General features: G+C 36.9%; 48 protein-coding genes (1 of these 48 running past the window's edge). 20 read left to right on the top strand and 28 right to left on the bottom strand.

What is annotated here, in order from left to right:
• The 3 genes from era to der all read left to right on the top strand — a co-directional run.
• Window positions 1-346, top strand: partial view of a GTPase Era gene (era, locus tag HW347_RS00240; protein ID WP_214609966.1) — the final stretch only. Its footprint begins 539 nt before the window's first position; 346 of the gene's 885 nt are visible here — the last part of the coding sequence; its start codon lies beyond the left edge, outside the window; it ends in the stop codon at window positions 344-346.
• A gap of 107 nt (window positions 347-453) precedes the next feature.
• Window positions 454-1,986 carry a choice-of-anchor I family protein gene (locus HW347_RS00235; protein WP_214609965.1) on the top strand — a complete coding sequence of 511 codons (1,533 nt, stop codon included), beginning with the start codon at window positions 454-456 and terminating at the stop codon, window positions 1,984-1,986.
• Between the two features lie 143 nt (window positions 1,987-2,129).
• Window positions 2,130-3,434, top strand: coding sequence for a ribosome biogenesis GTPase Der (gene der, locus HW347_RS00230; protein WP_214609964.1), 1,305 nt, complete (start codon window positions 2,130-2,132; stop codon window positions 3,432-3,434).
• Between the two features lie 217 nt (window positions 3,435-3,651).
• On the opposite strand, the gene HW347_RS00225 is transcribed toward der, so the two are convergent.
• The 5 genes from HW347_RS00225 to HW347_RS00205 all read right to left on the bottom strand — a co-directional run bounded on the left by HW347_RS00225 (window position 3,652) and on the right by HW347_RS00205 (window position 6,861).
• Window positions 3,652-4,449, bottom strand: a complete 798-nt coding sequence (locus HW347_RS00225; RefSeq protein ID WP_214609963.1) for a TPM domain-containing protein — start codon at window positions 4,447-4,449, stop codon at window positions 3,652-3,654.
• Window positions 4,430-4,867 carry a TPM domain-containing protein gene (locus HW347_RS00220; RefSeq protein WP_155598240.1) on the bottom strand — a complete coding sequence of 146 codons (438 nt, stop codon included), beginning with the start codon at window positions 4,865-4,867 and terminating at the stop codon, window positions 4,430-4,432. The genes HW347_RS00225 and HW347_RS00220 overlap by 20 nt, the downstream gene beginning before the upstream one ends.
• Before the next feature lie 3 nt (window positions 4,868-4,870).
• On the bottom strand, window positions 4,871-5,470 hold the full coding sequence (locus tag HW347_RS00215; protein WP_214609962.1) for a LemA family protein: 600 nt from the start codon (window positions 5,468-5,470) through the stop codon (window positions 4,871-4,873).
• A gap of 84 nt (window positions 5,471-5,554) precedes the next feature.
• Complete coding sequence (locus HW347_RS00210) at window positions 5,555-5,884, bottom strand: MerR family transcriptional regulator (RefSeq protein WP_155598242.1); 330 nt, start codon at window positions 5,882-5,884, stop codon at window positions 5,555-5,557.
• Entirely contained in the window at window positions 5,884-6,861 is a 978-nt protein-coding gene (locus HW347_RS00205; RefSeq protein WP_214609961.1) for a M23 family metallopeptidase, read from the bottom strand. Before HW347_RS00205 ends, HW347_RS00210 begins: the two co-directional genes overlap by 1 nt.
• A 101-nt stretch (window positions 6,862-6,962) precedes the next feature.
• On the opposite strand from HW347_RS00205, the gene alaS reads away from it, so the two are divergent.
• Both alaS and HW347_RS00195 read left to right on the top strand, forming a co-directional pair.
• Complete coding sequence (gene alaS / locus HW347_RS00200; RefSeq protein ID WP_214609960.1) at window positions 6,963-9,578, top strand: alanine--tRNA ligase; 2,616 nt, start codon at window positions 6,963-6,965, stop codon at window positions 9,576-9,578.
• A gap of 80 nt (window positions 9,579-9,658) precedes the next feature.
• Window positions 9,659-10,585, top strand: coding sequence for a hypothetical protein (locus HW347_RS00195; protein WP_214609959.1), 927 nt, complete (start codon window positions 9,659-9,661; stop codon window positions 10,583-10,585).
• 360 nt (window positions 10,586-10,945) lie between these two features.
• Here the strand turns inward: HW347_RS00195 and HW347_RS00190 are convergent, their stop codons facing one another.
• Window positions 10,946-14,218 (bottom strand): ligand-binding sensor domain-containing protein, encoded by a 3,273-nt coding sequence (locus HW347_RS00190; protein ID WP_214609958.1) that lies wholly within the window; start codon window positions 14,216-14,218, stop codon window positions 10,946-10,948.
• 256 nt (window positions 14,219-14,474) lie between these two features.
• Here HW347_RS00190 and HW347_RS00185 point away from each other — a divergent pair, with 256 nt between their 5' ends.
• The 4 genes from HW347_RS00185 (at window position 14,475) to HW347_RS00170 (ending at window position 18,282) form a co-directional block, all read left to right on the top strand.
• Window positions 14,475-15,650 carry a putative Ig domain-containing protein gene (locus tag HW347_RS00185; RefSeq protein WP_214609957.1) on the top strand — a complete coding sequence of 392 codons (1,176 nt, stop codon included), beginning with the start codon at window positions 14,475-14,477 and terminating at the stop codon, window positions 15,648-15,650.
• Between the two features lie 145 nt (window positions 15,651-15,795).
• Window positions 15,796-16,629 carry a tetratricopeptide repeat protein gene (locus HW347_RS00180; protein ID WP_214609956.1) on the top strand — a complete coding sequence of 278 codons (834 nt, stop codon included), beginning with the start codon at window positions 15,796-15,798 and terminating at the stop codon, window positions 16,627-16,629.
• Window positions 16,630-16,640: 11 nt separating this feature from the next.
• Window positions 16,641-17,597: a GSCFA domain-containing protein gene (locus HW347_RS00175; protein ID WP_225901783.1), complete on the top strand. Its 957-nt coding sequence runs from the start codon at window positions 16,641-16,643 to the stop codon at window positions 17,595-17,597.
• A gap of 70 nt (window positions 17,598-17,667) precedes the next feature.
• On the top strand, window positions 17,668-18,282 hold the full coding sequence (locus HW347_RS00170; protein WP_214609955.1) for a DUF4230 domain-containing protein: 615 nt from the start codon (window positions 17,668-17,670) through the stop codon (window positions 18,280-18,282).
• Window positions 18,283-18,299: 17 nt separating this feature from the next.
• On the opposite strand, the gene HW347_RS00165 is transcribed toward HW347_RS00170, so the two are convergent.
• The 4 genes from HW347_RS00165 to HW347_RS00150 all read right to left on the bottom strand — a co-directional run bounded on the left by HW347_RS00165 (window position 18,300) and on the right by HW347_RS00150 (window position 22,295).
• On the bottom strand, window positions 18,300-19,556 hold the full coding sequence (locus HW347_RS00165) for a glucuronyl esterase domain-containing protein (RefSeq protein WP_317195293.1): 1,257 nt from the start codon (window positions 19,554-19,556) through the stop codon (window positions 18,300-18,302).
• A gap of 40 nt (window positions 19,557-19,596) precedes the next feature.
• Window positions 19,597-21,360 carry an aromatic amino acid hydroxylase gene (locus HW347_RS00160; protein ID WP_214609954.1) on the bottom strand — a complete coding sequence of 588 codons (1,764 nt, stop codon included), beginning with the start codon at window positions 21,358-21,360 and terminating at the stop codon, window positions 19,597-19,599.
• 143 nt (window positions 21,361-21,503) lie between these two features.
• Window positions 21,504-22,061 carry a DUF4136 domain-containing protein gene (locus HW347_RS00155; protein ID WP_155598251.1) on the bottom strand — a complete coding sequence of 186 codons (558 nt, stop codon included), beginning with the start codon at window positions 22,059-22,061 and terminating at the stop codon, window positions 21,504-21,506.
• Window positions 22,062-22,136: 75 nt separating this feature from the next.
• On the bottom strand, window positions 22,137-22,295 hold the full coding sequence (locus HW347_RS00150) for a DUF5522 domain-containing protein (RefSeq protein ID WP_194533785.1): 159 nt from the start codon (window positions 22,293-22,295) through the stop codon (window positions 22,137-22,139).
• A 205-nt stretch (window positions 22,296-22,500) separates the two neighbouring features.
• Here HW347_RS00150 and HW347_RS00145 point away from each other — a divergent pair, with 205 nt between their 5' ends.
• The 4 genes from HW347_RS00145 to hemL all read left to right on the top strand — a co-directional run bounded on the left by HW347_RS00145 (window position 22,501) and on the right by hemL (window position 25,946).
• Entirely contained in the window at window positions 22,501-22,830 is a 330-nt protein-coding gene (locus tag HW347_RS00145) for a hypothetical protein (protein WP_155598252.1), read from the top strand.
• A gap of 72 nt (window positions 22,831-22,902) precedes the next feature.
• Window positions 22,903-23,814 (top strand): 1-aminocyclopropane-1-carboxylate deaminase/D-cysteine desulfhydrase, encoded by a 912-nt coding sequence (locus tag HW347_RS00140; RefSeq protein ID WP_214609953.1) that lies wholly within the window; start codon window positions 22,903-22,905, stop codon window positions 23,812-23,814.
• Entirely contained in the window at window positions 23,811-24,665 is an 855-nt protein-coding gene (locus HW347_RS00135) for a glucosaminidase domain-containing protein (RefSeq protein ID WP_214609952.1), read from the top strand. Before HW347_RS00140 ends, HW347_RS00135 begins: the two co-directional genes overlap by 4 nt.
• Window positions 24,666-25,946 (top strand): glutamate-1-semialdehyde 2,1-aminomutase, encoded by a 1,281-nt coding sequence (hemL, locus tag HW347_RS00130; protein ID WP_214609951.1) that lies wholly within the window; start codon window positions 24,666-24,668, stop codon window positions 25,944-25,946.
• A gap of 20 nt (window positions 25,947-25,966) precedes the next feature.
• On the opposite strand, the gene HW347_RS00125 is transcribed toward hemL, so the two are convergent.
• The 5 genes from HW347_RS00125 to HW347_RS00105 form a co-directional block, all read right to left on the bottom strand.
• Window positions 25,967-26,206, bottom strand: coding sequence for a DUF1059 domain-containing protein (locus tag HW347_RS00125; RefSeq protein ID WP_214609950.1), 240 nt, complete (start codon window positions 26,204-26,206; stop codon window positions 25,967-25,969).
• Window positions 26,207-26,229: 23 nt separating this feature from the next.
• The gene (locus HW347_RS00120; RefSeq protein ID WP_214609949.1) at window positions 26,230-26,724 is read right to left on the bottom strand and encodes a MepB family protein; all 495 of its coding nucleotides are present in this window, start codon (window positions 26,722-26,724) and stop codon (window positions 26,230-26,232) included.
• A 105-nt stretch (window positions 26,725-26,829) separates the two neighbouring features.
• Window positions 26,830-27,273: a Spy/CpxP family protein refolding chaperone gene (locus HW347_RS00115; RefSeq protein WP_214609948.1), complete on the bottom strand. Its 444-nt coding sequence runs from the start codon at window positions 27,271-27,273 to the stop codon at window positions 26,830-26,832.
• A 176-nt stretch (window positions 27,274-27,449) separates the two neighbouring features.
• Window positions 27,450-27,605, bottom strand: a complete 156-nt coding sequence (locus HW347_RS00110) for a hypothetical protein (RefSeq protein WP_155598258.1) — start codon at window positions 27,603-27,605, stop codon at window positions 27,450-27,452.
• Window positions 27,606-27,871: 266 nt separating this feature from the next.
• A complete protein-coding gene (locus tag HW347_RS00105; protein ID WP_214609947.1) occupies window positions 27,872-30,367 on the bottom strand; it encodes a zinc-dependent metalloprotease in 2,496 nt (831 codons plus the stop codon).
• A 462-nt stretch (window positions 30,368-30,829) separates the two neighbouring features.
• Between HW347_RS00105 and HW347_RS00100 the strand changes: the two genes are divergently transcribed.
• Complete coding sequence (locus HW347_RS00100; RefSeq protein WP_155598260.1) at window positions 30,830-31,237, top strand: hypothetical protein; 408 nt, start codon at window positions 30,830-30,832, stop codon at window positions 31,235-31,237.
• A gap of 98 nt (window positions 31,238-31,335) precedes the next feature.
• Here the strand turns inward: HW347_RS00100 and HW347_RS00095 are convergent, their stop codons facing one another.
• The 6 genes from HW347_RS00095 to lysS all read right to left on the bottom strand — a co-directional run bounded on the left by HW347_RS00095 (window position 31,336) and on the right by lysS (window position 41,479).
• Window positions 31,336-32,766, bottom strand: coding sequence for an SLC13 family permease (locus tag HW347_RS00095; RefSeq protein ID WP_214609946.1), 1,431 nt, complete (start codon window positions 32,764-32,766; stop codon window positions 31,336-31,338).
• Between the two features lie 50 nt (window positions 32,767-32,816).
• Window positions 32,817-34,208 carry a c-type cytochrome domain-containing protein gene (locus tag HW347_RS00090; RefSeq protein ID WP_214609945.1) on the bottom strand — a complete coding sequence of 464 codons (1,392 nt, stop codon included), beginning with the start codon at window positions 34,206-34,208 and terminating at the stop codon, window positions 32,817-32,819.
• 9 nt (window positions 34,209-34,217) lie between these two features.
• On the bottom strand, window positions 34,218-35,090 hold the full coding sequence (locus HW347_RS00085) for a sugar phosphate isomerase/epimerase family protein (protein ID WP_214609944.1): 873 nt from the start codon (window positions 35,088-35,090) through the stop codon (window positions 34,218-34,220).
• A gap of 50 nt (window positions 35,091-35,140) precedes the next feature.
• On the bottom strand, window positions 35,141-36,652 hold the full coding sequence (locus HW347_RS00080; RefSeq protein ID WP_214609943.1) for a DUF1501 domain-containing protein: 1,512 nt from the start codon (window positions 36,650-36,652) through the stop codon (window positions 35,141-35,143).
• 3 nt (window positions 36,653-36,655) lie between these two features.
• Complete coding sequence (locus HW347_RS00075) at window positions 36,656-39,394, bottom strand: PSD1 and planctomycete cytochrome C domain-containing protein (RefSeq protein ID WP_225901782.1); 2,739 nt, start codon at window positions 39,392-39,394, stop codon at window positions 36,656-36,658.
• A 393-nt stretch (window positions 39,395-39,787) separates the two neighbouring features.
• Window positions 39,788-41,479 carry a lysine--tRNA ligase gene (gene lysS, locus HW347_RS00070; protein WP_214609942.1) on the bottom strand — a complete coding sequence of 564 codons (1,692 nt, stop codon included), beginning with the start codon at window positions 41,477-41,479 and terminating at the stop codon, window positions 39,788-39,790.
• A gap of 218 nt (window positions 41,480-41,697) precedes the next feature.
• On the opposite strand from lysS, the gene HW347_RS00065 reads away from it, so the two are divergent.
• From HW347_RS00065 to lipB, 3 genes are read left to right on the top strand one after another with little or no spacing between them, the layout of a single operon-like run.
• Window positions 41,698-41,853 carry a YqaE/Pmp3 family membrane protein gene (locus HW347_RS00065; RefSeq protein ID WP_155598266.1) on the top strand — a complete coding sequence of 52 codons (156 nt, stop codon included), beginning with the start codon at window positions 41,698-41,700 and terminating at the stop codon, window positions 41,851-41,853.
• An 11-nt stretch (window positions 41,854-41,864) separates the two neighbouring features.
• Window positions 41,865-42,602, top strand: coding sequence for a hypothetical protein (locus HW347_RS00060; RefSeq protein ID WP_214609941.1), 738 nt, complete (start codon window positions 41,865-41,867; stop codon window positions 42,600-42,602).
• Window positions 42,603-42,629: 27 nt separating this feature from the next.
• Window positions 42,630-43,346, top strand: coding sequence for a lipoyl(octanoyl) transferase LipB (lipB, locus tag HW347_RS00055; protein WP_214609940.1), 717 nt, complete (start codon window positions 42,630-42,632; stop codon window positions 43,344-43,346).
• A 26-nt stretch (window positions 43,347-43,372) separates the two neighbouring features.
• Here lipB and HW347_RS00050 read toward each other — a convergent pair whose 3' ends face one another.
• Together HW347_RS00050 and HW347_RS00045 are read right to left on the bottom strand one after the other, a co-directional pair.
• On the bottom strand, window positions 43,373-44,029 hold the full coding sequence (locus tag HW347_RS00050; protein WP_214609939.1) for a collagen-like protein: 657 nt from the start codon (window positions 44,027-44,029) through the stop codon (window positions 43,373-43,375).
• 116 nt (window positions 44,030-44,145) lie between these two features.
• Window positions 44,146-45,885 (bottom strand): hypothetical protein, encoded by a 1,740-nt coding sequence (locus tag HW347_RS00045; RefSeq protein WP_214609938.1) that lies wholly within the window; start codon window positions 45,883-45,885, stop codon window positions 44,146-44,148.
• A gap of 484 nt (window positions 45,886-46,369) precedes the next feature.
• On the opposite strand from HW347_RS00045, the gene HW347_RS00040 reads away from it, so the two are divergent.
• A complete protein-coding gene (locus tag HW347_RS00040; RefSeq protein WP_214609937.1) occupies window positions 46,370-46,942 on the top strand; it encodes an RNA polymerase sigma factor in 573 nt (190 codons plus the stop codon).
• Window positions 46,939-47,679 carry a tetratricopeptide repeat protein gene (locus tag HW347_RS00035; RefSeq protein WP_214609936.1) on the top strand — a complete coding sequence of 247 codons (741 nt, stop codon included), beginning with the start codon at window positions 46,939-46,941 and terminating at the stop codon, window positions 47,677-47,679. The genes HW347_RS00040 and HW347_RS00035 overlap by 4 nt, the downstream gene beginning before the upstream one ends.
• Window positions 47,680-47,691: 12 nt before the next feature.
• Here the strand turns inward: HW347_RS00035 and HW347_RS00030 are convergent, their stop codons facing one another.
• The 5 genes from HW347_RS00030 to HW347_RS00010 form a co-directional block, all read right to left on the bottom strand.
• On the bottom strand, window positions 47,692-50,367 hold the full coding sequence (locus HW347_RS00030) for a CHAT domain-containing protein (protein ID WP_214609935.1): 2,676 nt from the start codon (window positions 50,365-50,367) through the stop codon (window positions 47,692-47,694).
• Between the two features lie 238 nt (window positions 50,368-50,605).
• Window positions 50,606-52,003 carry a S8 family serine peptidase gene (locus HW347_RS00025; protein WP_214609934.1) on the bottom strand — a complete coding sequence of 466 codons (1,398 nt, stop codon included), beginning with the start codon at window positions 52,001-52,003 and terminating at the stop codon, window positions 50,606-50,608.
• Between the two features lie 71 nt (window positions 52,004-52,074).
• Window positions 52,075-52,773, bottom strand: coding sequence for a TapB family protein (locus tag HW347_RS00020; RefSeq protein ID WP_214609933.1), 699 nt, complete (start codon window positions 52,771-52,773; stop codon window positions 52,075-52,077).
• Window positions 52,774-52,792: 19 nt separating this feature from the next.
• Window positions 52,793-54,133 (bottom strand): OmpA family protein, encoded by a 1,341-nt coding sequence (locus tag HW347_RS00015; RefSeq protein WP_214609932.1) that lies wholly within the window; start codon window positions 54,131-54,133, stop codon window positions 52,793-52,795.
• Window positions 54,134-54,362: 229 nt separating this feature from the next.
• Window positions 54,363-54,962, bottom strand: coding sequence for a ribonuclease HII (locus tag HW347_RS00010; protein WP_214609931.1), 600 nt, complete (start codon window positions 54,960-54,962; stop codon window positions 54,363-54,365).
• A 248-nt stretch (window positions 54,963-55,210) separates the two neighbouring features.
• Between HW347_RS00010 and HW347_RS00005 the strand changes: the two genes are divergently transcribed.
• Window positions 55,211-57,211, top strand: a complete 2,001-nt coding sequence (locus HW347_RS00005; protein ID WP_214609930.1) for a putative porin — start codon at window positions 55,211-55,213, stop codon at window positions 57,209-57,211.
• The last annotated feature ends 460 nt before the right edge of the window (window positions 57,212-57,671 follow it).

Here is a 57,671-nt window from a genome sequence, read left to right as displayed (position 1 = left end):
ACTGACGGATAAGCCTGAACGATTCTTCGTAAACGAGACTATTCGCGAGAAAATCTTAATACACTACAAAAAAGAGATTCCTTATTCTGTGGAAATCGATACCGAAGAATTTTTCGAAGATGAAGACATCATTAGAATGAGAGCGGTTATTATGGTAGAACGCGATTCTCAGAAGGGTATCATCATTGGTCATAAAGGTAGCGCCCTTAAAAGGGTAGGAGTAGAATCCCGTAAAGACCTAGAAAAGTTTTTTGGTAAACAAGTACATTTAGAATTGTACGTGAAGGTCAATAAAAACTGGCGTAGTGATGCTCGTCAGCTAAAACGTTTTGGATACAATAATTAAAACATCTTAACTATTTAGTAGCGTTCTTTTAAACATTGGTTGTTCTTAAGCTAACATTTAAGTGACCTCGAAATTTCATCTTTGGCGATTAATAACCAACCTTGAAGATGAAAAAAATTAAAAGCATTTCGCTTACTCTTATTGCAATAACTACTTTTTCCTGCGAAAAAGTAGAAGACCTTGTAGGTCATCCAGACCAAGATTCAATTGTAAACACTTCAGAACTCACCTTTACTAAAATTGGTGGGTTCGTTAATGGATCCGGTGATGAGGGCTTCGCCGAAATTAGCGCATTTGATGCAGCTACCAATAAACTATTTGTAGTTAATCCTAAAGAAGGTGAAGTTTCTGTTTGGGATATTTCTCAGCTTTCCTCTCCTTTAAAACAAGTTTCTATCCCATTAGCCGGAACTCCTAACAGTGTTGCAGTTCATGACGGTCTTTTAGCCATTGCTTTAGAAAACGAAAACAAACAAGCGGACGGTACTATTGAGGTGTACGAAACGGCTACTATGACTTTGGCTAATTCATATCATGCGGGAGCATTACCGGATATGGTTGCTTTTAGCCCTAATGGAAAATATATTATTTCGGCTAACGAAGGTGAGCCTAATGATGATTATACAGTAGACCCTGAGGGTACTATAAGTGTAATAGATGTAGAGAAAAACGAGATAAATACGTTGTTTTTTACCAATTATAACGGACAAACTATTGGTAATGACTTTAGGGTTTTTGGTCCTGGTGCTTCTTTGGCTCAGGATACGGAGCCTGAATATGTGGCTGTTTCTGAGGATAGCAAATATGCTTATATCAGTTTACAGGAAAACAATGGTATGGCGGTAGTTGACTTAACGGCTATGACTATTTCAGATATTTTTGGATTGGGGGTGAAGGACCACTCACTTGCCGAAAATGCTATGGATGCCAGTAATAAAGATGATATCGTGGGTAATTTTCAAACTTGGCCCGTTCTAGGTTTTTATATGCCAGATGCTATTACCTATGCTGAAATAGGAGGAGCCGGGTATATTATTTCTGCCAATGAAGGCGATTCTCGTGATTATGATGGGTATTCAGAAGAAGAAAGGGTGAAAGATCTTGAGTTGGATGCAACCGCTTTTCCTAATGCCGAAGAACTTCAGGCAGATGAAAATTTAGGTAGATTAAAAACGACCACAGCTAATGGTGATACGGATGGTGATGGCGATTTCGATAAGATATATTCTTACGGCGCACGCTCATTTACTATTTGGAGTCCACAAGGGCAAATGGTTTATGATAGTGGAGATGAAATAGGAAGAAAAACACTTGAGATTGCACCTGCGTTGTTTAATAACGATGAAGGTAAAGCAGATGGTAGGAGTGATGATAAGGGTGCGGAACCAGAGTCGGTAACGACATTGAAAATTGGTGAGTCTACCTTGTTATTTGTGGGTCTTGAAAGAACAGGTGGTGCTATGGTGTATGATATAACCAACCCATCTGCTCCTGAATTTTTAGAATGGATTTTCAATACGGAAGATGTGGCGCCAGAAGGTCTTTTGGTTATTCCTGCTGATGAGTCTCCTAACGGAGAAAATTTGTTGGTTATCACCAATGAGGTGTCCAATACGGTTTCAATTTATGAGATAAAATAATCTGTTTTAGGTATTTAAAATATTAGAATCCCCGAATTTCAAGTTGAAATTTGGGGATTCTCTTTTTAATTTCCTTACGATTAGTTGATTAGAATTACGATTCCATCGGGATTAATACTATTTTTGCAGCAAAATTAGGAAGTATGAGTGCTATTGTAGCCGTTGTAGGGAGACCGAACGTAGGGAAATCCACGTTTTTTAACCGTTTGATTCAACGAAGGGAAGCTATTACCGATGCCGTGAGTGGGGTTACCCGTGATCGCCATTACGGAAAGAGTGATTGGAATGGAAAAGAATTTTCGCTTATAGATACAGGAGGCTATGTACAAGGTAGCGATGATATTTTTGAGCAGGAAATAGATAAACAAGTAGAACTTGCCATTGATGAAGCAGATGCCATAATTTTTATGGTAGACGTAGAAAGTGGTATAACAGGTATGGACGAAGATGTGGCCAACTTGCTACGTAGAGTTAAAAAACCTGTTTTCTTAGCCGTTAATAAAGTAGATAATGCCAAGCGTGCAGAAGATGCCGTTGAGTTTTATTCTTTAGGATTGGGTGATTATTTTACCCTTTCTAGTATTAATGGTAGTGGTACAGGTGAATTGCTTGATGCTTTAGTGGAAGTACTTCCAGAGCATGAAGAAGAAGAGGATGAGTTACCTAGATTTGCAGTGGTTGGAAGACCTAATGCAGGTAAATCTTCTTTCATAAACGCTTTAATTGGCGAAGACCGTTACATTGTTACGGATATTGCCGGTACTACTAGAGATAGTATAGATGTTAAATATAACCGTTTTGGTTTTGATTTTAATATTGTAGATACTGCAGGTATTAGAAGAAAAGCTAAGGTGAAGGAAAACCTTGAGTTTTATTCTGTAATGCGTTCTGTACGTGCTATTGAACATTGTGATGTTTGTTTATTAATGTTGGATGCCACGCGTGGTTTTGATGGTCAAGTAGAAAATATTTTCTGGTTGGCCCAACGTAATAACAAGGGTATTGTTATTCTGGTAAACAAATGGGATTTGATAGAGGATAAGGAGACAAATACTATGAAGCAATATACCCAGCGTATTAAAGAAGCGATGGAGCCTTTTGTAGATGTGCCTATTCTCTTTATATCAGCATTAACTAAACAACGTATTTACAAGGCTATTGAAACAGCCGTTGAGGTTTACCAACGTCGTTCTAAGAAGGTGAAAACACGTGTACTTAATGATGTGATGTTATCTGTTATAGAGCGTACACCACCACCTGCTTACAAGGATAAATATGTAAAAATCAAGTATATAACGCAATTGCCTACAAATTATCCTCAATTTGCATTCTTCTGTAACTTGCCACAATACGTTCGGGACCCTTACAAACGGTTCTTAGAGAATAAATTAAGAGAGAATTTTGATTTTAATGGGGTGCCCATTACTATTTATATGAGAAAGAAATAAGCGTAGAAATACTTCGCTTTCATTTCTAAGAGTATTCATAATCCCCATAAACTATTTAGATCAGTCTAAGTTGTTTATGGGGATTTTGTGTATAACAGATTTAGCTGTCTTTGGGTAAATAGATAGAACTAGAAATAAGGATAATAATATATGTAGTTAGGATATGTTTTCTTTTCTGAAAAGATGACTAAAGGTTGTGTTTTGAATAGTATTGAAACTACCACCCACCAGAAGCGCCACCGCCACCAAAGCCTCCCCCTCCGAAGCCGCCGCCAAATCCACCACCGGAGCCTCCTCCAAAACCACCACCTCCAAAGCTTCCGGAACCACCACTGCGGCCCATGTTGCTTAGGATGATAATGTCCCAAAGGTCTAATCCGCTGCCACGTTTTCCTCCGTTTTTACCACCGCCACCACGTTTGTTGCGGTTAGATAAAATCATAAGAATGACAAAGAAAATAATAAAGGGCAGAAATTTACCTAATGGAAAACCACCACCATCATTAAAAGAGCGGTCTTCTTTAAATTCACCATTAAGTGCTTGAAAAATGGCGTCAGAACCAGCGTTTAAGCCACCGTAGTAATCGTTTTGTTTAAAATAGGGAACTATTGCCTGGTCTATAATTCTACGGGACAGGGCATCTGTAAGTCTAGATTCTACTCCGTACCCTGTATTAATAGCTATTCTTCGGTCATCTCTGGCCAAAAGTATAAGGATTCCATTATCGTCATCGGCTTGGCCAATTCCCCATTTTTCACCCCATTGCGCTCCTAGAAAATTAATGTTTTCACCTTCTGTAGAGCTGATAATAGCTACAACTATTTGTGTTGAGGTGCTATCGGAATAGTGAATCAGTTTTTGTTCCAGAGTCTGTTTTTGACCTGCGCTTAGAAGATTAATGTAATCGTAAACGCTGGTCTGCTCCTTCGGCTTATCAGGTACCTGATATTGAGCCGTTACCAGATTATAGCAACAGAGTAAGATTACGAGTATACTACCCTTTAGATACTTCATCGCTAAGTTCATTTTTATCGCCGTGCTCCCAAGGAAAATGTGCTTGCAGCTCTTTTCCGGCTTTTAAGATACCGTCTATGATACCCTGCTTAAAGTTTCCTTTTTGAAATTGATTTTGAATGACATCTTTGGTAGTGTCCCAAAAATTATCGGGTACTACCTTATTAATGCCCTCGTCTCCGTATATAGAAAACTTTCTATCGTTTACGGCAACGTAGATCAAAACCCCATTAGCTTCTTTGGTATTTTCCATTTTCAAGAGTAGAAACACTTCTTTAGCCCTTTCAATAGGGTCTAGGCGTGTGTGCGGCTCAATATGCACTCTGATTTCGCCAGAAGTGTCTTTCTCGGCCATATGTATAGCCTTGACAATTTCCTGCTCTTCATCTGCCGTTAAAAATGCTTCTACTCTTGACATATTCTATTTGAAATCAAATTCAACATCAGGAGCGTTTTCAGAACCTGCGTCAGCTTTGTAGCGTGCCATATCTTCAAATCCAAAAATACCTGCTAGGAATGAACCTGGGAATTTTGAGATGTGTATGTCGTATAGATTTACAGTTTCGTTAAACTTGTTTCGTTCAACGTTTATACGGTTTTCAGTGCCTTCTAATTGTGCTTGTAGCTCTAAGAAGTTCTGATTCGCTTTAAGTTCTGGATAACGCTCAACTACTACCATCAATTTACTCAAAGCACCTGTAAGTCCACTTTGTGCTTGTTGGAAAGCGGCCATTTTTTCTGGCGTAAGGTTATTGGCATCAATAGTTGTTGAAGTTGCTTTTGCACGTGCTTCAATAACATCTGTAAGTGTACCACGTTCAAAATCTGCTGCACCTTGTACCGTTTTCACTAAATTTCCGATAAGGTCGTTTCTACGTTGGTAGGCACTTTCTACATTAGACCAAGATGTTTTTGCGTTGGCTTCTAAGGTTACTGCGGTATTGTTAAAACCAACAGCCCATTGGTAAAGACCAACGGCAATGACTCCTAGTACAATAAGTACGACTAATCCTTTTTTCATTTTAAAAATATTAGGTTATAGTTAATGTGCTGTAATTAGCAAAACAGTGTGTTCAATACATTAGACCACAAATTGATCAAAAAGTTACAGTTGATCTTTAATTTTCGTCAATTCAACTTTAATACGCTCTAATTTGTCAATAATAGCGAAGTTATTAAGCGTTTTTTGACGGTTCTCCTTTAAGTGGGTTTTCGCACCATCTAAAGTAAAACCACGCTCTTTTACCAAGTGGTAAATGAGTTTAAGGTTGTCAATGTCCTGTGGCGTGAATTTGCGATTGCCTTTCGCATTTTTCTTAGGCTTGAGTGCATCAAATTCTTTCTCCCAAAAACGAATTAGGGAGGTGTTCACGTCAAAAGCCTTGGCGACTTCGCCAATGCCATAGTACCTTTTTTCTGGGAGATCTATTTGCATTAATCCAAAGATTGATTTTCTTGTGCTGCGTGTTTGAGCATATTCTCAAATTCTTCTGCGGTCAAACTGCCGTAGTAGAAATTTATAGGGTTGATGCGGTCTTCATCTTTCCAAACTTCGTAATGTAAATGCGGAGCTTCTGAACGGCCTGTGTTACCTACAAATCCAATTAAATCTCCACGTTTTACTCTTTGACCTTTCTTTACATTATACTCGCTTAGGTGTCCATAAAGGGTTTTGTATCCGTAACCATGATCTATACGTATATGTTTACCATAACCGGACGAACCGTTATCTGCACGGGTTACTTTACCATCACCAGGTGCATATACCGGTGTGCCTTTTGGTGCGGAAAAATCCATACCTCTGTGCAGTTTACGTGCTTTGGTGAAAGGATCTGAACGCCAGCCAAAACCGGAAGCCATTCGCTTAAGGCTTTCATTGGTAACTGGTTGAATAGCAGGAATAGCCATTAAGAATTTTTCTTTTTCTTCTGCCAGTTTTGTTATTTCATCCAACGATTTGGACTGAATGGACATTTGTTTCTTAATGATGTCCAGACGCTTGGTCGTGGCGGTAACCATTTCTGAATTATTGAAACCCTCCAAAGATTTGTAACGGTTAATACCTCCAAAACCAGCTCTTCGCTGTTCTTCGGGTATAGGGTTGGCTTCAAAATATAAACGGTAGATGTTATTGTCTCGGTCTTCTATATTGGCCAAAACCTCTTCAATTTGACCCATCTTTCGATTTAAAAGCTCAAACTGAAGTTCATAGTTTTTTACTTCCCGCGAAAGCGAAAGCTCTCTTGGGGTATTGATAAGATTGGTGTTCATTAAGAATACCAAGCACATCAAACCAAAAAGAAATGAACCTATAAAAAATAGGGCAATATTACGATAGCGGCGCGATTTTTTGGCCTCTATCTTGCGATACGATAGCGTATCTGGATCGTAATAATACTTTACCTTAGACATGTATCTATTTTATCCTATTTTTGTGCTGTTTTAGCGGGATAAACAAATATAGAAATACTTTCCTTTAAAACGCTAATTTTTGTAAAACCTTATAATTCTCTATGACTTCCAAGGAAATCCGATCTCAATTCTTAAATTTTTATAAAGAAAAAGGACATAAAATAGTTCCATCTGCTCCAATGGTCGTCAAAGATGACCCTACTCTTATGTTCACTAATGCGGGCATGAACCAGTTTAAGGAGTTCTTTTTGGGGAATACCGTTGCTAAAAACACGAGAGTTGTAGATTCTCAGAAGTGTTTGCGCGTTAGCGGAAAACATAATGATTTGGAGGAAGTAGGTAAGGATACCTACCATCATACAATGTTTGAAATGTTGGGAAACTGGAGTTTTGGCGATTATTTTAAAGCCGAAGCTATTTTATGGGCATGGGAGTTGCTTACAGAAGTTTTAAAGGTTGATAAGGATTGCCTTTATGTTTCAGTTTTTGAAGGAAGTAAAGATGCAGATAACCTATCGTTAGATACGGAAGCTTTTGATTTATGGAAGGCCATTGTACCTGAGGACCGGATTATTTTAGGTAATAAAAAAGATAATTTTTGGGAAATGGGGGATCAAGGCCCATGCGGACCTTGTTCTGAAATTCATGTTGATATCCGCTCTGCGGAAGAAAAAGCCAAAGTTTCCGGAGCTTCATTAGTGAATGCAGATCACCCATTAGTGGTTGAAATATGGAACTTAGTTTTCATGCAGTACAATCGTAAGGCAGATGGTTCATTGGAGTCGTTACCAGCAAAACATGTAGATACCGGAATGGGTTTTGAACGTTTGTGCATGGTGCTTCAAGACGTGAAATCTAACTACGATACAGATGTTTTTAAACCTATTATTCGTGAAATAGAGATTATAACACATAGCAAGTACGGTAAAGATGAAGAGACTGATATTGCCATTCGTGTAATAGCAGACCATATTCGTGCCGTTTCTTTTTCTATTGCAGATGGGCAATTGCCTAGCAATACGGGTGCAGGTTATGTAATTAGACGTATTTTAAGACGTGCCGTGCGTTATGGCTTTACGTTCTTAAATACAAAAGAACCATTTATGTACCGTTTGGTAAGCGAACTTACCGAAAGTATGGGCGAGGCTTTCCCAGAGTTGAAGGAGCAACGCCAGTTAATTGAAAACGTAATTAAAGAAGAAGAGTATTCTTTCTTAAAAACGTTGGAGCAGGGTCTTGTTCTTTTAGATCAGGTAATAGCCAATGTAAAAGGAAAAGAGGTTGATGGTAGAAAGGCTTTTGAATTATATGATACCTATGGTTTCCCTATAGATTTAACAGCTCTTATTCTTTCTGAAAAAGGATTAAGCCTAGATGAGAAAGGATTTGATGTAGCCATGCAGGAACAGAAGAACCGTTCAAAATCGGCTTCAGAAATTTCTAAAGATGACTGGGAAGTGCTTTCAGGAGATTTAGAACAGGAGTTTGTTGGTTATGATGTACTTCAGTCTAATGTAAAACTGGTAAAATATAGAAGAGTAACTTCAAAAAAGGCAGGAGAACAATATCAACTGGTCTTTAATCTCACCCCTTTTTATCCAGAAGGTGGTGGTCAAGTTGGTGATAAAGGGTATCTAGAAATGCCTAATGGCGATGTAGTTTACATTTTAGACACCAAAAAAGAGAACAGTGAAATAATTCACTTTACCAAAAACCTTCCTAAAGATATAAGCGGAACGTTTAAAGCGGTAGTGGACAAGAAACAACGAGAACGTACTCAGGCCAACCATACTGCTACGCATTTGCTACACCAAGCTTTACGTGAGGTACTTGGTGCGCATGTAGAACAGAAGGGCTCTGCAGTGCATTCTAAATATTTACGATTCGATTTTTCTCACTTTTCTAAGGTGTCTCCGGAAGAACTTCGGGAGGTAGAAAGTTTTGTAAACGCACGTATTGAAGGGCAGTTGCCTTTTGAAGAACATAGGAACATACCAATGGAAGAAGCTGTGAAAGCAGGTGCTATGGCTCTTTTTGGTGAAAAATATGGAGATACGGTAAGAACAGTCCGTTTTGGACAGTCTATTGAACTTTGTGGAGGAACCCACGTAAAGAATACAGGCGATATCTGGCATTTTAAGATTAAATCAGAAGGTGCGGTAGCTTCAGGTATACGAAGAATTGAAGCGATTACTTCTGACGCCGTTAAAGATTTCTATGATGAGAATGATAGAATCATTTCCGATATGAAAGGGTTGTTGAATAACGCTCAAGACACGGTAAAGGCAGTTTCTAATTTGCAGGAGGAAAATGCAAAGTTGAAAAAGGAGGTAGAGGGACTCTTAAAAGACAAAGCTAAAAACCTGAAAGGGGATTTATTAAATGAGCTAGAAGAAGTGAACGGTGTTCAATTTCTGGCCAAGAAGATAGATTTAGATGCTTCTGGAATTAAAGACCTTAGTTTTGAAATGGGTCAGAACAAGGATAATCTTTTCCTTCTTTTCGCTACGGACCAAAACGGAAAAGCATTGTTGTCTTGTTATATTTCAAAAGAATTGGTAGCATCAAAAGGGTTGAATGCCGGAACTATCGTTAAGGAGTTGGGTAAATTCATCCAAGGTGGTGGAGGTGGTCAGCCCTTCTTTGCTACCGCTGGTGGTAAGAAACCAGAAGGTATAGATGAGGCACTGTCCAAAGCTAAAGAATATCTACAGTAAAATATAAAAACGCCCCGCTCATTTAGAGCGGGGCGTTTTGCTTTTGGGGACTTATTTAATATGTAGTTTAATTATAGCAAATGAAGCATTTCTCTATTTTATTATTTTTTCTAATTTGTAAAATCGGCTCTTCTCAATCTGTTGAGAAAATAGTTTTGGATGAGGAAGATAAAACTAGTGGTTACTATTTAGCTGTAGTACCAGCGGAAAATAAAATTGAAGGCGTATTAGTTTTGTTACCTGGTTTTGGACAGCAGGCCGAAACTATTTTTCCCGAAACCAAACTTCATAAAGAAGCATTTAAAAACAATATACTGACCATTGGTTTTGCTGCGGGTTCTAGATTATTACTAGAGCAAGAGATTCAAGAAAAATTTACTAAGGTCTTACAGGATGTTATAGAACGATTTTCTGTGGATAAAGGGAGGTTTGTTATAGGTGGATTCTCTGCCGGAGGTACCATTGCTTTGCGATACACGGAATTGTGTTTAGAGTCACCCGAAAATTACCCCATTGTGCCCAAAGGCGTGTTTGTGGTTGATTCGCCAATAGATGTTTTCCGTTTGTGGGAAGGGTTTGAAGAGACTATAAAAAACGACAAATCAGAAATAGCGGTACAGGAAGCTAAATACATAACTGAGCTGTTGACCGGTAAATACGGTATTCCTGCAGAAAATGTATCTACATATTCTAAAATGAATCCTTTTTCAATGAATAGGGAATATGGAGAGAATGAAGTGTACTTAAAAAATATTGCAGTACGAACATATCATGATGTGGATATTTCATGGCGACTACAGAACAGATACCAAAGTGCCAAAAATCAAAATTTTATGGCAACTTCAGAGCTAATCAATAGGCTGCTTATTTTGGGTAATGAAAGGGCCCAGTTTATTCAAACATTAGGAACGGGTTACCGCAGTGATGGGCAAAGGCATCCTCATTCATGGTCTATTGTTGATGAAGTTGAGTGTATTGAGTGGGTTAAAAATATACTTAGTAAATAAGGAGGAGAGGTGAAACTAAATCTCAAATAAAGGATGAAACCTTCAACTAAATCGGGAGTAAATTTATGAACACCTTACTCTTTCTTTTTCTTATTCAATTTGTAAATAAGCCAAATAAAGCCAACAACAAAATGGAGTAAAATAATGCCGGCAATAACATAAATTAAAGTATTTGAGCTACCTCTCATTTTACATCTTTCTTAAATTACCCACAAAACTAAGTATCAGATTAAAATAGAAATATGACATTAGTCAATAACGCTATTTAGTCTGTTTTTAATTATACTGCTGGTGAAGAAAAACTTTAGTCTAATTCTCGAAAGTTTTAAAAAAAGAATGGCAGATTACAATTTTAGGTCCTTAAGGCTTAACTAAATATTTACTTCTTTTTTTAGCTTTTTTGGCTTTTTTGGCTGCTATTTTTGCCTTCGGCAGGATTAGTTTAAAAGTAGTTCCTTTCCCTTTCCCTTCAGATTCTGCAATGATGGTTCCGCCATGTGAAACCGCAATTTTTTTAACCATATAAAGCCCCAGGCCCGTTCCTTTTACATTCTTGTGAAAACGTTCAAAGGGTGTGAATAATTTTTTTAAGGCTCGTTCATCCATACCTGAACCATTATCACGTACTAAAAAGCTATTGGTGTCTCCATTATCTACATACTTCACAGATATGATAGGATTTGGCTGGTCTCCCATATATTTGATAGCATTATCTAGGAAGTTGCTAAAAACCTGAGTTATTCTTTTGCGATCTCCAAATATTTCGGGTAAGTCGTGAGCAATATTAAGCTCAATATTTTCTTTATTAAGTTTTCCTTTGATAAGGTCTCTTGATAAATTCAGTATTTCATTGGTGTTTAATACCTCATTTTTGTTTTTAATTTTACCCAGTTTTGCAATTTTAGTGATGTCCGAAATCAATTCGTTCATGTTATCACAGGAAATATCTATCAAGCTTAAATATTCCTCTACAGTAGTAAAATCTTCTGACTCAATTGCCATTGGCACGAGACCGGCAATTCCTTTAATATTGTTAAGCGGACTTTTTAAATCATGGCTAACCGCAAAGGTAAAGCGTTGAATTTCCTTATTTTTTGATTCTAAATCATTTGCAACTTCTATCAGTTTGTTTTTTTGAAGCCTTAATTCTTTAGTACGTTCTGCTACTTTTAGCACTAGTTTCCTTTGATTATTTTTAATACTTCGTACTTTAAGGTAATAGGCAATATAAAAGACCAATAATACTAGCGCCACTAATAAAGAACGGAACCACCACGTTTTCCAATATGGAGGGGTAATGGTCATATGAAGATCTAATTCATTGTCTACCCAAACCCCGTCAGAATTAGTAGATTTGATGCGTAATGTATATTGTCCAGGATTTAGATTCGTATATGTAGCACTTGGGTTGTTCCCTACATAGTTCCAGTCTTTTTCAAAACCGTCTAGATAAAATGCATAATTCACGCTTTCTGGACGACGAAAAGTAAGGGCTTTAAAATCAATATTAATAACAGATTGGTCGTAGTTAAGGGTTAGAGAATCTACTTGGCTAATATCCTTTTTTAAAACCCCAAAACCGTCATTAGGCAAAACGGATTTATTGAATATTTTTAGATCTGATATAAATAAAGTAAGCTTATCTTTTTGTTTAGCAACGGCACTAGCGGTAAATATGTTAAACCCGTTTACACCTCCAAATATATACTCACCTTTACTAGTAATTAAAGATGAATTTGGATTAAATTGGTTAGCCTGTAGACCATCACCTACATCATAATCTATTGTGTTTCCGGTAGTTGTATTATACCTAATAATACCTTCTTCTGTGCTTAACCATAAGCGTTTATTCTTATCGTCTATAATCTCCTTAATGGCATCATTTTTTAGTCCATCAGACTTTTTAAAGGCTTGGAATGAGTCGCTTTCAGGTATATATTTATTAAGCCCCCCTTGAGTACCTGCCCAAATGACATTCTCACTATCTTGTATAATGGAGTTGACAAAATTATTGCTTAAAGAATTTTTACTATGATAATGAGTGCTTTTCCAGGTGCCACCACTTTCGGTCAATTTAATTAATCCAGAATTTAGACTGCCAATCCAAATATTGCCTTCTTTATCTTCAAATATTCTATTTAACGAATTAATATCAGTACCATCTAATTCGGAAGTAAGACTAATATTTTCATGGCTATTTGTTTGTGGATTAAAAATTTGAACACCGGCAAAATAATTAATAATCCAAATACGACCTTTCTTATCTTTTAAGAGATCAACTATGATATTTGATTTCAAAAATGAATTTTGAGTGTTCAACTCTTCAAATTTCTTACTTTTCGTATTGAAAACGATAATACCGTTTGTCCATGTGCCAGCCCACAATTCATCCTTTTTGGTTTGCAGTGTTGAAAGGACCACGTCACTACCAAAATTTTTATCCTTTAAAGAGTAGTGTTCAAATGTATCTAAAGCTCTGTTCCAGCAATTTAATCCCCCACCATCGGTTCCTATCCATATATTCCCTTCCGTATCCTCACTAAAACAATTCACTAATTTATTACTCAAAGATTTAGAATTGAATGGATCAGAAGTAATGTGTTTGAATTTAAAAAATTCCGGGTCATAAAAATTGAGGCCGCTTTTATAGGGGGCTACCCACATAACGCCATTCTTTGTGCTTAAAAGTGACCAAATAGAGTTTCCTGAAATAGAATTTGGTTTAGACACATTGTATTCTATGTGTTGTATGCGGTCTAATGTTTTGGTATAGATATATAGGCCATCATTTTCAGTGCCTATCCATAATTCATCTTTATCATTCTTTGTTAAAGAACGTATGCTAAAGCCTGGGCTTACATCTTTTTTCTTGGTAAGAAACTGTAAAGTGCTATCTATCTTCAATTCTATTAGTACTCCGCTAATAGTACCTAATAAAAAGTCGTTTTTCTTTAATGGTATGGCAGTAACAATTTCATCTGTTTCCTGAAGTTTACTCAAGATATCCATTTCCTTGTTTATTACCAAAATATTGTATGTAGAGATAACAAGCATGCGCTCATCGTCAAGAGGCATTACCTTAATAATTTTGTCAACCCTCCTGCTTTTAAGCTTTACATAGTCATCAGGAAGCTTAAAGTGTTTTAATTCTCCGGTTTCTGGTAGGTATCTATATAGCCCGTCTTTTTCAGTACCTAACCATAAATAGCCATTTAGTCTAGTTACCCATTCAAACCTTTTAGATTCTATCTTCTTTGCCTCTTTCTTGAACGGATAAGGGATCACAAGATTTAAACTACGATCATAAAAACTTAAGCCATGGTTTGTACTAATTAATAAGTTCTCATTATCCTCATATAAAGAAACTATGTATTCATGGGTAAGGCCTGTTACACCATCTACTGTTTTATTATATATTTCAAAGTCTTTACCATCATATCTGTTCAGGCCATTTCTAGTTCCAATCCAAATAAAACCATATCTGTCTTCCAAAAGAAAAGTAGCCGTACTATGTGATATTCCCTTTTCAATATGTTGAAAAGTAAGGGATTCTTGGTTTTGAGATTGAAGGGTGTGTAAGGAGAGGAAAAGAATAAAAAAGGTAAGAATCCTTAAGAAATATTTTAATACCATTTTTATTCTTTTGTAATATACTTGTTTTGAGCGCATTTAAAGGTAAGAAATTACTTCCAAATAAAATTTAAAATTCTATTTTCCACTAGAATTACTAAAGGTCTTGGATTTTTTTTTGAATAAAAAATTAAAATTTAAGTAGGAAACTTAAAGTGAGTGTTGAATACGCCGTAATAAATTGTAATTAGGTATTTTTAAAGTTGAAAAAATCTAATATTTTGAGTAATAATTGAGATTCCAAGTCCAAATCATAATAATGAAAGTATTTCTTCCCTTTGTTTTTATTCTCGGGCTGATTAGTTGTAAACCGTTGACCAAATTACCTGATTATCTTGGGGAGACCTGCCCTGACTCTGTTCCTGTAATTTTTGCACCGGGTGTAGTTTCAGTTAAAGGTAGGTTAGAACATGGTATTTCCTTTGCGCCTAATACGGAAGAATTAGCATTTGGAATACTAAGCAAGGATGAGTCTGGAAAGATATATTATGCTAAGAAGCTTAATGAAAATTGGACTGAACCGGTGGTTTTTGAACCATTAAAAGATAAGAGTGTTTTTCTTCCCTACTTTTCACCAGATGGAAAATCCTTACTCTATGCGCAAAGTAAACCGGATACAGACAATACATATGTTACTGATATTTGGATGATTGAAAAAATGAATGATAATTGGAGTTCACCAAAGAAAATACAAGCTCCAATAAGTTCTATGAGTAGGGAGGCCAATGCAAGTATGACCTATGATGGGACAATATATTTTTCATCAAATAGAAATTGTGATGGTAAGCAAAATTGTTTCACCGCAGATTTATTTTGCTCAAAACTAATTGATAACGAGTATAGAAGTGTAGAAGCGATTTCTGAATTTGTTTCTTCAAATGATGAGGAAAGTGTATTCATTTCTCCAAGGGAAGAATACATCATATTCTGTAGATATACCAATAATGAAACCTTAATGGATTTATATATAAGTTATCGCGACCATGATAATAACTGGACAGAACCTCAAATTCTTGACTCTACCATAAATTCAAAAGAAGGGGATAGGAGACCATTTGTTACCATTGATAATAAATTTTTGTTTTTTACCCGACTTCAAATTGAAGAAAAGGGATTAACTGAATCTGATATTTTTTGGGTAAATACATCAAAGGTTTTTAAACCTTTTGTTTATAAGCCACTTCCTGATGCCGTTGTACAGCTTGGTGATAAGTTTGAATTTGAGGTTCCTGAAAATTATTTTAAAGATATTGATGATAACCAAGTAGCTTTGAGTATTAACCAAGCTGAATTTAGTTGGTTAATGTTTGATAGTAAAAGCATGAAGATATCCGGTTTGCCTATTCTTTCGGGAGATTTTGAATTGACTTTTACTGCAGTTGATAAACATTTAAATACCACTAAGGATAAGATTATTATAACGGTAATGAAATAGGGATGGATACTTGTCTTAATGAAAGAACATCCTGATTATTCCTTAAAGGATATTGCTTTTGGAGAGGCAGATTAGAAGATGTTTTCTCCATTATACTTAGGTATTGGACCAATTGGAATATTAATACTATTAATGGAATTAAATCATGAAGTACATTGTAATTATTTTTGTCTTATTCGCGAGTTGCAAAGGCGCTGGAGAATCGCAAATTGAAAAGGAACAAACGCCACTTACCACACAAGATTCCTTAAAAATTGAAAACTATGTAGAAAAGGCATATAAGTCGGGTTTGGACCCACAGAACTATCAGAAGTACCTTGACTCCATTTTACTGATTAAACCAGATTCGGCTTATTTTTGGCAACAAAAGGCGATGCCTCTATATAAAGCAAGAAAATATTCCGTTGGAAAACCATTTTTGAAAAAGGCAGCTGATTTAGACCCTCAGAACTTTTTGAGTTATAGTGCTTTTATGAAGTGTCTGTTTTCAAAAGAATATGAGGAGTCCATAGAGGAATTTATGGATATGAAAGAAAGGTTTGGTGATTCGTACGTAATGGATCATACTTACAATTTTTATATTGCTCTTGATTATCTGCAGTTAAACCGTTTTGATGAAGCCAAGGTATTTCTTATAAAAAGTAAAGAGCAACAATTAAAGGATTTTCCTGAGGACCCGCCGTACGAAGCTTGCCATTATATGGATTGGTTTTATCTGGGAATTGCAGAAATGGAACTTAATAACTATGCGGAAGCCTTAAAAATGTTTGACACTTCTTTACTTGTTTATACTAACTTTGCCGATGCCATGTACTATAAGGCTGTTTGTATGAAGCGGCTGGGGAAAATAGATGATGCTAAGCTATTATTTGAGGAGGCAATTAAGAATAAGGAAAATACAATAAACGAAGACCAGGTGTTCTACGAGATTTATCCATATCAGACATTTCATCGTTTAGGTTTCTTTTCTAGACAGTAACCACACACCCAATGACAATAAAACTGCAAACCCAAATACCTTTACAAAAGGCCCAAAACCAAATTGATTATGAGAGTCGGTTGGTTTTGTTGGGTTCTTGTTTTTCAGAAAATATAGGGCAAAAGTTCAATTACTTCAAGTTTCGGGCACTTCAGAATCCGTTTGGTATTTTGTTTCACCCCTTGGCGATAGAGAATTTGGTGTCTCGTGCAGTTTTACAAAAAGAGTATACTGAGGATGATGTTTTTTATCATAATGAACGCTGGCAATGCTATGATGCGCATTCAGATTTAAGTTCCGTTTCTAAAGAAGAGTTACTGATATCGCTTAATAATGGAATTAAAAATACAGTCGAAAATCTTGCTGATGCAACTCACATTAGTATAACCCTTGGTACGGCTTGGGTCTATCGTAATATAGAAACGGAAGCTGTGGTGGCCAACTGTCACAAGGTCCCACAAAAGCAGTTCTCTAAGGAGCTATTGGGGATTGAGGAGATTGTCTCAAGCTTAACTAACATTATAGCAGCTGTTCAATCTATAAACCCTAGTGTGCAATTTATTTTAACTGTATCCCCCGTACGACATTTAAAAGACGGGTTTGTAGAAAACCAACGTAGTAAGGCGCATTTGATAGCAGCCATACACGAGGTTGTAGAGGGCTCTAATTTAAAGGCAGACTACTTTCCTTCATACGAGTTACAAATGGATGAGCTGCGTGATTATCGTTTTTATAAGGAGGATATGGTTCACCCCAGTCAATTGGCGGTGGATTATATTTGGGAGAAGTTTAAATTGGTATGGATTACAGAAGAAGCTCAAAAATCAATGCTACAGATTGATGCTATTCAAAAAGGACTTCGTCACAGACCATTTCATCCAGATTCTGAGCAGCATTTAAAATTCTTAAAATCTTTAGAACTTAAAATGGCAAACGTTCAAAAGCAGTTTCCGTTTATAGAATATTAGGGTACTAGTTCAGACAATTAGATTCTTCTCTCTGTTTCGTCAATTTCAATATGTATTGTAACTTCATCTTATGAAAAAAGTATTTGTAGGGGTTCTTATTACCTTGGCAGTAGTTTTGGTGTTCCGTTCGTGTGCTGAGGATAAGGAAGAGAAATCTATCCTTGAGGAAAACAGCATGCTTATACAAACGCAAATAGACAACGTAAGTAAGTTAATTGTTACAGAAGGCCATTTTGCCGAAGTGTATAACTACAAAGATTCTAAAATGCTTTTCGGGCCTTTTATATCCGCAGAAAAAAAAGCACTGGTTGTCGTTAATGCGGATGTAACCATTGCTTATGATTTGAGTAAGATAGATTTTGAGGTAGATGAGTCCAGTAAAACCTTGCGCATCAAAAGCATACCGGAACCGGAAGTGAAAATTAGTCCTGATTTTGAATATTATGATGTTAGTTCAGACTACCTGAATATGTTTGAAGCGAGCGACTATAATAAAATCAAGAAAAATGTAAATGCTTCACTTATGAAAAAGGTAGAAGCATCTGCATTAAAAACCAATGCTGAAAATCGCTTAATAAGTGAGCTGCAGAAATTTTACATTCTTACGAACTCATTGGGATGGACACTTGTCTATAATGATAAAACCGTAAACCAAGATTTACCTGAAGTGCTTTTTAAAGAGTAGAGCGGGCTCATGAAATTTTACTTTGCAAAAGTTTCGGCCCAAGCAATGTATTGATCCCAATCATAATCGGTAACATCGTGTTTTCCACTTCTCATATGATACGCAAGGGTTTGTTTAATAGGATGATTAACTTCTTGTACATCAGTTGAAGAAATTCCCTTTTTATCATATAACTCGTATACTTTGGTGGCATATTGTGCAGATAGGAATTCCCCTTTTGGATCCGCCCATTCATCCTCAACGGCACTTGCAACGTATAAAGGTCTTGGAGCAATAAGGGCTAATAGTTCATGCTGGTCCACAGGTAACATTTCTTCTTTATTACTGTATTTTTTGAAACTCTCAGAAAACCAATGTGGAAACGAAGTATTGATTTGACCAATTGTTTCTCCAAACTTACGTTTTGACAATGCAGCGCCACCACAACCTGAATCGTTACTAATAACACCTGCAAAACGAGGGTCTGTTGCGCCTGCCCAAAGTGCTGCTTTCCCCAATCTAGAATGTCCAAAAACAATAACACTAGATATATTGGTGTCATTCTCAAGATAATCCATGGCGCGGCTAAGACCATAGGCCCATGCGGCTATACTGCCCCATTCGTTGGTTTTTGGCTTGGTCTGACCTTCTTCGTAAAACAAACTGTGCAATCCGTCTGAAAAATCGTTCTTATCTGGATCTATTTCGCCATAATAAACAGTGGCTACACCATAACCCTTATCCAGCATTTTATCTATAGCCCAACGGTTCATTCGTACGCCTCGGGAAGCTTCTGTGGCTTTGTTATTACTAATTTTAAAATCTTCATTATTCCCACTCCATGCTTCTGTAATAATAACATTTGGGTCATTTGTAACGGTGTGGTTACCATAAAAATTGTAGCCTAGAAATACAGGTGCATTTTCATTCCCTGTTGGAAGGTAAAGAAGTATATTGAAATTTAACGAACGGTTGTTCTTCTTTAAGCCTACGGCAATTTGCTTGCGTTGTGCTTTTCCGCCTAATGCGTTATTGTCTTGTTCAATGACCTTGAAGGAATACTCATCCAATAAATCAGGTACTTTACCATAAATCTGCTTTTCAAAAAATTGATAGATTTCTAGCTTTCTATTTTCTTCCCATTGCTTACTATCCGTAATGGCGTCTCCTCCAAAGGAGGTAAGAGGGTCAGGTACTAAAAATTTAGGAACTTTGGTTTCATCATAATTGGCTTCCGGCTGTGCCGCAAGTGCAGATGTTATCAATGCAAAAGTTAGAAGAAGTAGTGGTTTCACGGTTGGTTGGTTGTTTGGGTTACTTAAGAAATTGTTGGTTTTATTTCAGTTTTTCAGTTTGACATTTATGGTTTACCAAGTCTAGTCCATCATCTATCAAATGGCCTACCTTAGGATTATTTAGTTTTACGGTTTGTAAATGCACCGAAATTTCATGAGCAAATTCATGATCTCCATTTTCTTTGGCAAGTTCGTACAGCTCAACTGGCAATAACCAATCATTAGGGTAATTGTCTCTTATTGCTTCAAAAACTTTATGCCTAGAAATCGTAATATTCTTGCCTTCTCTGAAATGGCGTATTTGCTCATAATATTGCTCTAATTGAGTATGAGAAGCATTGCTCTTAGATTTTATTGTGGTGGATGAAACCTTATGAGTAACTAAATTAAAACTACTTAAATCAGCAGGGCCGTTATAAGCGGAAGCTATTTCTTGCCCTACGGCCATACTATAAAGCTCGTCATTACTTTCAAAAAGAACCTTGTCATTATGAGTAACACAACAGTTTTTAAAGGTGACCAAAATAATATCTCCCTGTAAGTTACGGGTTCCGGTAATAATTTCTCCGGCTATTTTTATGTGACCGTCAAATTCTAAGGAAATCTGTTGTCCTTCAAAAATATTATAGGCCTTGAGATCAAGCGGACTCATATCTTCAATAGCCAAGTTCATTCCTTTTAGTTTTCCTAACGGGGAACCAAAGCCAGTGGCGTGCTGTTTAATGCTGTGCCCTACGAGTTCTTTATCACGAAAAGAGAGTGCTGTGGGGCCTATAGATTGAAAAAACACAGGTTTGCCTTCGTGCTCAATAACACTATCAAAATTACCTGAAATCTGAAGCCCTGTACTAAGTTCAATAGTACCTAGTTCTTTAGATGCAATGAGCTTTTTAATTCCACTTAAACCTCCACGGCGTAAAGCCATGGTATTTGCGAACTCCTCTAAAACTTGACTTAGATAGGCGAAATCTGGCGTAACAAAAAGCTGAGGTTGAGGTTGCGTAATGTCAAAGGAGGCATAGGCCGCGTCTATGGAGTACGGTTTTTTCTTTACTTCATCCGTCATGCACCAAGCACTCTCCCCAATAGAGGAAAGAAGTCCAGCGCCATATATTTTTGGATTTTCAGGTGTGCCAATAAGACCATATTCTACGGTCCACCAGTGTAAGTTCCTTATAAGTGCAATTTCACTGGGTTCTCCCATGTTATTTTGCAGGTCTTCAATGTGCTTTTCGGCTTGGTCTATATCTTCTTGTGGAGTGCCTTGGGCTTCTTTTATGATAGAAAGGTGTCGTACTGCCTCATAGAGTTCATAATCTTTCGAATTTGAAATAGCTTTAGAACCAATCTCACCAAATCTACGCAGGTATTCTGCATATTCAGGATTGGCAATAATAGGTGCATGACCTGCTCCTTCATGAATAATATCTGGTGCAGGTGTATATTCTATATGGTCTAACTGTCTTATATCTGAAGCAATGACCAATACATTATATGCTTGGAACTCCATAAATGCCGATGGAGGAATAAAACCATCAACCGCAACTGCGGCCCAACCTATTTCCTTTAGGATACGGTTCATGCCGTACATGTTTGGAATATGGTCTATGGAAATTCCGGTTTTTTGTAATCCTACTAGGTATGAAGCATGGGCGAACTTACTAAGGTAATCCACATTTTTACGCATCACATAGCGCCAAACGGCTTGATCAATAGCCGAGTATTCACCATAGTCTTGCGGTTTAATATACTGCTGCAAATGCGCAGGTAGTTTGTCAAGAACAGGATTACTAGTGTACGTCATTTTAGAAAGTTTTCTGTCATAAAGATACAAAAAAGGGTAGAGGAGTTTTTGCTTTCCATTAGGATGGGTGAGACTGCGGTGTAAAAAAAGCCCTTTTAAAATAAAAGAGCTTTTTGAATATGTTTTAACGAATTGGAATCGTTTTATTTAGCAGCTACCGCATTAGGTGGGTATTGCATCAAGATTTCAGAAACAAACTCGCGTATGCGTTGTTCTTTCTTTTCCATATTGCTAATGTTATTCAAATTGCCAACTCCTTTACCTTGCCATACCAATTCTTTGCTTTTAGAATCAATTAAATCAATGTACAGTGAACCTTCGGTACGGGTGCTAACATTATTGCCGCCTCCGCCCCAACCAGGGCCCCAATAGTAAGGGCTCCAGCCCCAGCCGCCGCCCCAGTAGTTGTTATAAATGTCTACTTGTTCTTTTTCTTTAGTGAATATACTTACCAAGATATCTGGGTTTTCAGATTTTGAAAAACCACGATTAGTCATTTCAGCTTCAATAGCACGTAGGATTCGTTTTTTGTCCAAATCGGAAATCTGAGCTTTGTCAATTCCTGTTTTATAAAAAGCGTACGTTTTGTAGCTATCAAAATTGGCTTCTTTGTCGTAATCAGAAAGCACGCGCACAGAAGTACAAGAGCTTAAGAATAGCAACACAAGCATGGGTACCACTAGAATTTTAATCTTTTTCATAACAAAGTATAGTATTTGGTGTTAATACATCATTTTCATAATAAGCAGTCTCAAAAATCATGCCGAACAACGGTTTTATTGGCGGTTGGTTTTAGGGTCAAAACCATATGGGCAGTGTCTGCAACCACTTTCGCAACAGTAACCTCTCTTTAGGTGGTACTGTTGGGTAAATACCCGATACCCTTCTTCCGATAAGTAAAAATCGCCTTCCTCAGGCGGAATTATTTCTTTCATCAACTCTTTTTCCGTTGTATTTCGTGAGTATAAAATTACTCCATTTAGTTGGCAAACAACCAAAAACGATTTTAAAACCGTACATTTTATATGCGTTTAAGAGTATTTTAACGAATCATTATAATTATTGGCAGCAATGTTGTGTTATCGAAAATGACGGCTTAATAACAATTAACTTTATTAAGTGCCGTTTAAACCTTTGATTATGATCTTAGTCTTTAGACATTTTTTTTATAAGAACTATGTTGGTCTATCACTTTGGCCCTTCATCATTTTAAAACATGACGAACTCAAAGAAGATATTGTATTGATCAATCATGAGAAAATTCACTTAAAGCAACAACAAGAATTGCTGATAGTTTTTTTCTACTTCCTCTATATCTCAGAATGGCTTATACGAACGGCTGTTTATTTTGATAGTTATAAGGCGTACCAGAATATTAGTTTTGAGCGCGAGGCCTATTCAAACGAGAAAAATTTGAATTATACCAATGAGCGTAAAGCGTTTAGTTTTATTAAATATCTTACGAAATAGATTTTGTAATTAGGCTTACGTAATTAATACTTCACTTTAATAGCACTATTTTTCGCCCTACTTTTGTCAAGTATGCGAGAAACTACCGAAAATCAAGAAGTACATTTACCTATTCTTGACCAGAAAGGAGTATCCCTTGTTCTTAAAAGGGAAGACCGCATACACCCATTAATTTCTGGGAATAAATACAGAAAACTTAAATACAATTTAAAAGAAGCAAAGACACAAGGTTTTGATACGCTTCTTACGTTTGGCGGGGCTTTTTCCAACCATATTGCAGCTACGGCCTACGCCGGTAAAATTCATGGTTTAAAAACTATTGGAATTATACGGGGCGAGGAACTTGCCCAAAAATGGCAAGAGAATAGTACTTTAAAACTAGCGGAATCCCATGGTATGCAATTCAAATTTGTTTCTAGGGAAGCATACCGAGAAAAAGATACTCCACAATTTATTGATGAATTAAAAGAAGAATTTGGTGCTTTTTATCTTTTGCCAGAAGGCGGAACCAATCCTTTGGCTATAAAGGGCTGTGAAGAAATTCTAACTACAAGTGATACCGATTTTGATGTAGTTTGTTGTGCCGTTGGTACGGGTGGTACCATAGCAGGGATTAGTAATGGTGCATTTGCGTCACAAAAAGTTTTAGGGTTTCCGGCACTTAAAGGAGATTTTTTACAAGAAGATATTTGTAAATTTGCATTGAGAGAAAATTGGAAGTTGGTAACAGACTATCATTTTGGAGGTTACGCAAAGGTGACAGAAGAGTTGGTAAGTTTTATAAACGATTTCAAATTAAATACTCAAATACCGTTAGACCCCATTTATACAGGGAAAATGATATATGGTATTTTAGATTTAATTCAGAAAGGATATTTTCCTCCTAAAACAAAAATACTGGCTATCCATAGTGGAGGGCTCCAAGGTATTGACGGGATGAACCGTAATTTGCTGAAGAAAAATCTACCATTAATAAATATATGACACGTAGACTTATAGTATTATCTCTTTTGAGCATAGTTTTTATTGGATGTAAAGCAAAGCGCACGGTTGCGACCAAAAGTGAAGCTCCAAAAAAGAAAACAGAAGTAGTTGTTGTAAAAAAAGAGACCAAAAAACCGAACGATGGTCTTTTTCCCATGCCTGAAGATACAGGAGAATTCTTACGTTTTAGTATTGGGTCTCCCGAAGAATATGTAGAGACTTTTTATGAGGTAGCCCAAATGGAAATGAAAGCTTTTGGCATACCGGCAAGTATTACGTTAGCTCAAGGTTTGTTGGAAAGTGGACTAGGAAAAGGAGCTTTAGCTTTAAAAACAAATAACCATTTTGGAATAAAATGCCATACGGGTTGGGAAGGTGATTATGATTTTCATGATGATGATGAAAAAGGAGAATGCTTTAGAAAATACAATCACCCTATGTACTCTTACCGTGATCACAGTCTATTTTTAAAAGGCCGTTCGCGTTATGGCTTTTTATTCGATTATAGGAACGACGATTATAAAAGGTGGGCCAAAGGCTTAAGACAGGCTGGTTATGCTACTGATAAGCACTATCCGCAAAAGCTTATTTCATTAATTGAACGCTATGAACTGTACAAATATGATACAGAAATAGCGAAGCAAGTGTATAGTCAAAGAAAAGAAGAACCTGTAATAGCTGCTCGTACACAGAACAAAGTACATATTGTTCAAAAAGGAGATACGTTGTATTCTATCTCTAGGTCATATTCAGTTTCCGTCGAGGATTTAAAACGATGGAACTATATGTACGATAGTAATTTAGACATAGGTCAAGAACTTACCGTTAAGACAGAAAATTTCAATAAATAGATGTTATATCAAAGAAGTAGTGCCCTATTTGCTGAGGCGCAAAAATATATTCCAGGAGGAGTCAACTCACCAGTTCGTGCTTTTAAAGCAGTAGGTGGAGACCCTATTTTTGTAAAAAAAGCAAAAGGAGCTTATTTGTATGATGAAGATGATAATCGGTTAATCGATTATATCGCTTCATGGGGTCCGTTAATTTTGGGCCATGCTCATGAATCCGTAATTAATGCGGTAATAGAGAAAGCAAAACTAGGTACTTCGTTTGGAATGCCTACAGAAATTGAAACCCAGTTAGCGCAATTGGCAGTTTCTATGGTGCCAAATATTGATAAAATAAGATTTGTAAACAGCGGGACGGAAGCTTGTATGAGTGCTGTACGTTTGGCTCGTGGGTATACAGGGAAAGATAAGATTATAAAATTCGCTGGTTGTTACCATGGTCATTCAGATTCATTTTTGATACAAGCGGGTAGTGGAGCTGTTACTTTTGGTAGCCCTAACAGTCCTGGCGTAACAAAGGGTACTGCAAAAGACACCCTTTTGGCTATCTATAATGATATTGAAAGTGTTCGTGCATTGGTAGCTGCAAATAAAGGTGAAATCGCAACGGTAATTATTGAACCGGTTGCGGGTAATATGGGATGTATAGTTCCTACGGATGAATTTATAAAAGGACTTCGTGAACTTTGTACCCAAGAAGGTATTTTATTATTGTTTGATGAGGTTATGACCGGTTTCCGTTTAGGAAAAGGTGGAGCTCAGGAAGCACTTGGTATTGATGCAGATATTGTTTGTTTTGGAAAAGTGATAGGTGGAGGTTTACCTGTTGGTGCTTTTGCAGCTAAAACAGAAATTATGTCGCATTTGGCGCCGGAAGGTCCCGTTTATCAAGCAGGAACCTTAAGTGGTAACCCATTAGCTATGGCTGCTGGTTTAGCAATGCTTACGGAGTTGAATAACAAGCCTGAAGTTTTTGAAAGTTTAGCTAAAAAGACTGCTTACCTTCATGAAGGTCTAGATTCTGTTTTAAAGGAAAAAGGTGTTCCTTACCAAATCAATAGATTTGGAAGTATGATATCAGTACATTTTACTGAAAACCCTGTGGTTGATTTTGACAGCTCAGCAAAAGGTAACAATGAGACCTTTAAAAAGTACTTTCATGGCATGCTAGAAAATGGCATTTACTTACCTCCAAGTGCATTTGAAAGCTATTTTTTAAATGACGCTCTTACCTATGCGGATATAGATGAAACCGTAGCAGCTTTGAAAAAAGTGAATTTATAGACAATTGTTACAATGCCGGGTTATTCACTATCCGGCATTGTAGCAAATTTTTTTCTTTTATTTTCGAACCAATTCTGCATACCGTTGGGCGTTTGCATAAGATTTTGCATCTCTTCCATTGCTTTTAGATGGGCCCCATCTTTTTTCTGAAACATTTCCATACCGTGCTTTTTACTTAGTTCGGCAATTTCTTCAAATGTATTTGCAGAAAATTCCACATCACAGGCACCACCTAGTTGTTTGCATGTCATTGTTTTCATGAGAAAGTGTTTTTAGTAATCGTTTAAAGTTTGTTATAAAGACTTAGCACTTTAGTTAAATCTATTTTGTTGTCTATCTTATAGAAATAGCATAGTTGCCATTTTTGGGTGGTTAGCGCTTGTTTACTTGTTGCTTTATCCCAATAAGGGTATACGCGAAAACCACGTTTGCCTTCCTTTTTTAATGTTGAAACTATTCCCTTTTCAAGTAGTACGTTTTTAGGGAATACAAATTGCCCTAACATATCACCCTTACTTACATTAATTACGAAGTAATCAAATAAATCACTTTCTTCAAAAGGGCAAATAGGACCATTTTCAATCCGCTTCCAAAAAGTGACAAACTGCCCAACCTTCTTTGGTGTTATTTTAGCATCCCTACAGATAATGATATTTGTATTCAGATTAAACCTGCATGCTTGATAATCTCTGCTTTCTTCTTCTAATTCAAAATTAGATATAGATAAGTGAGATGGTTGGTATATTTTAGAAACAATACGTTCAAGTTCTTCGCTCATTAATTTTTGCTGTAGCATAAAAATAGCTAAATAAGTAGTAGTCTTGGGAACAAAAAAAAAGGGCTGCACATATGTGCAGCCTTTTTTTACAGAAAATATACGCGCTTACTTTTTTGATTTACGCTCTGCTTTTCTTTTTTTAGAATGTTTTTGACCTCTTTGGTGATGCATTGTTTGCCATTTCTCGTATTGCTCGGCAGAAAGAATCTTTTTCATTTCAGCTTTACGGGCAATCATTTTGTCCAATTTGGCATTTTGCATAGCGTAACGCTCATCTGAAGTTAGTTTTTTACGTTCACCTTCTTCTTTCTGCGCTTTTCGTTCTTCATGTTTAGCTTTACGTTCTTTAGCATCCTCTAAATTAATGGCCTTTATTTTTTGTTCTTGGGCCGATGTTAAGTCTAAAGCCAAGGTCATTTTCTTCGTATGAAGGGTTGCAATCTGTTCTGCAGTTAGGTCTTTCATACCATCTCTACCGTGACCTTTTTCTCTTTGGGCCATTGCGGTAAGCCCTACCATACAAACTAATGCTACAATTATTTTTTTCATGTTTTTTTTTGTTTAAGATTATACTACTTAGAGTCAGAAGGAACAATAAGGTTTAACCAGATTATCTTATTTATGTAATAATTAACAGGATGGAGAGGTTGACTTTAGAGCATGAAAAAGGGCGAAGAAATGAATTCTTCGCCCTTACAAAGTAGGTCGTTCAATGTTTAAATATTTTAGTCTAATGTCTCTGCAGAGCTAACTTGTTCCATATCTGCCGATGCCATTTCTACCGTCTGGGGAGATTGGTCAGAATTGGTTTGATTGTAATAAACTAATGATGCAATTACGAATCCGGCTAGGTATAAAGAACTTTTTAGTTTCTGAGACATGGGGTATGTTTTATTGATTCTGATATAAATTTAGGCAAAAGAAGAAGTTAGAAAAAAAGGTTGTTGTAAAGCGAGCTCAGGTTGTGGTCAACTTGCCCAAAATTGTTGTCTGCAATTTCGCTTCACCGATACGTGATGTAGTTCGTCGATGTTTTGGAGGATTGTGGTCATTTTTTCTAACAGGAAATGACACAACCCTACTAATAAACAGTATGGCGGCAATAATGCTTGCATAAAACATTATTGCCGCCATACTATCTATGTTGTTACTTAGGATTTAAAATCTGCTCTATACGGTTACTAACATCTTGTAAATGATACTTGCTCATGTTATCTGAAGTTCTTGCAATAGCATTTTCAATAGTTCGCTGTAAAATTTGCAATTCCGCACGGGCTACTGAACGAATATCCGATTGACTGGTATGTACAACTGTAGATTTTTGATAACCTCCAAAGTCAGGTTGTTTCTTTTGGTCTTTTACGGTCATCAAATAATTCAACCTTTCAACATGTGCCTTTTGAAGGTTTCTTCTATAGGTATCTATTTTCTGTCCGTTTTGTAATTCTGACCAGATACCGCTGCGCAGCTCGCTCATCATATTAGTTAATTGGTAAGCTTCTGCTCCGTTGGCAGTTTCATTTTCAACCAAACGTTGTAGCTTTCCTAAGCTGAGAATATTATCTAAAGTTTTAGTCTGCATTGCTCTTATCTCCTCTACAAAACCTGAATATTGAATTTTATTAAAAATATTCTGATCAAGAAGCCACTCCGGCGTAGCAAATAGTTGGTCTTGTAAAAAGACCATACAGTCTTGCTGATGCGCTTTTGTTACGGGTATATAAACGGCACCTTCTTGATCATAGGTTTTTTGATATTCGTAAACACCGCCAATATTATTGGATACATGACCCATATAGCGTTTGAATTGGGCAACAACCTGACCGTAGATTTTTTCAAGATCTTCATACGTCTTTCCATCCTCTTTTGTCCATGAAATAAGATTGGGTACAATACGCTTTAAATTCTCTATGCCGTACAAACTAGCTTTAATAGCATCATCGCCTAAATCCTCCGTTTGTGAACTTGGATCTACAACATCACCTACTTGTTGGTGTCCAAAACGATATAAAGGATCTCCTGCATGTTCTAAAATCCAACTATCAAGAATTTTGTTTTCCTCTTCCGCAGAAACATCTAAAATAGGTTTGTATCCCCATTTAATAGCATACTTGTCATAAACACCAATATTAGGCATCAGAGCAACATCGCCATCACCTGGCTGGGCTACATAGTTAAAACGAGCATAATCCATTATAGAGGGAGCCGTACCATATTTTTTAGTAAAGGAAGCTGATCGGAGAGAATCCACAGGATAGGCAACACTACTACCCATATTGTGAGGTAAACCTAGTGTATGACCAACTTCATGAGCAGAAACAAAACGAATTAACCGTCCCATAGTTTCATCTTTAAACTCTGTAGTTCTAGCATCAGGGTTTATGGCTGCCGTCTGTACAAAAAACCAGTTATGTAATAAGGTCATTACATTATGATACCAGTTAATATCAGATTCTAATATTTCACCACTTCGTGGATCGCTTACATGCGGTCCGTTGGCATTTGGAATTGGGGAGGCTAGATAACGAACTACAGAATAACGCACATCTTCAGGAGACCATTCTGGGTCTTCAAGAACAGAAGGTGGTTCTTTGGCAATGATAGCATTTTTAAAACCTGCCTCTTCAAAAGCAACCTGCCAATCTTCAATACCTTGCTTTATATAAGGAAGCCATTTCTTTGGCGTAGCTCTATCTACATAATATATAATCTGCTTTTTGGGTTCTACCAGCTCGCCATTTTTGTATTTTTCCAAGTCCTCATCTTTGACTTCCAAACGCCAGCGATCAAGGAATTTTACTGTTTTACTTTTTTGAGCGTCCAAACCATAATCCGTTTGGGCACTTTCAAACCAACCAACACGCTCATCAAAGTCACGGCGTCTCATAGGCTCGGCAGGTAAGAGTATCATAGAGTTGTTGATTTCTATAGAAATAGAACCAAGACTACCATTACTGGGGGGCTTTTTTGCCAAGTAGGTTTTTACGTGGCGTGCTTCAACGTTTAAAGGATAACTCTTAATAGATTCAATATAGCTTCTTGTCTCATCTAATCGGGAGACTTTATATTTTTCTCTATATGAATCAGGCATGCCTAAGGCTTGTGCATCTTTTTCAAAAAGTTCGTTTACCTGAATTACCGTAGTTGGGTTTGCTGTATCCTTTTTTACGGCCATTATATCAAAAGCAAAGAGGACCGGTTCAAAATTAGAATTTACAACCGCCTCATGTACAGGTAACGAATCTGCGGCAACAATCTCATGACTTACGACACGAAGTAAAACCTTTTTAGGCTTCCTTTCCCAGCGAAGTACCTGAGTATTAATCTTACCTCCACCAAAACCAATACCGGTAGCCGTCTTTGAAATCCTACTTACCATCAACATTTCTTTGTTGAAAAGCGAATCTGGTATTTCATAAAAGTGATTTTCATCTACTATATGTATATCAAAAAGGCCTTTGTCGGTTTTTGCGTCTTTGGTTATGACTTTGCCATATGGTTTTATTTTAGATTTTTTGTCATCATCTTTTTTATCTGACTTCTCCGTATTGTCTTTCTTCTTTTTAAAAATTTGAGCTTCGGCTGAAAAAGTAGTAATAACGAGTAATGAGAAAACTACTTTGGTAAATACTGTTTTAAACATGTAAGCTTTGATTAGAATGTTTTGATGTGTTATGAAACAGAGTAATGCCATGATTATGGGGCAATCCTATTAATAGTCGTAAATATAACATTTTTGTGCCTTTACCTTTTAAGGCTGGTTAAGAGATTATTGGGGATAAATTGCAGAGCTTATTACCAATTCTACAAAATCATATTTTTTAAAGTGTCGATGAAAAGCACAAAATACCGATGACACGTATACGCTAATTCTAAAGTGCTGTTAGTCAGAAAAAAAATGTGCTTTTTTCTGTAATAAAAATTCCCTACAAACTGTGAGTGTCTAGCAAATAATGAAACGCTAAAATGCGAACTTGGTAGAGTTTTGATTCACATTTTACGAATTTGATTATTTAAGCTTTTTTAGGAAAGCTCCCACAAAATATAAAGAACAATAAAGAGATGTTTCGGCGTTATATAGACTCGTAAATAAATTTACCAAGTTATGATTAACAAGAGTTTAAAAATAAGTATGATATTGGGTCTTATATTCGCAAACGGAGTTTTTGCAGCTGATCCATTAACCGAAAAAGATGATACGGTTATTCATTCTATTAATTATATTGATGAAGACACAGATTTTGATCTTGGCTTCGATACTGCAGATTATCTGCCAGAAAATTTCGATGCTAATGATATTTATGTCGATTTAGGTGCTATTCCTTTTATTGAGTCTGATGCTAATGTCATTCTAAATACCAATAAATACCTTCCACAGGGTTTTAATGCTTATGCATATCCTAAGAATGTAGAGGATTTCAATTACATCGATTCAAACGACGAAATTTCTTTCGATTTTGATACAAAAAAACATCTACCAAACGGCTTTGATCCGTATATAAGGAACAATTAACCATTGTAAATTATTTGAATTAGCTAGCTAAAACCCCTGTTATAACAGGGGTTTTGTGCTTTGTATAATCTATGTTCTTCTTTCTGTAGCGTTTTCGTTTAAAATACTAACGGGACTACAAATTGAAACATAAGAACTAATAGTGCTACAGCTATTAGATTCAATATAATACCAACTCGTGCCATTTCATTCACTTTTACATATCCACTGGCAAAGACAATTGCATTTGGAGGTGTAGCCATGGGAAGCATAAAGGCACAGCTACTTGCTATGGTAACCGGAATTAATAAATAGAGTACAGGAATATCCAGCCCTATTGCAATACCGGCCACAACAGGGGCAAGTACGGCAATTAAAGCAACGTTACTCATAAGTTCTGTCATAAAGAGCATTAGCGTAATCAATAGAATAGCGGTGAATAAAATACTCACATGGCTATTACCGATTGCTGCTGAAACCATATCTACAATACCACTTACGGACATGCCCTTTGCTAATGCCAAGCCTCCTCCAAAAAGGATGAGAATACCCCAAGCTAATTTTTGGGTGTCTTTCCATTCAATGATAAAATCACCCTTCTTTAAATTATAAGGTATCGCAAACATTGCAATGGCTGCCATAATACTGATCATGGTATCGTTTAATTTCAGTGCAGGGAATATGCCGTTTATGACGGTTCTAAAAATCCATAGAAAAACGGTAACACCAAAAATACAGAGTACCATTTTCTCTTTTCCGCTCATAGGTCCCAACTTCTTCAACTCATTGTTGATGACATCTTTTGAGGCAGAGAATACCAAGTCACGGTTAGGATACATCCACTTGACTAAAACCAAATAACTGATCCAAATCATCAAGGCCGAAAAAGGAACTCCAATAACCATCCACTTTAGAAAAGAGATTTCAATATTATATTCGTTTTCCAAAAGACCAATCATAACAGAATTGGGGGGTGTGCCAATAACTGTGGCAACGCCTCCGGCATTAGCAGAAAAAGCTATGCCCAACATTACGGAAAGGGCAAAATTCTTATCGCTTTTTGTAAAACCATCTGCATCATTCACCAAAAGATTAATAACAGACATTGCAATAGGTAACATTACCACCGTTGTGGCAGTGTTACTAATCCACATACTTAAGGATGCCGTAGCAATCATAAAACCTAGTACTACCTTATTGGGCGTTGTACCGGTAATTTTTATAATATTGAGTGCAATTCGCTTATGAAGATTCACTTTCTCAAGTGCCAAAGCCAATACGAAACCACCAAAGAATAAGAAAATTATAGGGCTACCATAATTTGCTCCCACATCACCAATATCCATTATTTTAAGAAATGGAAAAAGGAGTAGGGGTAATAGAGCAGTTACTGAAATTGAGACAGCTTCGGTTATCCACCAAATGACCATCCAAACGGCAACGGCAATTACAGCATCTCCTTTCTCGGAGACTAAATCAAAAGGCAAAAAACGAATAACGAAAAAAAGAATAGGTCCTAGAAAGAGTCCTGCTTTTCTGCTGAAGTCCATAGTTTTTAATTGGTGCTCCTAAGCTATGTTTTTTCTTTTGTTTTTGAAAATTAATATACAATGGTGTCTGAAGCAATTGGAGGAAGTTGATAGTTCCCAAAGTCAATACTAATTTTTGGGTTGTTTAGTTTTACGTTCTGCGGAGTTGCTTCGGTACCATGTAAATAAAGTTGCCGTAATTTTTTGAACTTATTTAAAGCTTCTAAATGTTCTGTTTTTAGGGAGGTGCTTGTTAAGTTGATGGATTTTAAATGTTCTAGTGAAGTCAGAAGAGACAAGTTTTTTCCGGTGATAGCTGTATGGTCTAACAATAGTATGGTTAGGTTTGGAAGTTTAGCCAGTTTTGAAAAAATTCCATCAGTAATTTTAGTTTGGCCCAGGTCTATTCTAGAAATTTGTTCTTTGATAGGGAGTAGCACCTCAAAATCGGCATCAGTGAAAGTCGGTTTGTTGATGCAAGAAGCACTTAGGAAATTAGAGGATTTACTAATTTGATCAATATGAATTCCAGTAGCCTCTATAACTTTGATTTGCTCTTCAGATGCGGCGACTATTTCTATATTCGGGTGGTCAAAATCTTCTTTTTTAGGGAAGAAAGAAATAAAGAGTGATTTTTCAAGACCAGATTCGGCTATGGTTTTTTCAAAGGAACTGCCAGCATCAATCCACGCACGGACCAATTCTACTTCTTCTTTAGATGGCTGAGTTTTACCTTCAGGAGGCATATGGTCGTCATTATCCATAGGAAGTATGAGCCTTGTAAATAGTTCGCTTTCCGAAGACTTTGAGGTTTCAATTACCGATCCATTTTCACCTCCGTTTAGAATACCTTCCTCCGAGTTTAGCAGAAGTTCGCCCTTAGCTTTTTTTGGATTATGGCAACTCACGCATTTGTTGTTCAATATAGGTTTGATAACATCTTCGTAGAGTAGGGCATCTTGCCAGTTTGCTTCGTTTAGGCTAATTTCTTTCTCTTCAAAAGTCTCAAAGCCTAAAGCCGATTTTATAGAATTGGGTAAAGGTTCAATTAAATACTCTTCGCCATGAGTGATGTTTCCACCTTGATGGCCGGTAAAGGAAATCAATATAAAAAGGAAAATGCCCCAACCGATTACAGGGAGCTTCGATAGAAAATCAAAAGCTTGAATCGCTTTCAACTTAGCATACATCAAAAAAGAAAAAAGAGCTGTCGCAATACCCGACCACAAATGCCATTTTACCGTGTCAAAAGCATATCCTTCACCTAAATATTGTAAATAACCTGTAATACAGGCAAGAGTTGCAGTAATACCCGCCCATAAGAAGATGATAGAAATTACAGAGTTGTTTTCTTTTCTCTTTCGATCGTACCATTGCAAAAGGAGACCTATCATTATAAAGCCTATCGGCAAATGCACAATGAGAGGGTGTAACCTGCCAAGAAGTTGTTTCAGAACGTCCATGCTAAAAGTTTAATCTATGTTGAAACGTTCTTTTAATAGCTTCATCATATAGATGTTCGCTTTCCATTGGTCGGCTACGGGCAGTTGGGAATAGGGTAACGTTGGCATATAGTCTGCAGGGCCAAATTCGGTAGTAATCGTAAAAATGTCATTGGTCTCCCATTGTTTACGGATGACTTTTTCCCAAATGTTCATATGGCGTTCTACTGCTTCTTTCCATTCAGGAGCCTCGGGGTCGTTTACTTGTGGACCTTCAGCATGACCTATACGCGCATGAATGTGATGCGAACGGTTAACGATTTCTTCTAAATGCGAATCTTGATTCTGAAGAAGCGATTCGTGAACTACCATCCAGTGACTAATATCCAATGTCAGTTTTAACTCGGGAATAGCAGCGAGATATTTTTTGGTGTCAGGAAGATTGAAACTAAAGCGCCCGCGGTGAGTTTCGTGATAGATAGGAACGTTGTTTTCCTTGGCTATTTTATTGGCGGCGTCTATAAAGGTTTTGTTCTCTTCAAACGAGAAAAAATCATAGCCTGTATGACAATTGATGTACGTTGGGTTCCAGGATGCCAGAATCTTAAAATGCGCTATATATTGTTTTAGACTTTCTTCAAAAGATACAGTTCTATTGGTTCCGTTTAGGAAGCCAACTTTTAAATCGTGTTTTTTTAAAGCTAATTTTAACTCGCTCTGGCTTTTTTGGTCTCTGGGAAGCCAGATTTCTATGCCGTCATAACCCGCGGCTTTTGTTTTTTCGCAAAAAGCATCATAAGAAATTTGTCTGCCCCAATCGGTTTGAAAGAATTGTAATTTTTTTTCTTGAGAGAATCCTAAGAATGAAGAAAAGAGTATTATTAAAGTAACGGGTATTTTCATGGATGGTTTGTTTGGTATTCTTTATAGTTCGATTAATTCTGAGATGGTTCTTAGGATAAAATTTCTTTGATGATATTACCTTCTACATCAGTTAGTCTAAATGGTCTTCCCTGAAATTCATAAGTGTATTCTTCATGGTCAAAACCGAGTAAGTGTAAAATGGTAGCATGAACATCGTGAACGGAAACACGGCCTTCCACCCCAGAAAAACCAATATCGTCGGTTTGGCCATGTGAAGCCCCTTTTTTAATTCCTCCACCGGCCATCCACATAGTAAAGGCGTCACCATGATGATCGCGCCCTTTGTATGGCATTTTTTTGTTTCCTCTATTTTCTTGCATAGGTGTCCTGCCAAATTCACCTCCCCATACAATTAATGTGTCATCTAAAAGTCCACGTTGTTTTAAATCCATTATTAAAGCAGTTATGGGCCGATCTATTTGGGTGCATTTGTTTCTGAGACCTTTATCTATAGATCCCGAACGAACCACACCATGACTATCCCAACCCCAATCAAACAATTGAACGAAGCGAACACCGTCCTCTACCAGTTTTCTGGCAAGCAGACAATTGTTGGCAAACGATTCTTTACCAGGCTCAACACCGTACATTTCTTTAATATGTTCTGGCTCGTTATTGATATTCATTACCTCGGGAACCGCTATTTGCATACGGTAAGCCATTTCGTATTGGTTAATCCGAGCCAATATTTCTGGGTCGGCATACTTGGCGTATTCCTCTTTATTAATTTTGGTGATAGCATCAATAGTACTTTTCTTTAAATCTCTAGAAACTCCATCTGGGTCTTCAAGATAAAGCACGGGGTCGCCTTTAGAGCGGCATTGCACGCCTTGGTATACGGAGGGTAAAAATCCACTTCCCCAGACACTTTTTCCAGCATCCGGAGTGTTTCCGCCAGAGGTTAATACAACAAAACCGGGTAAGTTCTGATTTTCAGAACCCAAGCCGTATGTGGCCCATGCACCAATACTGGGACGTCCCAAACGAGCGCTACCCGTATGCATGAAAAGTTGAGCAGGACCATGGTTGAATTGATCGGTATGTACTGCCTTTAGAAAAGCCACGTCATCTACTACCTTTTTAAAATGGGGCATAAAATCAGAAACCCAATTACCAGATTCTCCTTCTTGTTTAAATTCAGCCTGTGGGCCCATTAACTTAGGGGTCCCTTTTATAAAAGCGAATTTTTTGCCTGCTAATAAAGATTCAGGACAATCTTGACCATCTAACTTATGAAGTTTGGGTTTGTAGTCGAACATTTCAAGTTGAGAAGGTGCTCCCGCCATGTGCAAGTAAATAACCGATTTAACTTTTGGCCCGTAATGAGGTGCCAAAGTCGCCAATGGGTTAAGGTCTCGCTCAGAAAAGGTAGATGCTGATTTTTGGCTCTGCTTCGTTAGCGGGTCACATCCCATGAAAATGGAACTTAAAGCTAGTCCGCCCAGCCCTTGAGCACAACTTTTTATGAAGTGCCTTCTGGTCTTTTCTTGTGCTTCTCTAGCCAAGTGTTCTTGAACGAGTCTTTCGATTTGGTCTTTCACGGCTTATACTTTCGTTAAAAATTCATCTAAGTTCATAATAGCATTCGCAACAATGGTGAGCGCACTAAGTTCTGCGGTAGGCTTCTCTTCAAATTGAAGAAACAGTTTTGAAGCTTCCGTGTTTTTGCTGAATTCTGTCAGTGAGGTATCGTACAAAGTTTTTAAGGCTTGCAGCCTATTGGGGCTTATTTCCTTAAACGTTGCTTTTTTGTAGCTCTGAGAAATGCTCTTATCAATATCATCTGGTTGGTAATTGTTTTTTGCCAAATGATATGCGGTTTCCAGATAAACAGGGTCGTTCAAAGTAACCAATGCTTGTAATGGCGTATTGGTCACTGTTCTTCTAATGGTAGCGACTTCCCGGCTTCCCGCATCAAATGTCAGGAAGGAAGGGTATGGGCTGGTACGCTTTAAAAAGGTATATATACCCCTGCGGTAGCGGTCTTCGCCTTTACTTTCAATCCATTGGGCATCACTATACACCGTTTGCCAAACACCATCCGGTTGAGGTGGCATTACCCCTGGGCCGTTCATTTTGCTACTTAATAAGTTAGACACAGCCAAAGCTTGGTCCCTGATCTGTTCTGCACCCAAACGTATTCTTGGTCCATGAGCGTAAAGTTCGTTTTCTGGGTCTATCTCATACATTTCGGGAGTGCTCTCTGAGCTTTGTTGGTATGTACCGGACATCACAATTTCTTTAATCAGTTTTTTTACGCTCCAGTTGTGCTCGTTCATAAACCGTAATGAAAGCCAATCTAGCATTGCAGGGTGCGAGGGCGCATCTGATTGTGAGCCAATATCTTCTACCGTAGACACAAGGCCCCTTCCATAGATTTGGTGCCATACTCTATTTACTAGCGTACGTGCTGTTAAAGGGTTTTTCTTATCTACAATCCATTCGGCCAAGCCTAAGCGGTTTGCTGGCCAATCTGTATTCCACGCATTTAGGCTTTCAGGAGTACCCGCTTCTACAGTATCGGTCTTGGACATCCAGCTACCGCGATCAAAAACTTGGGTTGTGCGTTTCATATGGTCTGGATTCTCAACCATAATGGGTACAGTTGGGGTATTCCAATTTAGAGCGTCCATAAGATTGGAATTAATAACATTCCATCCTGGTTGGTCTTTTCCTTGTAAATCGGGAATGAATGAAACCCAGTACAGATTCATAAGGTTGGCTTGCTTTTTGGAATTCGTATTATGGGCTTCTATATAAATATCATTCTGACGGTCTATTTTTTTAATTGGAAAGCGAGCTGTAGTATTCTGTTTTTCTTTATTGATGGTAAACTCACCTAAAACCGTTCCTTTGGAATCCTTTTCGCGGATAATAATTTTTGTTCCATTATAGTGAGAGCGATAGTTGAGGTACACATAACTGGCATTATTGGTATACCCATTTTCTATAATGCAATTTCCCTTATCCCATAAAACCACCGATGCATGGTCATCATAGGATCCATTTTTTATTTCCTTGAAAAAATGTGATTTATAGACGGGTTCCGTGAATTGTAAAAAGTTCTTGTAGGTTGCAGCGGATTGTTCGTCTCCGTATTTTTTAGCCCAATTAATTACTTTGTAAACCTTTTCCTGTTGTTCGGGCGTATAAAATTTAAGTACTGGAGATTCGCCAGGCGTATCCTCATCTCGTGAATTGTTGAAAAATGCCATTAACTTATAATATTCTTCATGTTTAAAAGGGTCATAAGGATGACTATGGCATTGTACACAACCAATAGTGGTACTCTGCCAAACTTCAAAAGTGGTGTTCAAACGATCTATGACGGTAGCCACCCGATATTCCTCATCATCGGTACCGCCTTCGTCATTGTTCATTGTATTTCTGTGGAAAGCTGTGGCTATGAGTTGATCAGGAGAAGGTTCAGGTAACAGGTCACCCGCTAATTGTTCAATGGTAAATTGGTCATAGGGAAGGTCTCGGTTAAAAGCATCAATTACCCAATCACGGTATCGCCAGATAGTTCGGGCCAAATCTTTTTCATAACCTTTGGAATCTGCATAGCGAGCTAGGTCTAACCACCAAGTGGCCCATTTTTCTCCGTAGGTCTGTTGATTTAATAAGGTGTCTACCAAACCTTCATAAGATAATTCACCGGATTCAAAACGGTTAAGTAATTCTTGGCTGGGAGGTAATCCCACAATGTCTAATGCTAATCTTCTTGCGATTATATTTTTTTCGGCGGAAGGATTAGGTTGTAATTTTTTCTCGTCTAACCGGGCAAGGATAAAGTGGTCAATTTCATTTTTTACAAATCCCGAAGCATCTTCCGAAACAAAACTTGCCTCTACATTTATTTTAGGAACCTCTACTTTTTCAGGAAGTGAATACGCCCAATGTTGGCCCCAATGAGCACCTTCATCTATCCAACGGGTCAATAGGTCTATCTCTTCATCCGTAAGTTTGGGTTTTTCATAAGGCATGCGAAGTTCAGGGTCTTCTTCGTGCAGTCTTTTTATCATTTCACTGCCAGATGCATCACCTGGAATGATAGCGGCTATACCTGATTCTGTTTTAGCAAAAGCTTCACTTTCAAACAAAAGACTGAAACCACCACTCTTTTTTACACCGCCATGGCAGGTAATACATTTGTTGTTGAGAATAGGTTTAATCTGCGTGCTAAAATCCACCGGAGGTGAAGATTGACAAGCACTCAGTACAACTACACTTATTGCCATGAAAAGATACCAGAAGTAATTACGAGACGTATTTTTTTTCATAACGGTGTATACTGTTCAGCTCAAATTAGTCTTCAATATAGAAAACTTTGAAAATTAAGGACTTAAAAATCTACGCAACGTGTGCAACCAATGTAACAATTAGTTATAGGCTATTGAGAAAGAAAACCCCTAAGGCATGCAGCAAACTGTTATCAGTTAGCTATTGAAAGTAGATTTGTGGTATTAATAATTAGCTACGCTTATTAAGGTAGATAATTTTATTGAAAAGAAGATAATTTACTGCAAAACAAGGCAGTAGGTAGGTTAAACTGTGAAAGTGGAATTAGTCTTTTAAAGACAAAGGAATTACCAGAAAGATAAGAGGTATATAAATTGAAAAAGCCAATCCATTTTTTAATGGATTGGCTTTTTATATAAAAGGTATGGAATGTTTTACGGTTTCAGGATAACATTTTTATTATCTCCTTCAACTTTAACCGAGACCAATCCATGCTTACTAAGTGCTTTCATGGATTTATCCCATTTTTTGCCACTAAGTCCAGCTTGTGTTTTAAGGTCTGCAAGTTCCATAGAACCAGTTGGTTTCAATAATTCTACAATTGATTTTTCCTCATCCGTAAGTTCAATCGCTTTTTTCTCCGGTCTCATTTGCGGGAAGAACAATACTTCTTGTATAGATGAATTGTTGGTCATTAACATTACTAAACGGTCAATACCGATACCAATACCTGATGTTGGAGGCATACCGTATTCTAATGCGCGCAAGAAATCTTGGTCAATGAACATAGCTTCGTCATCACCTTTTTCAGAAAGTTTTAATTGCTCTTCAAAACGTTCACGTTGTTCAATAGGGTCGTTAAGCTCAGAATACGCATTTGCCAATTCCTTACCATTTACCATAAGTTCAAAACGTTCGGTAAGAGCAGGATTATCTCTGTGCTCTTTTGTTAAAGGGCTCATTTCTTTAGGATAGTCTGTAATGAATGTAGGCTGTATATAATGATGCTCACATTTTTCACCAAAGATTTCATCTATCAACTTACCAATACCCATGGTAGCATCAACTTCAATACCAAGACCTTTTGCCGTTTCTCTAAGTTCGTCTTCTGGCATACCAGCAACGTCTTTACCCGTATGAATTTTTATAGCTTCTAAAATTGGCACTCTAGCGTAAGGCGCCTTAAACTCAATCTCATTTTTGCCTACTGTAACTTTAGAAGTTCCGTTAGCATCAAGAGCTACTTTTTCCAATAGCTTCTCGGTGGTATCCATCATCCAATTGTAATCCTTGTAGGCAACATAAAGTTCCATTACGGTAAACTCGGGGTTGTGGGTACGGTCCATTCCCTCATTGCGGAAATCCTTGGAAAACTCATAAACACCATCAAATCCACCAACTATCAATCTTTTTAGATAAAGCTCGTTTGCAATACGCAAATACAAAGGCATGTTCAATGCATTGTGATGCGTTAAAAAAGGTCTTGCAGCAGCACCACCTGGGATAGGCTGAAGGATTGGAGTCTCTACTTCTAAGTATCCAGCTTCGTTATAAAACTCACGAATACTGTTCGTAATTTTAGTACGTTTAATAAAGGTCTCTTTAACCTTAGGGTTGACCACTAAATCTACATACCGCTGACGGTATCTCATTTCAGGGTCATTGAATTCATCAAAAACCTTGCCTTCAGAATCCTTTTTAGGTAAAGGTAGCGGGCGCAACGATTTGCTTAAAAGCGAAAAGTTTTTGACCATCACGGTTTTTTCACCCACCTGAGTAGTGAAAAGCTCACCCTCAATACCAATGATATCACCCATATCTAATAATTTTTTATAAACGTCATTGTAAAGACCTTTGTCTTCTCCGGTACAAATTTCGTCACGGTTAAAGTATACTTGGATGCGACCTTCACTATCTTGCAACTCGGCAAAAGAAGCCTTGCCCTGAATTCTTCTAGACATCAATCTACCTGAAATAACCACCTTCTTGCCTTCCTTATAATCGGATTTAATGCCCTTGGAATTTGCATCCACAGGGTATAAAGCAGCGGGGTATGGGTTGATGCCCAATTCGCGCAATTTGGTCAATTTTTCTCTTCTAATAATTTCTTGTTCCGACAGTTGCATTTTTTACTATTTAAGGCTGCAAATATAAGCTATCGGAAGTTTACTATATGCATCTAATAATATGAAATTATAAGCTTGGCATTCTGTTTGTATGATTGTGATAAATGATAAGGATGAAATGGCGGGTAGTCAACTATTAATTTTTAGTTGAAATTTGTAACAAGTTCATTGTTATTACGTCATATAAGTACATCATCAATCAATAAAATCAAATCAAAATGAGTTTTTTACGTGTATTATTAGCTATTTTCTTTCCTCCGCTTGCGGTTATCGGAAAAGGTTGTGGATCTTTTCTAATTGTTCTACTTTTGACTTTCTGCGGCTGGGTACCTGGTGTCATTGCTGCATTGGTCATATTGAACAACCCCAATTAAAATAATATTCTATGAAGTTATTTAGAATCTTGGCAGTGGTGTTTATCACTGTACTTTTTGTAGCCTGCAATTTTACCGAAGAAATTCATTTTAAAGCAGATGGAACGGGAAAAATGAATATTGGCTTTGATGGAGGTGAGTTGTTACAAATGTTACCATCTTCGGATTCTACTCAACTGGAAGAAGTTATTGATTCTACCATTGTTTTTAAAGATATGTTACTAGAGAAAAAAGATAGTATTTCTCAATTATCTCCAGGGCAACAAGCAGAGCTTAAAAAGCTAGAACCCTTTAGTCTTCATATGATGGTAGATGCAGAAAAGGGTATCATGAATTTTGAAATGTTTACGGACTTTAAGGACGTATCAGAAGTTAACGATGCTTTTAATACTTTCCAAAGTGCTAGTTCCGTTGGCTCTGTGGCAGGAGGTAAATCTATGCCAAAGAATCCATCTAATGAAGCAACTGAAGTCAGCTATAGTTTTAAAAAGAACAAATTTAAGCGCTCTGCAGCTATTGTAAACCAAGAAATGTTTCAGCAAAGTTTAGACAGCCTTACGAGTGCAGAAATGTTTCTTTCATCTTCTACCTATACCTTTAAATATCATTTCCCAAAGAGAGTGAAGTCTACAAATATTGAAGAGGCAACCTTTTCTATGGACGGGAAGACCATGATCTATGAGGTTAATTTCTTAGATATGATAAAGGATCCAGAGTCCATTTTGATAGAGGTAGAGTTAGAAAAATAGGCCATTACCTTTTCTTATCTTTGTATCATGAACAAGAAGGTATATTTACAAGATTTAGGGTTGAAAGACTATAAGGAAACTTGGGACTACCAAGAGCAGCTTTTCAAACAAACGGTAGATGTAAAGATTAAAAACCGTCGGGGAGCAACTAATGAGCCTACTCCTAATCACTTTCTGTTTGTAGAACACCCACATGTATATACTTTAGGTAAGAGTGGTGATTTTGCAAACCTTTTGATAAGCGAAGAAGAACTTGCTGCTAAAAACGCCAAATTTTATAAGATAAATAGAGGAGGTGATATTACGTATCATGGTCCTGGTCAAATAGTGGGCTATCCTATTTTAGATCTTGATAATTTCTTTACCGATATTCATAAATACCTTAGATTTTTAGAAGAAATGGTCATTCTTACTTTAGCCGAATACGGATTAAAGGCAGAACGCTCCGAAGGTGAAACAGGCGTTTGGTTAGATGTAGGTACGCCATTTGCTAGAAAGATATGTGCTATGGGGGTACGTGCCAGCCGTTGGGTAACTATGCATGGTTTTGCCTTGAACGTAAATGCAGATTTAGGTTATTTTGATTTAATGATTCCCTGTGGGATAAAAGGTAAGGCCGTAACTTCTTTAAATGTAGAACTAGGAAAACAAGAAGTAAATCTAGCTGAAGTGAAGGAGAAATTGCAAAAACATTTTGAAGTTCTCTTTGAAGCTGAATTGATAAAACAAAAAACCGAGGTTTGAGCCTCGGTTTTTTGTATAAATATATTTTAGTTGATTTTGTATCCTTCAAACCAACTTCCATTGCCATCTATGCGAACATCAGAGCCAGAGGAATAATTGCGTAGAAATATAAATACCTCTTGACCTTCAGTTAAACGATAAATACCACTTACATTTATCTTTATATCATCCCCATCAACATTCTGTGTATACCTTGCATTTCTGTCTATATTAAATTGTAGCCTAAAAAAGGCATCAGTTACGGCATTTGCTTGTCGAATGTAGGCCTGCAGGAAATAATAGCCAGTTTCTTGCACAACATAACGTTTTGTAGAGGTATTAAAACCATTTGCAGAGTCAAAATCTACAACATCCCATATATCGGTTTCTATGGTAGTGCCACCATCCAAGTCTTTTACGGCAAAACCGTTACCTCTAACTTTGAAAAATGTGGGGCTAAATTCTGCATCTTGACCATCAACACCGTTCCGACCATCAATACCATCTTGTCCGTTAGTGCCATCTTGACCATCAACACCATTTTGTCCGGCCATGCCTGGCTCTCCTTGTTCGCCCTGCGTACCTGCGGGTCCAATAGGCCCTGTTGCTCCCATGGAGCCTTCTGGTCCTTCTTTTGTGCATGATGCTAGAACCAACACTAATAAAAGAATCATGCTTCCGAAATATTTAAACGTAGTTTTCATAATGCTTGTGATTTATGTATTTGGTATTTTATGTTGTAGACTATACCAAGGTTAACATCTGGCATAAAAAAACCGAGGTATAAGCCTCGGTTTTCCACTTTTTTGCCATTCTCTCATTATTCTGTAAACACGTAGTCTACATTTACAAAGTACTCGTACAATAGATTATTTTGATCTGCATCCCACATTTGAAACCTTACTTGGTCAACAGTGTGAGGGTTTATAGTCTCGGCGATGCTGACAGTGAAATAGCCACTACCGTTCCCTTCTCCCACAGGATGGACAATCGATCCATTCGCTGAGTAGCCAGGGGTAAGACTTCCGTTGGTAAACGGTCTGCCGAAGATTCTAACCCCACCAGGCTCATTTGTCTTGTAATGAAAATTAAAATTTACCCTTTCCCCTTCCACTAATACTGTATTTGTTTCTGGTTCGAAATTATCAAGTACGACTCTGTGAGCTATGTACTTATAGTCTACATCCACAAAATATTCATATAACAAAGTAGTTTGCTCAGCATTGTACATTCTGAACCGGATTTGATCCACATGATATCCATCATCCGTTAGGGTGAAATATCCGCTACCAGTGCCATCACCAGTGGAGAGAATTTCAGATCCGTGGGCTCCATAGCCTGGTGTTGGGCTACCGTCTGTTATAGGTCTTCCGAATATTCGAACACCGGTAGGCTCATTTGTTCTGTAGCTATAGGTAAATTCTACCCTTTCATCAAGATATAAAGTTGCCCCTGAACTAGGGTTTGTAGTTTCCATAACAACTGAATGGCCAATGAACTCATAATCCACATCTACATAGAACTCGTGCAAAAGATTGCTCTGATCGGCATCCCACATTTGAAATCGTATTTGGTCTACATGTTGGGGATTGTCCTGTATGGTGAAATACCCATTAGATGTACCTTCTCCGCTAGCGTGTATGGGTGACCCATGTGCTGCGTAGCCGGGAGTTGGACTACCGCTTGTAAACGGTCTGCCAAATATTCTAGCTCCAGTAGGTGAGCTTGTTATATAGTTAAAGGTAAACCCGACTTTCTCTTCTAAAAATAGGGTGGAGGGTGAGGTTGGACTAAGAGAGACGAGTTCCACATTCTCTTCTAACTCGCAATATAGGTCGAACTCTGCCCTTTCAGATAGCACTTCTTCAGGAGCGATAATCCTTAGTTGTTGCCAGTAGCCCTCATAGGATTCTCCGCTTCCACCAAGAGTCCATGATGTAGTTACCTTTTTGGTCCCTGCTTCTTCAAATGTAATAGAGTTTTCCGCAGCAGTTGCGCCATCGCTTCTTAACCATGTATATGTTATAGTTGTTGGACCATCAACATCGATTTCTGCTTCAAAATCAAATTTTTTGAAACAAGGTCCGGTAAAACTATTTTCTCCTACAACAGCGGTATTAGTGGTGATTGTTACAGCTTCTTCTTCTTCTTCTTCTTCTTCTTCTTCACAGTGTAAATTAAACTCGGCTTTATTAGAAAGAATTTCCTCTGGGCTAATGACTTTTAGTTGTTGCCAGTAGCCCTCATAAGATTCTCCGTTTGCACCAAGAGTCCATGATGTAGTTACCTTTTTGGTTCCTGCTTCTTCAAACGTAATAGAGTTTTCCGGAGCGGTTGCCCCATCGCTTCTTAACCATGTATAGCTTATAGTCGTTGGTCCATCGGCATCTATTTCTGCTTCAAAATCAAATTTTTTGGAGCAGGGTCCGGTAAAGTCAGAGACCGCTCCAAGCCTCACTGCAGTAACTTTTGAAGTTTCTTCCGCAGTATCGTCGTCTGTACATCCTGTCATTGAAAATACAACTGCTAATAAATAGATAATAGATTTTACATTTTTCATAATTGTGGTTTTAAAAGAATATGCTTTAGTGTTAAAATTTTAGAGAGATATGCAGTTCAGTTATTAAGGACTACAATATCTTGTGGATACATTTATATATAGGTGTAATGGCGTTCAATTAGAGTTCTGTATCTGAGATGAGTTTTGGGGGTTACTCGTATATCTAAGCATACTTTAAGTGAGTAGCTTAAAAAGAACAAACAGAGATGCCGTAAAGGCTAGGATTAATACTCTTTTTATGAATTCTAATTTTTCGTAGGTGTTCATATTTTTCATTTTTATGGTTCTCCTATTTATGTTCAAAAAAATATAAAGGTTAACATGGGTTATCTTTTTTATTCATTTTTTGCAACCAAGAGGGATATGAGAGATGTAATGGCGAGTTCTATTCACCTTAAATAATTCATCGTTTAGGGAAGCGAGCAGACAAAAAATGTTAAATTAGATGTCATCACTGTTAACCTTCTCATTACATATTCATTAAATGGAAAATATACAGGCAGAAATAACGCTTGAAGATTTACGAAAGGGCTCAGATCACTTGCTTAAGCAGGTATATGAATCTAATCGCCTAAAGTTTTTAAACTTTGCTAGGCGCTATAACCTTTCGGAAGAAGAAAACATAGATATATATCAGGATGCTTACGTTATTTTTTATAATAATGTCATGAGCGGAAAGTTAGAGAGCTTATCTAGTAGTATTTCTACATATCTGTTTTCCATTGGTAAATATTTAATCTTTGATAAGATGCGGAAAAACAAAAAGGTGGTAACTGGTGATTATGATTTATCTAGGGTAGAGGATACCGATGAAAAAGTGAATACTTTTGACATGGAAAGTCAAAGCCTAACTACGGAGCAGGTATTATTAAAAACCCACTTTGGTTCCTTAGGCGATAAATGTCAAGAATTATTGACACTGTTTTATTATCGGGGTTTTACCATTCAAGAAATAATGGAAGCTAAAAACTACAACAGTGAGAATGTGGTTAAATCTGCCAAATCGCGTTGTTTGAAAACCCTAAAAGAAAAAATCCAGACAAATACCTACTCATGATGGACAAAGAACTTCTATTATATAATTACTTTTCTAACCAATTAACGGTTCAGGAAGAACAGCAGTTCAATGAACTGATGAAAACCGATATGGACTTTAAGAAGCAATTCGATTTTGAGAATAATCTTAAACAGGTTATCCGTGACAAGGAATCTGATAATTTAAAAGCCAAACTAATTGGTTTTGAAAAAGAGATAAATGATGTTCCTGTTAAAACAATACCACGAACAAATTACCGAAAATGGGCTATGGCAGCATCCGTAGCTTTATTAATAGGTTTAGGTTGGTTGGGATACAACAATTTCTCGGGCACTGATTACAATGCTCTTTACAATGATAATTTTCAGGATTATCCCAACACAGTTTATGCTATTACTAGAGGTGCTGAAACTGATAGTTCTTTCGAGCGTGCGGCTTATGTAGCTTATGAAACTAATGATAATACAAAAGCTATTGAGCTTTTTACGGAATTAAAAGAGACTTATGATTCGGAAAATGTCAGTTTCTATTTGGCCCAGTCTTATTTAAAAAATAATCAATTAGGGGAGGCCATCTCACTTTTCAATGAAGTTGTTGAAGAAAGGGGCGAATTTGCTCCGCAGGCATTATGGTACCTTTCTCTTTCATATATAAAGGATAAGCAAAAACAGAATGCAATAGAATCTCTAAAATTATTAATTGCAGATGCCAGGTATAAAAAAACTGAAGCAGAGTCACTTTTAGATGAACTAGAATAAAAACTAAAGGTTCTACTTTTTTCTTTTAAAGAGAAAGTAAAGAACTACTAACAGCAAAACACTAAGAGGCATCCATACCCAAAAAGGCAAGAAGCCTTGCTGGTTTTCTAACGGTGCATTATCACCAATAACAATTAGGGCACTCCAATACGCAGGAGCTATAGCACTCTCACGATATTTATTTATGTAATATACCTTTGCTTTCTGCATGGCTGCAGATTTTGTGTCACCCTTACTAAGTGCTGTGTAAAAAGAAGTCATTAATTCCTTGCTACTTTTGTCATAGGTAGACCATAGTGAGGATACAACACTCTTTGCTCCGGAATGAAAAAAGCCTCTTGCCAAGCTCATGGCGCCTTCTCCTTTTTTAAGCTCTCCAATAGAGGTGTTACAGGCGCTTAAAACAACCATTTCTGCTTGGTTTCTAGTGGCGTAAATTTCATTAAGGAACATTTTATCATCACTAAAAGCAATCCACGGGTCTTCATTTTCTCCTATATCGGCATGGGTAGATAGATGCACAATTCTATAATCTTTAAAATTAGCTGTAAAATCAGATTTTGTGGCTTCACCTTTCAGTGCTATGTTTCCTGGGAAAATCTTATTAACCTCTTCTATTTCCGCGCCACTAAAGATGAGGCTCGGTAGCCCCAAGCTTTTAAACTGAATAGGAGCTACTGCATAAAGTTCTTTTTGGGGAGCTCCTAAAATATGTGTTTTGGCATCAAGATAAGACATGGAGTACGCATATCTAATTTCTGTATCTTCAATAAAGTATTTGGCTGGGGCATTCTCAACAACAAAAGCTTCAAAAGGAATTTGTTGTAAAATATAATCAGGTATGATGGTAAGTTTTTTACCTTTTATATCATTGTAAACCTGTTCTGGAACTAATTGTTTAAAGATGTTATGAGAAAGCTTATTATACTCAGAAACCTTAGTGCGATTCATTGTCAGGTCAGTAAGACTTCCGTATAGCTCTAAAATATTTTGGTTTAAATTTTTGACATTTTTCAATTTGAAAAACTGGACATTATTTTTCGTGCTTAAAAGACCGTAGCCTTGCTTATCATTAAGAATGTATTGTAGAACTACTTCATCTTCTGCGGTATAGTTTTTCTTGAAATTGTCATAAGTCAGAATAGCGACGTTACTTTTCAGTTTGGCATATTCAGGGAAATTAACGTTTAAAGTATCTGTAAATTCATAATAAGATTTTTTATCAGAATGCACTTTATTTCTTAATTTTTTAAGCGCATTTTCAGGTAGGTCAGGATTGGTATGCAACTCGTTTTCAGATAAAAGTATAGCCTGTTTAAGGTTAAATTCGCGTTGAGCAATGGAATCAGGAAGCTTAGTAATAGTCTTGGCTTGTTCATTTGAAACATCTTCAAGTAGGAGTAAAGCTTTATTACGCTCCATATAATAAAAGGCTTCTTCCGGTTTCTTTAGTAAGAAACAAGCCTCTACGGCCTTAGTATATAATGAGGCTCCTTTTTCCCTCCAAAATAGTTTTGATTGATATTCTGTGCTTTCAGATCGAATAACATCTACCAATTGATCGGCTAGTCTAAAAGTTTTTAGGGCCTGCTTTAAATAGTCTTTATCATTCTCAAATTCATAATATTTCAACCAACCGTTTGCTTTGGCTATAATATGACTCAATAAGAATATTTTTTCAGTTGAAAGCTCCAGGGTTTCTATGTTGGGAAGCGTATAGATTTTGATGTCTTCTCTATTATCGATTTTCAGAAAGATTGCTTTTTGGTAATTTTTTAAAGCTTTTTGAAAATTATTTTGGTCTAGATAAAGATCTCCCAAGTTTTCATATGGTAAGGAGTAGTCTTCGGCAATAGCTATTGACTTGTTTAAATGTTTTAAAGCCTCTTTGGTTTTTTTTAATTTAGTATAAGAGTAACCGATACTGTTGTTGATATTTGCTAAATCATTAAGTCTTAAACTTGCTGAGTCTTTCAAGACCTCTTTATGCTTTGCAATTGCTAAGTTGTATTCGCCAGTCTCAAGGAGTCTATTTCCTTCTAGATGGTCTATACGCCTTTTAAACTGTTGATGATTTTCTTTATTTAGTATGATGAGTGAGTCTGCTTTATTTAGGTTAGATTGTATCTCATTTGAAAATTCGCTAAACCCCATCTCGGCATATGTTTCCGCTTTTAATATTTGAGCATCAATTACTCTAAAAGAAGGACCCTCGTTAAGCGATATCATTTCAGAGAACCTATCTAAAGCTTTATAGAAATCACCAGTAGTTAAATAGAGATACCCAAGTTCAAGCCTTGCATTTTGTATCCATTCTATATCCGTTCCATTATCATTAATATATGTATAGGTTTTTATAGCATTGTAAATCTCACCTTTCAAATAGTAAAAAACACCTAGGTTGTAATAGGTATTGTCTAATGAACCTTTTTCTAAACCTTTTAAACCTGCCTTTATTTCTAATGCTCTCTTAGTGTAGGTGATTGCGTTTATGATATCACTTTTTTCGCCGTGGTTCCACCACTGTTCGTGGTACCATTTATTGCCTACATCGTGATAACAATTTGCTAGTTCTTTAGGGGACATACTATCTGTGTTAACAGAAAAAAATGAATCGATTTTTTTTTGAATGACCTCCTTACTTTCATCGGCGTTAATGATTTTAACCAACGTGTTCTGTTGAGCCATGCAGATATAACTGAAAAAGAAAATTAGAACACAGTTAAATTTAAGGTTTAGCATATAAGAAATCATTCGAGTTAAAACTATGCAGGTTTTGAAAAATAGATTATTAGGACGTCAATAATATTCTAAATATATAAAGAATTTTATGGTGAAATACTTATTTGCAAAAGTGGGAGTAAGCAGAAACAAAAAAGAGCCCATGTGTAACATGGGCTCTTTTTTGTTTTATGTTTATGATTCGTTAGTTCGTAGCTCTAGGAATCACCCTGCTCTCATCAATCTTACCATCAAGCTCAGGTGCTTCTATGGCTAAGTTGAAAATTAGATTCTTTAATTCTTCAGCAGGTACTCTACCTACCTGATTAATTACTAAGCCCGCAATTCCCGACATGGCTGCTGTAGCATATGAGGTACCCTGAAGGGTAACTCTATTTTTTAAAGAGGGATCGGAATTATCCAAAATAATTCTGTAATCATTAAACGCTAAAGCGATATCTATACTCCCTTTACTGCCGTAGTTAGAAAGCGGATGCAATCTAATAGGTAACGAACCTGGATTTATTGTGTCGTATTCATAACCGCCTACGGTAAGTATGTTGGTCTCCCTAAATGATGAAATAAAGTCTCCATTTGGTCCTTGATCAACATCTTTATTGTCATTACCTGCGGAAGTAATAACTAATGCGCCAGCCCTGTTAAGGTCCTCTATAGTCTGTGCAAAGATATTTTTTTGGTCACCTGGTGCAGGTTCTTCAAATATTTCACGTGGCATTTCCCCTCCGAAACTTGCATTGACAATACTAATGTTAGCACCGTTTTGGTTCAGTTGTTTAATATAAGATAGTGCACATAGAACATTCCAATAGGAACCTTTTCCGGCATCATCAAATACTTTTAATGGTAAAATTGAATAATTGAGGTTTTTGCTATCAAGTTCATCGGTAATAATTTTGGTTATGTATGTGCCATGTCCATTGCCGTCTGCAAAATATCGGTTGTTAGGTTCTTGAGTAAAGTTCCAACCAGATGTAGTTGGGTAACAACTTCCAAACCCGCCACTTGGGAAAAGGAATTTCTTAGGTTCATTTGTAAATAGATACCTGTAAAAATCAAGCCCAGTATCTATAACAGCAATATTTATTTTAGAATTACCTGCATTTGCTATGAGCGCTTCCTCTTCTCCATCAACACCTTGACCTTGACCTTGAACTGTATAAGGACCAACTGGTGAAAGTTCTATGTCAAAGGACCTTTCTCCGCGAGTTGTACCTCTTGGGCTTGTTCTTGAAAGTCGCTCTACAACACCTTCAATTTCTAGTTCTGGAATATTAGGGTCAAAAATCCACAGCTCAATATTAGTGTCACCGCAGTCACATTGCTTAAATTCAATAATTGGATATGTTTCTCTAATAGCCTTGCGTTCTTCAGGTGTAACTTGTGGTTGATACTTCACAATCACGTTATTTGGTGACATGAAAATGTTTTTTTTCTCACTGCTAATTCCTTCGTCTACTCTTATATCGTCATATGTAATACCTGAATTAGATGTGTCATCGTCGATATGCTGGCCATATGGTAACTTTGTGCAAGAAGACAGTATAATGGTCAGTAATAGCAGAAATGTAATTTTCGTTTTCATAATAGAGGGTATTAAGATTGATTATTGTTTTAAATTAATGTTCTAGCTTGGGTAAAGGTTAACAGATAATCTTACTCATTATAAGCGCTTAGCTCAGACCTGCTGATGAGGTTTCCATTGCTTTTGTAAGATTCTTGTTTTATCATGCCTACACCTTCCGCAAGCCAAAGTTTAGATTTCATTTCAATAGTAGCACCCATAGTTTTTGTGGTGTTATCTTCGGTAATTAAATAACAGTTAAACGTGCCTGCAGATGTTGTTACACTTTCTTTTTTCTCTACTTTCCTATTGGTTTGATCAACTGAGACATTCATATTAATGCCAGACATGCTCATAGATACTGTAACATTAGCATCGTTCAATTCTTGACCTTCACTTAGGTTATTGGGCAGTTCTATATCTGTTCCGGAAATATCCATTTCCAAACCCATTTCTGAGTATTGTTGCATCATTTGTGATGGAAAAAGCGATTGGTAGTCAATTTTGACCAACCCGTCTTCACAGCTAAAGGAATAGTTGGTTTCAAATATTTCTTTTCCTTTCTTGTCTGTAAGCTTCATGTCAAAAGTAGCTACGGAAGCAGAGCCTTCGGAACGAACATCAGATACGGTATAGTTTACGGTACCATCAGATTTGCCTTTCTTGTCGTAATTGGTATATTGAAAAGTACTTCCTTCCTTTAGAGGATAGAATTTACTGCAACTGTCTTGCCCAAAAGCAAAACCGATGAAGAGAAAAAATAATAACGTAGAGAGTAGAGGGTTTTTCATTGTGTCCATTTTAGATTTTTTATGCTTTAATAAATTCTACGCGTCGGTTTTGAGCCTTGCCATCTGCTGATGAATTATCGGCAATAGGTTCTGTTTCTCCTTTGCCGTTGGTAGATAATCTTTCTGATGATACATTATATATAGATACTAAAGCGTTTTTTACAGCTTCGGCTCTGTTTTGAGATAGTTTCATGTTTTTGGTATCATCACCATCAGCATCGGTATGGCCAACAATTTTTAACTGTATGGCATCGTCCTGTTGAAGTACTTGGTATATCTGACGGATAATTCCCATGGACTGTGGTTGAATATTGTCCGAGCCACTATCGAATAAAATACCGTTTGTAGATATTTTTCCGTCCGCTAGTAGTTGCCTCCGTAAATCAACCCCTCCTTTGGCAACTTTTATATTACCTATAAGTACAGACTCCTTTTCTGTGTCAGTACCTCGAAGCGTAAATTTTATGCCTTGCATCTGTACATTAGAAGGTAGTAGCCTTGGGACATCAATGAATTTGTTTTCGTTTATCCATAATCTAAAACGCTCTTTGTTCACTGCTACAGAAACATGGTGCTTTTGACTAACTACATTACGGATATCAGCACCTACTTCATTTCTAATCACCCGTTTTGATGAGATGCTGTTTTCAACCACAACACCACGTTCTATAAATTGACAAAAAGAATATTCTACAAGGCCTAGGTTGGCGCCTTTTTTAAAGGTGTTGTTATCACTCACGACTATACCCAAATAAGACTGAGAAGAGGTTTTATTATCCAATCCGGTTGCAACAACATCAAATTCTAAAGTGAATTCATCCGGTAAATTCGTGATATCAGGAATGTAAGCAGTTTTATATCCTGGTAGTATTTTTAGCCACTTATTAGGATGCTCTTCTAAGGTTACAAGTTCACCACTTCCATTAGAATTCCACCGAGACGGAAAATCCCCAATAAAATCATTAGAAAAGTCATCAACGAAAATTGGTGTGTCACCTGGCACAAAATCAAACTTACTATAGACCTTTATAGATTGTGGTATTGTTTCATTAGATGTTTGTGAGGTATTGGAACTATTTTGTTCATCCGTTTCAGGAAAATCATTTTCATCAGTAGTATCGTTCTGCTGGGCTGGTCTCTTTTTCTTCTTTTTCTCTTTTCCTGGTTCTAAAATACTATCTAGTGCTTGATCTGTTTTTTCTGAGGTCTCTTTTTCTACTCTACGCTCAACTGTTCTTTCTGCAGCTCTTTCTGCAACTTTCCCTAATTTCCGTAAAATTTGGGCATCGCTGGTTTGGCAGGTAAAAAGGATGCATACCACTGATAAGATTAATTTAAGCAAGGTTCCTAACGTTTTCATGTACTTGATGTTTAGTAATACAATAATTAAGATGTATGTCAAGGATTGAAAAATTGACATTCTTCTAAGTATTAGTGTATAAACCCCTTAAAAGGTTAACATCAAAACTAAACGAAATGGCCTTTTTATAATAAAGACTTGTATTCGTTGGGTATGAAAACTGTATGAATGGTATTAAAAACTATATAGATGGAGAAATTAGTTTAGTTACAGGATGTAAGAAAAATAATTAGAGGTCTTTTCCTAGTTGATTGGGCAGTAAACGGAAACTCATCCGGTGGTATTTAGTTATACCATACTTTCTGATGGCTTCACGGTGTTCTTTGGTAGGGTAGCCTTTGTTCTTTTTCCAATTATACATGGGGAATTCTTCATGGAGAACATCCATATACGCATCTCTATATGTCTTTGCCAAAACGGATGCTGCGGCAATGTTCATATATTTTCCGTCGCCTTTTATAATACATTCATGTGGAATATCTTTAAAAGGCTTGAACCGATTACCGTCTACAATGATAAATTTGGGGGTTGTTTTTAGTTTTTCAATAGCCTTGTGCATGGCTAAAATAGAGGCATTTAAAATATTGATTTCATCAATTTTTTCAGGAAATATATGGGCCACACCATAGGCCGTACATTCAGACTCTATGATAGGTCTCAGTAAATCGCGCTTTCGGTGAGATAGAAGTTTGGAATCGTCCAATACGTTATTGGTAAAACCTTTTGGCAATATAACGGCGGCAGCGGTTACAGGTCCTGCAAGGCAACCTCTTCCTGCTTCATCAGTTCCGGCTTCGTTTAATGGTAATTCGTGATATAACTTTAACATGGTTTGTTCTTACTGTAAATCGACTTATTTTTGAAATATCGGTAAATACTTTTGAACGACAAAAATGATAATCGATATTTAGTTAAGTAAAGTTTGATGGATTTAAAAAAGGAAGGCGTATTCTACCTTATATATAATGTAGATATCATCCAAAAAGAAGGTCAGAAACCTCATTGGGATAGCATTATTAAATTTTCACATTTAATTACGAACTAAAAAAATTAACTTTACCGCTGTAACTAGCTTCAATGAAATATTTTTTCCTGATTTTTTTATTGCATTTTTCATGTATTCAAGTCTTCGCGCAAGAAGATTCTATTCCTCCTAAAAGAGATATAGATACTTCGGCCGTTCGTGGCATGCCTAGAAGGCTGGGTCCACAAGAAAAAGAAGAGGAACCCGAACTTGAACCTCTTACTATAGAGGATTATAAGATTATCACTTTTGCCAGAGATACTGTCTTTTTGGATACCACACTTACCATTCAAAAAGAATATAAATACAACTATTTAAGAAAGGATGATTTTGAACTCATGCCTTTTGCCAATATAGGCAAACCATATAATAAGTTAGGAGTTGATTTCTACTCTAATGACCTATATCCGGGACTGGGGGCAAGCGCACTTCATACTAGCTATTTTGAAAAGGAAGACATAAAGTACTATAATGTAGCTACACCTATGTCCGATCTGTTTTTTAAGACTACTTTAGAAGAAGGCCAATTGTTAGATGCTAGCTTGGCGTTCAATACTTCAAAAAGACTCAATTTTTCTTTAGCCTATAAAGGTTTTCGCTCTTTGGGGAAATACCAATATAACCAGGCAGAATCTGGTAATTTTAGGGCTACCACCAATTATGTAACAAAGAACAATAGATATAGCTTACGCGGGCATATAGCCGCTCAAGATATTGATAATGAAGAAAACGGTGGGCTTGTAAGTGAAGAACTCCAATTTGAATCTGGCGACGATAATTTTAGTGATAGGGTAAAGATTGACGTCCGCTTTAGTGATGCGTCTAGTAGGATATTGGGCAAGCGGTACTATTTTGATCATCTATATAAGTTGATAAGAAAGGAGCAAGATTCAAGTAGTCAGGAAAAAACCTCTCTAGGTATTGGACATCAGTTTAACTATGAAACCAAGTACTACGCTTTTAACCAAACTACCCCTAATGAGTATTATGGAGATAATCTGGTTTCGCCAATTGTGGATAAGGCCAGTTTAAAAACAATGTATAACCAAGTCAATGCAGAATTTTATAATGCAACGCTAGGTAGACTTCAGGGTAATATCTCGCTTTATAACTACAACTACTTTTTCAACAGTATATTAATAAATGATGAGGGAGTAACAATACCAAGCAGATTAAAGGGCGAAGAAATAGCTGTTGGAGCCGAGTATGAGAAACGTATAAAAGGTTTTCAATTGAAAGCAATGGCAAAGTATAATCTGTCAGGGGAACTTGGAGGTAACCAAATGAACGCTTCTGCATCATATAGGTTAAATGATAAGCATAAAGTAACAGTATCTGCTTTTGGCTCATCAAAAATGCCAAACTTTAATTTCTTGTTATATCAAAGTGATTACGAAAATTACAATTGGTTGAATATTGATAATTTTGAGAAGGAACAAGTCTACGGGCTGCGTCTTGATCTAGAATCTGAGTTATGGGGTAACCTTATGGTGAGCTATTCCACCGTAGATAATTACAGTTACTTTGGAGAGGACCCATCCCAAACCATTGAAGACGGAATGGAAAATGCTACCATACGCCCGCTACAGGAGAACAATGTGCTTAATCATACCAAAATCAAATACAGTAAGGAATTTAAACTTGGTTCGTTTGCATTGAACAATACGGTTATGTATCAAAATGTATCGCAAGCCAATCAAGTACTTAATGTACCTGAACTGGTAACAAGGAATACCTTGTATTTCTCTTCCGATGTTTTTAAGAAAGCTATGTTTTTGCAGACAGGGGTAACCCTAAAATATTTCACGGCATATAATATGGATGCATACAATTCGCTGTTGGGCGAGTTCTATTTGCAGAACGATCAGAAGTTAGGCAACTTCCCTATGTTGGATTTCTTCATAAATGCAAAGATTCAGCAGACAAGAATCTACTTAAAGGCAGAGCATTTTAATTCTTTGTTTAATAGTGAGCCTACATATTACTCTGCACCTAACTATCCATATCGCGATTTTGTAATACGATTTGGACTAGTATGGAACTTCTTTTCTTAAAGTTTGATTCTCCTTGTAGCTTTTTTAAGGTATTAGGATACCCATATTTCATGACTAATCATATTGTTGGATGAAATCCAGTCAGATATTGAACTACTTTCTACGGTTTATAAGAGGTATCATGTAATAAAATATCCTTTATAGTTAGGTTTAGCCAATAGTGTGCGGAGTGATGCAAAGCGGGTATTATGTAAACGTTAAGTGGTGTAAGGGTTGGTGAAGTTGTTGAGTCGCAAAAAAAGTAGAAGAGCAGGAATATGTTTGTGTCTCATACTCAGTGTTCTGTGAGGGGTGAACAAAATAAAACGAAATTTCTTTTAAAAAATTGTGTTTGAATTAAAAAAGGGTCTTACATTTGCACCCCGCTAAACAGGTATGAAGATGTTTGTTAAGTGTGGGTTAATAAAGAGTAAACGTTCCTTGTAAGATATTGTTTTTGTCACCGAGAAAAAAGATTTTG

The organism is Zobellia barbeyronii, from assembly GCF_018603515.1.
Classification (GTDB): Bacteria; Bacteroidota; Bacteroidia; order Flavobacteriales; family Flavobacteriaceae; genus Zobellia; species Zobellia barbeyronii.
The sequence above is the reverse complement of the archived record's forward strand: the minus strand, read 5'-3'. Positions and strand labels throughout refer to the sequence as shown.

Excerpts from the sequence above, each read along its gene's own strand:
- HW347_RS00090 (WP_214609945.1), bottom strand. The coding sequence starts at position 34,208 with ATGGACGTTCTGAAACAACTTCTTGGCAGGTTACACCCTCTCATTGTG.
- HW347_RS00150 (WP_194533785.1), bottom strand. The coding sequence starts at position 22,295 with ATGAAAGAAATAATTCCGCCTGAGGAAGGCGATTTTTACTTATCGGAA.
- HW347_RS00075 (WP_225901782.1), bottom strand. The coding sequence starts at position 39,394 with ATGAAAAAAAATACGTCTCGTAATTACTTCTGGTATCTTTTCATGGCA.
- HW347_RS00220 (WP_155598240.1), bottom strand. The coding sequence starts at position 4,867 with ATGTCAAGAGTAGAAGCATTTTTAACGGCAGATGAAGAGCAGGAAATT.
- HW347_RS00215 (WP_214609962.1), bottom strand. The coding sequence starts at position 5,470 with ATGAAAAAAGGATTAGTCGTACTTATTGTACTAGGAGTCATTGCCGTT.
- HW347_RS00210 (WP_155598242.1), bottom strand. The coding sequence starts at position 5,884 with ATGCAAATAGATCTCCCAGAAAAAAGGTACTATGGCATTGGCGAAGTC.
- HW347_RS00035 (WP_214609936.1), top strand. The coding sequence starts at position 46,939 with ATGATGGACAAAGAACTTCTATTATATAATTACTTTTCTAACCAATTA.
- HW347_RS00205 (WP_214609961.1), bottom strand. The coding sequence starts at position 6,861 with ATGTCTAAGGTAAAGTATTATTACGATCCAGATACGCTATCGTATCGC.
- HW347_RS00135 (WP_214609952.1), top strand. The coding sequence starts at position 23,811 with ATGACACGTAGACTTATAGTATTATCTCTTTTGAGCATAGTTTTTATT.
- HW347_RS00100 (WP_155598260.1), top strand. The coding sequence starts at position 30,830 with ATGATTAACAAGAGTTTAAAAATAAGTATGATATTGGGTCTTATATTC.
- lysS (WP_214609942.1), bottom strand. The coding sequence starts at position 41,479 with ATGCAACTGTCGGAACAAGAAATTATTAGAAGAGAAAAATTGACCAAA.
- HW347_RS00120 (WP_214609949.1), bottom strand. The coding sequence starts at position 26,724 with ATGAGCGAAGAACTTGAACGTATTGTTTCTAAAATATACCAACCATCT.
- HW347_RS00160 (WP_214609954.1), bottom strand. The coding sequence starts at position 21,360 with ATGACGTACACTAGTAATCCTGTTCTTGACAAACTACCTGCGCATTTG.
- HW347_RS00180 (WP_214609956.1), top strand. The coding sequence starts at position 15,796 with ATGAAGTACATTGTAATTATTTTTGTCTTATTCGCGAGTTGCAAAGGC.
- HW347_RS00060 (WP_214609941.1), top strand. The coding sequence starts at position 41,865 with ATGAAGTTATTTAGAATCTTGGCAGTGGTGTTTATCACTGTACTTTTT.
- HW347_RS00095 (WP_214609946.1), bottom strand. The coding sequence starts at position 32,766 with ATGGACTTCAGCAGAAAAGCAGGACTCTTTCTAGGACCTATTCTTTTT.
- HW347_RS00155 (WP_155598251.1), bottom strand. The coding sequence starts at position 22,061 with ATGAAAAAGATTAAAATTCTAGTGGTACCCATGCTTGTGTTGCTATTC.
- HW347_RS00185 (WP_214609957.1), top strand. The coding sequence starts at position 14,475 with ATGAAAGTATTTCTTCCCTTTGTTTTTATTCTCGGGCTGATTAGTTGT.
- HW347_RS00010 (WP_214609931.1), bottom strand. The coding sequence starts at position 54,962 with ATGTTAAAGTTATATCACGAATTACCATTAAACGAAGCCGGAACTGAT.
- HW347_RS00085 (WP_214609944.1), bottom strand. The coding sequence starts at position 35,090 with ATGAAAATACCCGTTACTTTAATAATACTCTTTTCTTCATTCTTAGGA.
- HW347_RS00140 (WP_214609953.1), top strand. The coding sequence starts at position 22,903 with ATGCGAGAAACTACCGAAAATCAAGAAGTACATTTACCTATTCTTGAC.
- HW347_RS00025 (WP_214609934.1), bottom strand. The coding sequence starts at position 52,003 with ATGAAAACGAAAATTACATTTCTGCTATTACTGACCATTATACTGTCT.
- hemL (WP_214609951.1), top strand. The coding sequence starts at position 24,666 with ATGTTATATCAAAGAAGTAGTGCCCTATTTGCTGAGGCGCAAAAATAT.
- HW347_RS00115 (WP_214609948.1), bottom strand. The coding sequence starts at position 27,273 with ATGAAAAAAATAATTGTAGCATTAGTTTGTATGGTAGGGCTTACCGCA.
- HW347_RS00030 (WP_214609935.1), bottom strand. The coding sequence starts at position 50,367 with ATGGCTCAACAGAACACGTTGGTTAAAATCATTAACGCCGATGAAAGT.
- HW347_RS00125 (WP_214609950.1), bottom strand. The coding sequence starts at position 26,206 with ATGAAAACAATGACATGCAAACAACTAGGTGGTGCCTGTGATGTGGAA.
- HW347_RS00050 (WP_214609939.1), bottom strand. The coding sequence starts at position 44,029 with ATGAAAACTACGTTTAAATATTTCGGAAGCATGATTCTTTTATTAGTG.
- HW347_RS00110 (WP_155598258.1), bottom strand. The coding sequence starts at position 27,605 with ATGTCTCAGAAACTAAAAAGTTCTTTATACCTAGCCGGATTCGTAATT.
- HW347_RS00170 (WP_214609955.1), top strand. The coding sequence starts at position 17,668 with ATGAAAAAAGTATTTGTAGGGGTTCTTATTACCTTGGCAGTAGTTTTG.
- HW347_RS00225 (WP_214609963.1), bottom strand. The coding sequence starts at position 4,449 with ATGAAGTATCTAAAGGGTAGTATACTCGTAATCTTACTCTGTTGCTAT.
- lipB (WP_214609940.1), top strand. The coding sequence starts at position 42,630 with ATGAACAAGAAGGTATATTTACAAGATTTAGGGTTGAAAGACTATAAG.
- HW347_RS00015 (WP_214609932.1), bottom strand. The coding sequence starts at position 54,133 with ATGAAAACGTTAGGAACCTTGCTTAAATTAATCTTATCAGTGGTATGC.
- HW347_RS00145 (WP_155598252.1), top strand. The coding sequence starts at position 22,501 with ATGATCTTAGTCTTTAGACATTTTTTTTATAAGAACTATGTTGGTCTA.
- HW347_RS00175 (WP_225901783.1), top strand. The coding sequence starts at position 16,641 with ATGACAATAAAACTGCAAACCCAAATACCTTTACAAAAGGCCCAAAAC.
- HW347_RS00065 (WP_155598266.1), top strand. The coding sequence starts at position 41,698 with ATGAGTTTTTTACGTGTATTATTAGCTATTTTCTTTCCTCCGCTTGCG.
- HW347_RS00190 (WP_214609958.1), bottom strand. The coding sequence starts at position 14,218 with ATGGTATTAAAATATTTCTTAAGGATTCTTACCTTTTTTATTCTTTTC.
- HW347_RS00005 (WP_214609930.1), top strand. The coding sequence starts at position 55,211 with ATGAAATATTTTTTCCTGATTTTTTTATTGCATTTTTCATGTATTCAA.
- alaS (WP_214609960.1), top strand. The coding sequence starts at position 6,963 with ATGACTTCCAAGGAAATCCGATCTCAATTCTTAAATTTTTATAAAGAA.
- HW347_RS00235 (WP_214609965.1), top strand. The coding sequence starts at position 454 with ATGAAAAAAATTAAAAGCATTTCGCTTACTCTTATTGCAATAACTACT.
- HW347_RS00105 (WP_214609947.1), bottom strand. The coding sequence starts at position 30,367 with ATGTTTAAAACAGTATTTACCAAAGTAGTTTTCTCATTACTCGTTATT.
- HW347_RS00195 (WP_214609959.1), top strand. The coding sequence starts at position 9,659 with ATGAAGCATTTCTCTATTTTATTATTTTTTCTAATTTGTAAAATCGGC.
- HW347_RS00045 (WP_214609938.1), bottom strand. The coding sequence starts at position 45,885 with ATGAAAAATGTAAAATCTATTATCTATTTATTAGCAGTTGTATTTTCA.
- HW347_RS00020 (WP_214609933.1), bottom strand. The coding sequence starts at position 52,773 with ATGAAAAACCCTCTACTCTCTACGTTATTATTTTTTCTCTTCATCGGT.
- HW347_RS00040 (WP_214609937.1), top strand. The coding sequence starts at position 46,370 with ATGGAAAATATACAGGCAGAAATAACGCTTGAAGATTTACGAAAGGGC.
- der (WP_214609964.1), top strand. The coding sequence starts at position 2,130 with ATGAGTGCTATTGTAGCCGTTGTAGGGAGACCGAACGTAGGGAAATCC.